Here is a 57671-nt window from a genome sequence, read left to right on the forward strand (position 1 = left end):
CGTTTGGTAGTCACCGTTTGAACCATGATCCTGAGGTGAAACCTCAACCACTTGATACAATGCCGCCTGTGCGTTCATTGCGGTACCAACCATCATCGCAATGGCGGTCAATTTGAATTTATTACTACAATTCATTGAATTCTTAACTATCCTGTTGCATTGCTTCGAGTTCTTCCCATCTCTCGAATGCGATTTCCAACTCCTGCTCTAGTGCAGCAAGCTGTTCCAATACCGGCTGAGTTTGCTCTACAGGTTTAGCAAAGAACTCTGGATCGTTCACTTGCTCCTGAAGGCTCTCGATATCCGACTCTAATTGTTCTAGTTTAGCTGGTAGAGCTTCTAATTCTCTTTGCAGCTTATACGATAACTTCTTCGAGTTGTTCTTAGGTTGAGTTGTTTTGGGAGTTTCCTCAACCACTTTTTCTTTTTTCGCTGGCTTTTCAACCGCTTGACGAACCGCCAATACCTGCTCACGCTGCTGTCTTGCATCGTGATAACCACCAACAAACTCTTCAATCACTCCGTTTCCTTCGAAGATCCAGCTTGTGGTAACGGTATTATCAACAAACTCTCGGTCGTGGCTAACTAAAAGCAACGTGCCCTGATAGTTGGCAAGCATTTCTTCTAAAAGTTCCAACGTTTCGATATCCAAATCGTTGGTTGGTTCATCAAGAATAAGTAAGTTGTTTGGTTTCAACAAGATACGAGCTAGCAGTAATCGGTTTTTCTCACCACCAGAGAGTGCCTTAACCGGAGTCCTTGCGCGCTTAGGTGCAAATAAGAAGTCTTGAAGATAACTCAGCGCATGACGCTGACGTCCCCCAACCATTACTTCTTGTTTCCCATCCGCTAAGTTATCGATCACTGTCTTTTCTGGATCCAAAATCTCTCGGTACTGATCAAAGTACGCGACTTCTAATTTTGTTCCGCAGTGTAAACGACCAGACTGCGCTTCCAATTGCCCTAATAGCAATTTAAGTACCGTACTCTTACCGCAGCCATTTGGTCCGATAAGTGCAATACGGTCACCGCGCATAATGTTAAAGCTAAAGTTGTCGACGATTGTCTTGCCTTCGTAAGCAAAAGATATGTTTTCTGCTTCAAATACAATTTTCCCTGAACGTGAAGCATCATCGATATTAAGGTTAACTTTGCCTTGGACATCCCGGCGATCGCGACGCTCTTCACGAAGTTTCTTCAATGCGCGTACACGACCTTCATTTCGAGTTCGGCGTGCTTTAATGCCCTGCCGAATCCAAACTTCCTCTTGAGCAAGCTTTTTGTCGAATTCAGCATTCTGCATTTCTTCAACGCGGAGCATCTCTTCTTTTTCTTCTAGGTAGTTGTCGTAATCACCTGGGAAAGAAGCTAATTGCCCGCGATCTAAATCAACAATGCGTGTTGCCATTGATTTGATGAACGCACGGTCGTGAGAAATAAAGATGATCGAGCCTTTGAAGTCTTTTAAGAAGTTCTCTAACCATTCGATAGTTGTTACATCAAGATGGTTTGTTGGCTCATCAAGAAGTAATACATCAGGGTCACAAACCAGCGCGCGAGCTAAAGCGGCTTTACGTTGCCAACCACCGGATAAATCGGTCAGTTTAGTTTCTGGACTTAGTTTTAAAGCACCAAGTACGTTCTTAACACGGTCATCAAAACGCCAAGCATTAGAATGGTCAAGCTGCTCTTGAACCTTGGCTAAACGGTTGATGTTTTTCTCACTCGGGTCTTGAGCAACAAGATCGAGAAGATCGTGATAGATCTTCAGTTGTTCGCCGATTTCAGCCAAACCGCCAGATACGTATTCGTAAACCGTACCCTCTTGATTACGCGGTGGATCTTGTTCAAGTCGAGAAACAACGACGTCTTGAGTGATTTGAATCTTGCCGTCGTCCAACAAAATGTCGCCGGCAAGCACTTTCATTAACGTGGACTTACCTGCTCCGTTGCGACCCACTAAACAAACGCGTTCGTTTTCTTGAAGAGCGAACTCCGCTTTGTCCAGTAATGGGTGGTCACCAAATGCAAGTTGTGCGTTATGAATGGTAAGTAATGCCATTATTATCCAACCAATGTGTGAGTTGTTCTAAGTCAAACGGCCAGTTCAACTCAGAATCTTGATACTTTAATACGGGTATTGTGACGCCGTAACGAGAAAACAGTGCATCATCGAACGCAATATCAATGATATCTGTTTGCTCGGCCAAACCAATTTGGTCTACTAGAGCAAATGCCATCTCACAAAGATGGCATCCCTCCGTGCTATACAATATCAGCACGTATTAATCCTTTTGTTTATACTACGCGTGCGTTACTAGCCAACAGTTATGAATCTGTTTATTACGCGCAAAATCTAATGGTAACGTTTGAGAAGAAATATTCTGAGCCTTCAAACCAAGTTCGGCCAGCGACTCTTCATCCATCTTGAAGTGGCGCTTGTTATTCGAGAATACGATAGTGCCTTCACTTCTTAGTAAACGTTTAAGATTCTTCATCAGTTTAATGTGGTCACGTTGTACGTCGAATGATGTTTCCATACGCTTAGAGTTAGAGAACGTAGGTGGATCAATAAAGATCAAGTCGTACTCACCTTTCGCGTTTTCTAGCCATTGCAAACAGTCTGCTTGTTCATAGCGATGCTGACGTCCTACACAGCCGTTAAGCTGCATATTGTCTTTCGCCCAGTTCAAGTAGGTATTTGACATATCAATAGTCGTTGTGGAACGAGCGCCACCAACCGCTGCGTGAACCGTCGCACTCCCAGTATATGCAAACAAGTTTAAGAAATCTTTACCTTGCGCCATTTCACCTAAGCGACGACGAGTGATCTTATGATCCAAGAACAAGCCAGTGTCTAGATAGTCATGAAGGTTTACGATCAGCTTCACACCGTACTCGTTTACTTCAAGCGTCTCTGACACCTGACCTAATTTTTGGTATTGGCTGCGACCCTTCTGCTTTTCACGAACTTTAAGTACTACTTTGTTCGCCTCTACACCTGTCACCTGAATCGTTGCACGAATGATATCCGTTAGGCGACGTTTTGCTTTTTCTTCTGGAATGTTTTTTGGCGCAGCATACTCTTGAATTACGATTTGATCGCCGTATACGTCTATCGCCACATTGTATTCAGGAAGATCAGCGTCATAGATTCGGTAGCAATCAAGCTTCTCTTTACGAGCCCACTTGCCAATCTTGCCAATGTTTTTCTTTAAACGATTTGAAAAATCTGGTGCGATTTGAACATTAGTATCAGCACCCTTCACTTCATCAGCACTGCGCTCTGCAATACTGTAGTTCTTTTGGTGACAAGGTAACGCACCATTATTCAATTTAAATTGTTTATCAGCACGCATACGAAGACAGCTCAGCAGCTCGTCTGAACTCGAGAAGATAGAGGCTTTGCATCCACCAAACTCAGATTTTAGCTGTCCACCAAATGCGGTGTAGAGCGCAATTAGCCCCGGCTCAGTTCCTAGACGTTCACCGTAAGGTGGGTTTGAAACGATAACACCGTGTTCGAATCCTGCAGGACGAGTAATGGTTGCAGCATCACCTTGTGCGAACTCAATCAATTCTTCAACGCCTGCTCTGCGCGCGTTTTCTTGAGCAACTTTTAATACTTTAGGGTCGTTATCGAAGCCAAAAAACTTAGCGTCAACTTTCTTGACACCTCGTCTAGCTTGAACATTAGCCTCTGATTTAATCTCTGCCCAAGTCTCTGGTTCAAAGTCTTCCAACACTTCGAAACCCCATTGCTTTCGCTTAACGCCAGGAGCCATGTTGGCAGCCATCATCGCAGCTTCAATAAGCAAAGTACCAGAACCGCACATTGGATCGAGTAATGGTTGATGCCCATCCCAGCCACAACGCATGATAATCGCAGAAGCAAGCGTTTCACGTAACGGGGCACGACCCGATTCTGGTCGGTAGCCACGTTGATGCAAACCACTGCCTACCATATCTATCCCAAGCAACGCTTTATCTTTATGCAAACGAACGTGAATACGAACATCTGGGCGTTCTTTACTGATGTTGGGACGCGGCAAACCTTTATTTTCAAAGCAATCTACGATGCCATCTTTGACTTTCATCGCACCGTACTGGCTATTTCTGATCTCACGGTTTGTGCCGTTAAAGTCCACGACAAAACGTTTAGAGCTATGAAATTGGTTAACCCAGTTAATAGCAGATGTAGATAAATACAAGTCCATGTCGTTGTTACACGTGAACTCAGATAAAACACGTACAAATCGAGACGCTAAACGGCTCCACAAACAACAGCGATAAACCTGTTCGTTTGTCGCTTTAAATTTTACGCCTGCCTGTACTGGTTTCGCATTTTCAATGCCTAGTTTAGTCAGTTCTTCAACAAGCAAATTTTCCATGCCATTTGAAGTTACCGCGAGATATTGATTCATAGTGTTCTTTCGCTGATAAAAAATGGCTTCAATTATACCTGACTTTACGATCAATGCCTCGTTTTTAAAGGAATTTCCCCACCTGTTAGTTCAAATCATCACCAACAAAATGATCTGAAACTTTCAACATCTTCAATTTGAGTGTTTTTTATTCACGAACGAAATTATGTCCCCTTGAAAAGAAGTGAATACTTATTTACATTAATTTTGGTATATACCAAGGCAAAGTTATTGATGTAAGTTACTTACATTTTTTCCTTATAGGGGAATAAATGGGGTCATTTTAAGCGCTAGGTTGCCTAGTTAAGGGAGTCATCAGATTGAAATAAGTAAAATAAAAGTGACCAGCTTCATGTTTGCATGCATAGAAAACATACAGTTTCATGGCTGATGGGGCTCTAGTATCAAAGGAAAGGACAAAAAAAATCGACCTAACGAGGTCGACTAATGCAAACAAAGGAACGAAATAAAGAAAAAATTAAACAGGTTTATCCCACCATTGCCATAGGGGTTATTGCAAAGAGGTGATTTGCACAAGCCATGCGGTCATGCATTACTTTAATCGGCTGCCCAAACTGAAGCGCCTTATTGCCATCAAGCACAAACGCTTCTTGGTTAACATAAGCACATAAGCTCGACGTCTCGCCTGGTTCTAACACGATGAACATGCCATCAGAATATTGGTTTGTTAGAAAGACCATGTCCCCTTCTTCAGGCTCGTAACCTGAGGACTGTGCGTCAAAGAACCAGCTTTTAGGCTGTACAGGTTTATGAAAGCGCTTTGCAGCAACACAATACAGTGTTAACTCAGCTTGGCGGTATTCGCTGATGTCGAGGCATCGAATACGTTCATTAAACGTTTGGAATGCACTGGCGTCATCAACGGTAAATTCATTGTTTGAGAAGGCACAGTTAACCAACAATTTTCGGGATAAATTGGTTTGGAAAATCATTTCCTCCCCCAGATCCAGCATTAAGCAAGCTTTTTGCTCGTCAAAATACCAATTCCATTTGTCGCTGGGTTTAAGCATTATTCCGTTCTCTCTTGACTAGTTAAATCAGTGGTAAAGAGGTAAGACGCTTAATTACCTACTCGTGATTTTTAAATTTTACAAACGAACGGATAAAAAAAAAGAGGAAACAAAGTCCTCTTTTTTTATGTAATAGCTACTGATTTTTCAGTGGTTTTTGATGTGTATGTTAAAGGTTCTTAACAATATCACGTACTAGGCCTGGGCCGTGGTAAATAAAGCCGGTGTAGACTTGAACAAGTTTAGCGCCTGCCATCAGCTTTTCTTTGGCTGCAACATAGGAATCCACACCACCAACACCGATAATTGGAAGTTTGTCTCCTAGCTCTTCATGAAGCTTACGTACGACTTCCGTAGAGCGTGATTGCACAGGGCGACCACTTAAACCACCTGCCTCATTGGCGTGTTTCATTCCTTCTACGATCGTGCGATCCAGAGTTGTGTTAGTCGCGATCACACCATCTAAATTGTTTTTCAATAAAGAATCGCAGATTTGGCAGATTTCTTCGTCACTCAAATCAGGCGCAATTTTTAATGCTAGCGGAACGTATTTGTTGTATTTCTCTGAAAGTTCCGCTTGTTTCGCTTTTAATTCAGAAAGTAGTTCATCAAGCGCTTCACCATATTGAAGTGAACGAAGACCCGGAGTGTTTGGTGATGAGATATTAACCGCAATGTAGCCTGCGTACTCATACACTTTCTCCATACAAATCAGGTAGTCCTCTGCCCCTTTCTCAATTGGTGTGTCTTTGTTTTTACCAATATTAATTCCGAGAACACAGTTGAATTTTGCTTGCTTTACATTCTCGACCAAATTATCAACGCCTAGGTTGTTAAAGCCCATGCGATTGATGATACCTTCAGCTTCGACTAAGCGAAATAAGCGTGGTTTATCATTCCCTGGTTGCGGACGAGGTGTTACTGTGCCAACTTCGACAAAGCCAAAGCCCATGGCATCAAATGCTTCAATGCATTCACCGTTTTTATCTAAGCCAGCCGCAAGACCTACTGGGTTACGGAATGTTAGTCCCATACACTCAACTGGACGAGTTGGTAATTGTTGGCGGTAGAAGAGATCAAGTGGTGTGCCGTTAAAGCGTTGGAAGTTCTTGATTGCAAGATCGTGTGCCTTCTCGGCATCGAGTTGGAAAAAGCCAGTTCTGGCTAGACGGTAAAGCATTGTGCCTCCGAAAGAAAAAAGCCCCGTATAAACGGGACAATATTATTTACTGTTTTTCATCGTAATTCAATGAAAATGAATGTATTAAGTAAAAACCTATATCTTTCTAATATTTTCAAATATAAAACAAACAATTAGAGTAAGATTTCAACAATAAAATTTATAACTAACCACCCTAAAGCAATCGATTTCAGCCTATTTTAACTTCCCCGCGCCGTTACGCTGTAACTCACTCGGCGCTATAATAGAAAAGATGAGCAACAAAAAAGCCTCGCTAAATAACGAGGCTTTTACTTACAATTTGACTAACTCATCTACTCTTTCGACGAACAGTTGAGATTCAAGAGTACTAATTCTCGAAGTGCTACAGAAAACTTAGCAAATTCGTGGACAGAGCCAACTTTGAACTCATTCAAGATGCTTTCCCAACGGTGCAGTGATTGCTCGTTAGTTTCCATCCAATCTTCTAACGCTTTCATCACGTCTAGCTCTTCCGTTGCACAGCCGCAATTTAATACCTGAGCCGTAAGTTGACGTTGTTGCCAGTCCAGATCTTCTCGGAATGCAGCTCTTGCCAGTGCCTGCCAGTTATTATCAACGGCTTGGCTGTTAATTTGCTTCAAGAACCAGTGTAACGACAAACGGTCACCTAAGTTAAAGTAGAGCTTCGATGCTTGCTCAACCGTTTTACCTGTTTCACTCGCCACTGATGAGATATCCAGTGCAGATTGTAAGCTGGATAAACGAGCGACTTGATGTGCAAGTTTCTCTTCTACCCCTTTCTCAATCCACCCTTGAGCAAGTTCATTGTGTTCTTCTACTTCAGACTCAACCAGCATAGTGTCTAAGGTTTCAGTGATAACATTGACATCTTGCTTGTAGATAGCAATCAGCTCACCAACTGTGCATTTACCACTGCGGTTGCGAAGCAACCAACGTGCAATTCGACGTAGTGCTCGACGAACATAAAACATGATTTCGTACTGAGCTTGAGCTGTGGCGATATTATCGAGTTCACGAGTCTGCTTAAGAATTGCTTCTAGATCGAAAATTTCACGAGCCGCACTGTATGCGTTTGCAACATCGACAACACTTGCACCGGTTTCTTCTTGCAAACGAGTGACGAAATTACAGCCCATTTCATTAACCATCTGGTTAGCCAATGCTGTAGCGATAATTTCAGCTCGCAGTGGGTGATTAACCATTTGATCTTTATAGTTACGTCGTAACGCACTTGGGAAATATTCAACAAGCTGTTTCGCATGGAATTCATCATTCGCGATTTCATCCGTAACAAGTTGCTGTTTAAGTACCATTTTACCGTAGGCAACTAACACTGATAGCTCAGGGCGAGTCAGACCTAGTCCCTGTTTTTCACGCTCGATTAGCGTTTCATCATCAGGGATGTATTCGAGAGCACGATCCAAGTACCCTGCTTTTTCCATGGTATGGATGAATCGAATTTGTTCCTTAACAATGCCAACACCTTGCTGTTCAGTCACAGAGATCGACTCCGACTGACGGTAAGCATCATCTAATACAATTTCACCCACTTCGTCTTCCATAGACTCTAGAATTTGGTTACGTTGCTTAACCGTAAGATCGCCATTTGAAACCAGTCCATTAAGGAAGATCTTGATGTTGACTTCATTATCCGAACAGTCAACGCCACCCACGTTATCAACGAAGTCTGTGTTCACTCGGCCGCCAGTCAGTGCGTATTCAATACGACCAAGCTGAGTCATACCCAAGTTACCGCCTTCGCCAACTACTTTTGCTCTTAAGTCACGGCCGTCAATGCGCAGCATGTCGTTAGCGCGGTCACCAACATCCGTATGAGTTTCTGTCGAGGCTTTAACGTAAGTGCCGATACCACCATTCCAAAGCAGATCGACTTTCATTTTCAAGATCATCTTAATCAGATCATTAGGCGCTAAAGATGCTTTCTTAGTACCTAACATTTTCTGAATTTCTGGTGTCAACTGGATCGATTTTGATCGACGAGAGAAGATGCCACCACCTTGAGAGATCAAATCTTTATTGTAATCTTCCCAGCTTGATCTTGGCAGATTAAACAAGCGGTTACGCTCTTCCCAGCTGGTGGCTGAATCTGGATTTGGATCAATAAAGATGTGCATGTGGTTAAAGGCAGCTTGCAATCGAATGTGCTTCGATAACAGCATACCGTTACCGAACACGTCACCTGCCATATCACCTACACCGATTGCGGTAAAGTCAGTGGTCTGGCAGTTGATGCCCATTTCACGGAAGTGACGCTTAACAGATTCCCAACCACCTTTTGCAGTGATACCCATCGCTTTGTGGTCGTAACCATTAGAACCACCTGAAGCGAATGCGTCACCTAACCAGAAGTTGTACTCTGCAGAAACAGAGTTCGCTAGGTCTGAGAATGTTGCTGTGCCTTTATCTGCCGCCACTACTAGGTATGGGTCATCTTCGTCATGGCGCACAACGTTCTGTGGTGGCACAACTTCACCTTCAATGATGTTATCCGATACATCAAGTAGCGCACGAATAAATCGTTTGTAACAACGTTGGCCTTCAGCAAAGATCTCATCACGGGTTGTGAGAGATGGCTGGCGTTTACAAACAAAGCCGCCTTTTGCACCCACAGGTACGATAACGGTGTTCTTAACTTGCTGAGCTTTTACGAGACCAAGAATCTCTGTACGGAAATCTTCTTGACGGTCTGACCAACGTAAACCACCACGAGCCACTTTTCCGCCACGAAGGTGAACACCCTCAATATCTGGTGCGTACACAAAGATCTCGAACGCGGGTACAGGCTGCGGAATCTCTGGAATATCGCTCGGTTTCATTTTCAAAGATAACCAAGGCTTAGGTTGCTTGCTTTCGTCTAATTGATAGTAGTTAGTACGAAGTGTCGCCATGATCATGTCGATGTAACGACGAATAATACGATCATCATCCAAGCTCTCTACACGATCCAACTGCTCTGTTAGCTTTTTAATCAGATCGTTTTGGCCTTTTTCACTGCCTTTGTGTTTCGGATCGAATCGCTTGGTGAACAGCTTGACTAGACCTGTTGCTAAGTCTGGGTAGTGGCTTAGCGTGTCTTCGATGTATTGTTGACTGAATGGGAAACCGACTTGGCGCATGTATCGAGCATAAGCACGAAGAATGGAAATCTCACGCCCAGATAGCGACGCACCTAGTACCAATCGGTTAAAACCATCACTTTCAAGGTTGCCCGCCCAAATTGCGGCAAATGCTTGTTGGAAACGATCACGAGCCTCACGAAGATCAACCGTTTTCTCGCTCTTATGCAGCATAGAGAAATCAAGGATCCAGAATGTCTGTCCGTTATTTTTCTCGATCTCATACGGTGATTCACCGATCACTCGTAAGCCAAGGTTTTCAAGCATTGGCATTACGTCAGAAAGATGGATTGGCTCATCGCGGTGGTATAACTTCAAGCGAACAGCTTTTGAATCCGCCCCCTCTTCTTGAGGTCGGTAGAACAACATGCCAAGTTTATTATCATCACTTAACGCTTCTAAGCGTTCAATATCTGCAACCGCAGAACCTGGCATCATGTCCTCTTTATATGAGCGAGGGAACGCACTCATGTATTCTTTTGAAAGAGGAAGGCCTTTGCTTTCACCAAAGTTAGCAATGATGGATTCTTTTAGTCTGTCATCCCAAGAGGTAGAAACTTCCATTAGGTTTTGCTCGATCTTTTTCACGTCTACGTCAATGTTGTTATTGTCTACACGAACAATGTAATGTGTTCTCGCTAGTGGGCTTTCTGAGAAGAACGTTGTAAATTCAACCTCTTGCTCGCAACCAAAGTACTGCTTAAGAATGCGTTGAGTTTGACGACGTAACTCTGTGTTGTAACGATCTTTAGTGACATAAACCATGCAGCTAAAGAAACGACCAAATGGGTCCTTACGAACAAATAAACGCAGTAGGTCACGATCTTGCATTTGTACAACACCCATACCCACCTCAAGCAGCTCTTCTTCATTTGCTTGAAGTAGTTCATCGCGTGGGTAGTTTTCTAAGATATTGTGCAATGCTTTGTATGAATACGATCCGTGACGATATCCGCTCGCTTCAAGGATACGGTCCACTTTTTCACGGATCAGAGGGATGCTTTGTACCGCTTGGTTATACACGGCAGAGGTATATAGACCAGTAAAGCGATGCTCACCTATTACTTTACCGTTTTCATCAAACTTCTTAATACCGATGTAATCAGTATAAGCTGGACGGTGAATACGAGATGCTTTGTTACCTTTTGTGATGATCAGAGCGTATGGCTTTTTCGCTTCTAACCGCGCTGAATCTGAAAGCTCAGATAGCTTGACGCTACGCACACGCTTGTCATCAGCAAATAGACCAAGTCCTTTTTCTTTAGCAGGAACAAGCTCGGTATCACCATTGACTTCTTCTAAGTCATAATCTTTGTAACCCATAAAGGTAAAGTTATGATCTTCTAGCCAACGAAGAAATGCGATCGTTTCGTCCATACGATCCGTTTGGATAGAAACACGATCTTTATTTTTCTCAAGTTCATCAGTCACAAGCTTAAGCTTATCAACCATTTGCTTCCAGTCATCAACGACTAAACGAGTGTCAGATAGAATTTTTAACAGCTCTTCTTTAAGCGCTTGCATCTCTTCTTTACTAGTAAGGCGGTCTACCTCGATATGGAACAGTGATTGAAGAACACCACCCTCACCGTTTACGTCGGTAACTTGGCCTTTTTTATCACGCTGTATCTGTGTTGGGTTGTTTAACATTAAGTGGCAAACAAGATCCAAACGCGCTAAAGCCATTTTGACTGAGTCCACTAAGAATGGACTATCTGGAACAACAATTTCTACGATTGTGTGTGTGGATTGCCAGCCTTGACGACTTACGGTCGGGTTAAATACTCGTACCGAAATCTCTTCTGGTTTTTTTTCATTGATATGGTGCCAAAGGCTGACGACAGCACCATAAAGATCGGATTCGTTTCGCTGAATCAGGTCATCATCAGCAATGTTACTGAATAAGTGTTGAGCAAGTTTAGTTACAAGCGTTTGGTGAGAAAGCTCGAGTTTGTCTTGAATCAGTTGGTAAACTTTTTCAAGCAGAACCGGCACTACATTTTCACGCGCGGTCATATTCACACTCCACATTAGAATTGTTGTTTTGTAGGGGGACTTAGTAGCTAGGTTGTTACCTTAGAAACTAAGCATAGGTAATGCATGTGCCCATTGTAAAAGCATAATTACAAATGTTTAACAACTAATCGTGGTGGTAAGAGGTGAAATGTCCGATTCTGTGACTAAGATTCCTATTTAACTCTCTGCAAATACAATACATCACAGAGTTTCTAACTTAAGAAACTTATTATTTTGGTCAGTTGTTAGTCTAAACTGGCCTTTAATGCCTAATTGACTAAGAAATGGTCTAAATCGTGCTGCGGGTAACTGCAAACGTAAACCGTTATGTGTGACGACTTGAACAACACTTGCCGCGCCAGAATAATGGGATAAAAACGTTTGATATGAAATGTTGAGGTTGAAGTAGTAATAGTTCATGAAGTAAAAACTAAGTGACATAAACAATAAGGTGGCCTTAATGACCACCCTATTGTGTTGTTTACTATTCGTCTAGTGCTTTAGTCACTTTTTCGAATAAGTCTTTAGCAAGATTATCCATTGCTTTGAGCTTTTCAAGTTCTGCTTTGATCAAAGCTTGGCGGCCTTCATCGTATTTACGGAACTTAAGCAAAGGATCAATCATTCTAGATGCGACTTGTGGGTTCGAATCATTAAGTTGGCGAAGGATTTCTCCTGCAAATTGGTAACCTGCACCGGATTTATCATGAAAACGTACAGGGTTGGCACTTAAGAACGAACCAATCAAACTGCGCGTACGGTTCGGGTTCTTCAAACTAAATGCTTCGTGGTTCATGGTTGCTTTTACTTTTTCAAGTGCATCCTCTGCAGGATTGCTACCTTGAAGTGCAAACCACTTGTCCATAACCAAACCATCGTGCTTCCATTTATCGCTATAGTCTGCCATAAGAGCTTCACGACACTCAAGCTGAGCACTATTTGCCGCACTCATCGCTGCAATCGTATCTGTCATGTTATTTGCAGATGCGTATTGTGCTTTCACTAAATCATTACCTTTTTCCGTATGTGCTAGGTATTGCAGACAACGGTTACGTAATGCACGCTTGCCAATCGCAGCATGATCGATCGTGTACTCTGTTTGCTTCAGTGTATGATAAGTTGCACTTAGCTCATCTTCTAACTCTTGGGAAAGTGACACTGTAATGCTGTTTAGAACTTTGTCTACGGCATCGATGTCAATTTGCTGGTACCAGCCAGTAATCTCATTAATTGAAGGCAAAGAGAAAACTTGAGCAATGAAAGCTGGCTCAAGCGTCTCATCCAATAGCACACCACGGAACGCATCTATCACGCCTTCAGAAAGCGATACATCTTGTCCGGCTTGAACGTTTTTCACGTTCTGACGAATGTACTTAGCCAATAGCATTTGGCTTGCATCCCAACGAGCAAAGTCATTCGTCGCGTGTTTCATCAAGAAGACTAATTCATCATCACTGTAGTCGTATTCTAGTTTTACTGGTGCCGAAAATTCACGCAACAAAGATGGCACTGGTTGTTCTTCGACATTCTCGAATACGAACGTTTGCTTATCTTGTTTAATATCTAGCACGTTGTGAACAGATTCACCGTTAATCAGCAACGGGATAACTCGACCTTTCGAATCGTACAGCTCGATATCAAACGGAATGTGCAGCGCTTGCTTCTCAGCCTGGTCTTGCGTTGGCTCCGTAAATTGCTCTACCGTTAGTGCGTAAGTTTTTGCATTGGCATTGTATTCGCTATTTACGCGCAGCGTCGGTGTACCAGACTGGCTGTACCATAGACGGAATTGTTTTAAATCGACACCGGTGGCATCTTCCATTGCATAAACAAAGTCTTCACATGTGGCAGCAGTACCATCGTGACGTTCAAAGTAAAGTTTCATCCCTTTTTGGAAGCCCTCTTCGCCAAGGAGTGTATGGTACATGCGAATAACTTCGCTGCCCTTTTCATACACTGTTAGCGTGTAGAAGTTGTTCATCTCAATGACTTTGTCAGGACGAATTGGATGTGACATTGGACTTGCATCTTCTGCAAACTGAGGGCCACGGATGATACGTACGTTATCGATACGGTTATCTGCGCGAGAGCCTAAGTCAGAAGAGAATTCTTGGTCACGGAACACGGTTAAGCCTTCTTTTAGACTTAATTGGAACCAGTCACGACAAGTGACACGGTTGCCAGTCCAGTTGTGGAAGTACTCATGACCGATTACAGCTTCGATACCTAGGTAGTCACGATCGGTCGCCGTTTGGTCATTCGCCAGAACATACTTTGAGTTAAAGATGTTTAGGCCTTTGTTTTCCATTGCGCCCATATTGAAGAAATCAACGGCAACGATCATGTAAATATCCAGATCGTATTCAAGGCCAAAGCGTTCTTCATCCCACTTCATCGAGTTGATCAGCGATGTCATCGCATGGCCTGCACGATCTAAGTTACCTTTATCAACAAAGATTTCTAAATCAACACTGCGACCTGACATCGTTATGTATTTGTCACGCAGTACGTCAAAGTCCCCTGCGACAAGAGCAAACAAGTAAGCTGGCTTTGGATGCGGGTCCTGCCATTGAACCCAATGACGACCGTTCTCTGCATCGCCTTCTGCAATTCGGTTACCATTGCTCAGCAAATATGGATAAGCGGATTTATCTGCGATCACTTTTGTCGTGTATTTTGCCAGAACATCAGGACGATCTAAGTAATAAGTAATACGACGGAAGCCCTCGGCCTCACACTGAGTACAAAATGCGCCGCCTGATTTGTATAAACCTTCGAGTGCTGTATTCGCTTCAGGATCAATTTTGGTGACGATTTCAAGTTCAAACTCGGATGGAAGATCGGTCAGTACAAGCGATGATTCTTTCACTTCGAGATGAGCCCAATCCTCACCGTTTACTTTTACAGCGCGCAGCTCAAGCCCCTCGCCATCGAGTTCTAGCGTTGTTGTATCGCCTTTTTGAGCAACCTTTGATATCGCCGTAACGATGGTGTCATTGTCATAAAGATCAAACGTAAGATCGATATCGGTAATCGCATGAGATGGCTCTTGATAATCTTTACGATATTTGGCCTGGGGAGCTTGGGACATGAGCATAAATCCTTGTATGTCGAACAACAAAAATACCAGACTGCATGATCAAAAATGCAGTTCTGGTATCACTATATAAGCTATTTGTAGGGGTTGTGGTATCAGAATACAAGTCTTTCCATAAAAAAACGGAGCTTTTAGTGCTCTAGCTCCGTTTTTTGATTAACATTTAAACAATATTGACAATTTACCGTATGCTCGCGTAATTTGTCGTAGCAAGATAAGCTATCAAGGCGTTACCCGATTAAGTACCGCGTACATATCGCCATTTGAATCTTCAATCGTTAATTCATTTTTGTTGAGCTTATAGGTGGTCCCGTGCTCGCCATTTTCATAGAGCAAGACTAAATATTCATCTTCTGTGTAGAAAACACCTTGCTTGATTGACTCATCCCCTTCTTCGTTGGATACCCGAAACATAAACACGAAGTCAGGTTGAAGTATCAGATCCATATGGTTGATGTTGTTTGCCACAAGGCCATCTCCGGATACATAAGAGCTAGACCATATGCCCGCTAGCGAGTTAGACAACCCTTTAGTAAAAGTCACACCATTAAGATCAAGCGTATTGTGATTATTGCGATAGGCATAAATTTGAGGCTCATCTGTGTTTAAGCCAAGAACGATGGTGTCTTCATTGGCGTTATACAATCCTTCCCAATGATCGACAGAATAATCTTTCTTTTGAATATCAATAGAAAAGCTGTAGTCGGAACCCAATGACAGTTTTATCGCACGAAAATTTTCAGCCGACTCTTCGGGGTTTGGGTTCATTAAATACCAGTCTCCGATGAGAAACGGCGTGTCAAAGTGACTTAATTCATCTTCTCTGGTGTTTTCTCCGCTAAACACACTAAAGCAGCAAAAGCTAAGTAAAATAAAGAACCATTTCATATCGGCATCCTTATCGTTTTCTTTTAGCTTAGGCAGTAGTCCTCACTTTCGCGAAATTTTAGATGTAGATCACGTAAATTATTGGGAAAAAATAAGCGAATATCTTACTTGATACTCAATACAAACAAAGATGAAAAGACATAAAAAAAGAGTGAGCCTGAAAGACTCACTCTTTTTACTTTGAATTGCCAGTTATTATGACTGATTTTTCTGCTTGAGTAGATCAACCATAATCGCGACAGACTCATCTAAATAAACATCAGGCGCTTCATAATCTTTAGGTATATCATCCAATGTTTTGAACGCTTCCTTACCTAAAGCAGCTTGACGCTCATTGATGCGTTGCAATCGAAGGGCTTCCGCTTTATCCGATTCAGCCTTACGAACTTTCTCGTTCAAAGACAACATATTATCGTCTTTTTCTTTACGATACTTCTCTATGTCTTCATTGATGAAACGGAATTCCATCTCATCAGAAATACGCTTGTTATGAAGAGCGGTGAGTTTTTCAACTAATGCTTCGTTGCTTGGGAAGGCTTGATATTTTGCTTTATCAATCTGATCCCAAGGTAGTGCATTGTCTTCTACACTTTCACCCGTTTCAGAAGCTTCAATTGGTGTTGGGTACGAAATATCGGGAGCAACACCACGATTTTGCGTACTTCCACCGTCAATACGGTAGAACTTCTGAATCGTGTACTGAACGTAGCCTAGCTCTTTATCGAAAAGATCGTAGATATGATTCAGTGAGCGATGCTGTTGAACCGTACCTTTACCGAAAGAGTTTTCACCTAAAATAATTGCACGATTATAATCTTGCATCGCTGCTGCAAAAATTTCAGACGCCGAAGCACTGTAGCGGTTAATCAACACCGTCAGCGGACCATCGTAGCTCACTTTTCCGTCAGTATCGGCGTTCACCTTAATACGACCATAGCTGTCACGAACTTGAACAACAGGACCTTCTTTAATGAATAACCCTGTTAATGCTGTCGCTTCCGTTAATGCACCACCACCGTTGTTACGTAGATCAACGATTACGCCGTCAACGTTTTTGGTTTTTAACTCAGCAAGCAGTTTATCGGTATCTTTCGACAAACCGACGTAGAAACTTGGCACTTCTAAAATACCAATCTTCTTACCATCTTTTTCGATGATCTCCGACTTCACTGCGCGATCTTCTAGACGAACTTTGTCACGAACAATTGTGACAATGTAACTCTTAGCATCGTTACCTTCTGGCAAGATCTGTAGATTAACCTTTGTGCCTTTTGGGCCTTTGATTAATTGAACTACATCATCCAGACGCCAACCGATCACGTCGACAATCTCTTCACCGTCTTGTCCAACACCGATGATTCGATCCCCTTCGCCAAGCTGCTTGCTCTTCGACGCAGGGCCACCAACAACAAGTGAACGAATTACTGTGTAATCGTCAGTCATTTGCAGAACGGCACCAATGCCTTCCAGAGAAAGGTTCATTTCCGATTGGAATTGCTCAGCATTACGTGGAGAAAGATAGCTAGTATGAGGGTCGACTTGTCGGGCGAAGGCATTCATATATAACTGGAATGCATCTTCGTTATTAGTCTGTGTGATCCGCTTCATCGCGTTGTTATAACGCTTCTCTAAAACCTCTTTAATCTCTGGCCACTCTTTGCCAGTCAGTTTCAGATTTAACGCGTCATATTTCACACGCTTGCGCCACAACTCGTTGAGCTCTGCTTCGTCTTTTGGCCATGCAGCTTCAGAACGGTCTAACTCTATCTCGTCATCAGTATCAAACTTGATCTCTTCGTCGAGTAGCGTTAACGCATAAGCAAAGCGCTCGAAACGCTTTTGCATTGAGAGGTTATAAACATCAAAAGCAATTTGGTTGTTACCAGCTTTTAGCTGATCATCAAGCTCAATTGACCAGTCTTTAAAAGAGTCGATGTCCGCTTGAGTAAAAATATTTCTATTATAATCAAGCAATTCTACATAGCGCTCAAAGATCGCTTTGGAGAAATCATCATTGAGGCTGAAATGCTTATAATGAGAGCGGGTAAATCGAGAGGTGACTCGTTTGCTAGCTGTTTCGTGCTGAACTTCAGGAGCGAGAACCGGCAAGTCATCTTTATGTAGTTTGGCTTCGAGAGCCTGAGCTGATGCCGCTAGCCATAAGCTAGCAGCAATCAGTGTCACTTTTGAACGGCAATTCATGCGTAGGAGTATCTCCTTTATGCGCGCAAGTGCTCCGCTTTCACAACCATTTGTAGGCCGTTAGCAAGTTGAACACGTACATCATCCTTATTGATTTCAACAATGGTCGCTGCCATGTTTCCTTTGCCCATGTTCACGTTAACTGCGTTACCTACTGTGATTTCGTCAGCATTTAGAGCGCGCGTTTCTACAGGCTTAGTTGGTTTTTGTACTTTTGGTTTGTTAGTACGACGAGGCTGTTGAGGCTTTTTAGCCGCTGGTTTCGCTTTCGCCTTACCCTCTTCACGAGCTTTTTGTGCTTGTTCTTTACGACGAGCTTGAACTTTTGCCTTGCTTTCTGCAAGTGTCGCTTTCGCGTGTTCAACGTGCTCTTCTTCTAGCTCACCACAAGGGTTGCCGTCTAGGTCTACACGTACTGCACCTGGTTTTACACCATGTAGGTAACGCCATGATGAAGTGTACTGTCTTAACGCTGCACGAAGCTGTGTTTTGCTTACTTTTTCGTCTTCACTTAGACGTTCCGCAAGATCTTGAAAAATACCAATTTTCAGAGGTTTTGCTTCACCTTCTAAAGTAAAGCACTTAGGGAAACATTCAGCAATATATGCAATAACTTCTTTGCTGTTTTTTAACTTTTCAGTCATGAGGGGTCCTGATTTGAGCGGATTTCCGCGAGCATTAAGAAAAAATATTCTCGTATTATAGTGACATGCCAAGGAAAAACCACACTCGAAGGCTAATTTATGCGTCGTTCGCGTGTGAATTAAGCAGCTTTTCTACTTCAGCCATGAAATGAGTGAGACCTTCTTCGTCTGTTTCATTGAATCGACCAATACTTGGGCTGTCAATATCAAGGACACCAACCACCTTTCCATTAATAGAAAATGGAATCACAATTTCTGAATTGCTCGCTGCATCGCACGCTATATGTCCCTCAAATTCATGAACGTCGTATACTCTTTGTATGGTGTTAGTTTTTGCAGCAGTACCACAGACACCGCGCCCCATAGGAATGCGGACACAAGCTGGTTTTCCTTGGAACGGACCAAGAACGAGCTCTTCACCTTTTGCTAGGTAAAAGCCAGCCCAGTTAAGATCGTCCAATTCCATGAAAAGCAGTGAGCTCAAGTTTGCTAGGTTAGCAATAAAGTCTGGCTCAGACTCAATTAGAGCAACGGCTTGTTTGGTTAGTCTATGGTATTGTTCTATGTTCATATTAACTTCCTACTTACTATAAAAGCTTCCATTCTCACTGTATGGCGCTAAAATGCAGCCCTACTTTATAATAGGACTTATTCTCAATTACGATGCTTCTGAAAAATGACACTATTAGCCGTTCTTGGTTGATAACACAAGTAAAAAAGCACAAGTCCAAGCTGATCATAGCGAACTTGATAGCGGTGCTTGCAACCTTGATTAGTGTTCCAATCCCCCTTCTCATGCCGTTGATGGTTGATGAGGTTTTATTGGACCAACCAGCAAAAGGCTTAGCTGCTATGAATGCCATTCTCCCTGAAGCGTGGCACACTCCGACGGGTTATATATTTTTCACCCTTTTCTTGGTCGTCCTGATGCGAGCTGCAAGTCAGGGGTTAAATATCCTTCAAAGCCGACAATTTACACTTGTTTCTAAAACGATCACGTTTGAGATGCGCAGTAAAATGATCGACAAGCTTGGTCGTATCAGCATCCGCCAATACGAAACCAAAGGCAGCGGAGGCATCAACGCCCACCTTATCACTGACATTGAGACCATTGATAAATTTATTGGTTCTACGTTAGCAAAATTCGTTATCAGTTTTTTAACGGTCATTGGTACTGCCATCGTTCTGCTTTGGCTCGACTGGCGACTTGGTCTATTTATTTTGCTAGTTAACCCTATTGTCATTTACTTCTCACGTAAACTAGGAAGTATGGTTAAACATCTGAAACGGAAGGAAAATCATTCTTTTGAAATTTTCCAAAATCGTTTAGTTGAAACATTAGATGGCATTTACCAGCTGCGCGCAGCCAATAAAGAGCGAGAATTTCTCCAGCAACTCAAAGACAGTGCGAACCAAGTTCGTGTGGATGCAGACAAGTATGCGTGGCAATCAGAGGCGGCAGGTCGCGTCTCTTTCCTACTCTTCTTAATCGGTTTTGAGTTATTCAGAGCCGTCGCCATGCTGATGGTTATGTTTAGTGACCTCACTATTGGTCAAATCTTTGCTGTTTTTGGTTACCTATGGTTTATGTTGTCTCCTGTTCAAGAGCTGCTCGGCATTCAGTTTTCTTGGTACAGCGCGAAAGCTGCGTTAAAACGCATCAACGACTTATTAGTATTAGAAGAAGAACAAAGACCGGCACCTAAGGTAAATCCTTTCAAAGAAGACAGAGAAGTCGATGTTAAAGTAGAAAACGTAGACTTCTCTTATAATAATGAAAACAAAGTCCTAGATAACCTTTCTTTACATATACCGGCAGGAAAGAAAGTGGCGCTAGTTGGTGCGAGCGGAGGCGGTAAGTCGACCTTAATACAACTACTTATTGGGGTTTATCGTCAAAACTCCGGTAGCATTCGCTTTAATGATGAATTAACAGAAGATATTGGTTTTGAAGTAATTCGCGACAAAATTGCCGTGGTATTACAGCAACCTATACTATTTAACGACACCTTGAGGCATAATCTAACACTCGGTGGGAATTTTGACGAAATGTCACTTTGGCGAGCTCTTGAAGTAGCCCAGCTGCAAGATGTTATTTCTCAACTGAACCACGGTTTGGATACTCAAGTCGGCCGTAACGGCATTCGTTTGTCAGGTGGTCAACGACAACGCCTTGCCATCGCAAGAATGGTGCTGAGTAATCCTCAATTTGTTATTTTAGACGAAGCCACGTCTGCGCTTGATACCGCTACTGAAGCGGCATTGCACAAAGCATTGACTGAATTCTTACGTGGTAGAACAACATTAATCGTTGCGCACCGTCTATCAGCCGTAAAACAAGCCGATTTGATCTACGTGCTTGAAGATGGAAAAGTGACGCAAACAGGTACTCATGGTGAGTTAGTTGAGCAAGAAGGCTTATATCAAACCTTATATGGGGGCATACAGTCCCACGCTTAAATCGTTCAAGTTAGAGAGGTCGTTGTGACCTCTCTGTCTAAGCACGCCATGCAGCCAAATAATGTGCGCTTGTGCCAAGGTTGCGAATTGCCTGTCGATATCGTCGACTTACCCAATGGAAAAAATGCACACTGTCCTCGTTGTGGCACACAGTTGTATCGAGGCGGTAGCCCTAGCCTCTCAGGTAATTTAGCCGTCGCGATAACCTGTATCCTGCTATTTATTCCATCACACTTTTTTAACTTTATTAGTATACGACTCTTTGGTGTGATGATTCCGGCAACCCTACCTTCAGGGATGATCACATTGATGGAAGAAGGCTTTGTTCTTCTTTCACTGCTTATTCTATTTTGTAGCTCTCTAGCGCCGCTGACGGTTTGTGTTTCAGTGGTTACAGCACATATCTCGCTGCATCAACGGTGGTTTCGAGGGCTTCGTGTTTCACTGTGGCTAATTCAACATTTGAAACATTGGGTAATGCTGGATGTGTTCTTAGTTAGCATCGCCATTTCCTGCTTCAAACTCCAAGATTATTCCGACATTTTTGTAGGCCCAGGGTTAATTGGTCTGGTTCTTTTGCAGATATTTACCGTTTTGTTAGTTTCTCGAATCAGTGTGCGTCGTTACTGGGAAGCCTGGAAGCCAGAACGTCTTTATTCCTTTGAACACAAAGACGTGCATTGCCATGAGTGCCACCTGTCTCAACCTGAAGGTGACCATTGTCGGCGTTGTCACCACGAGTTATATCATCGCAAGCCCAACTCCATTCAGAAGACATGGGCTTACCTCATTGCGGCAACGATAGCGATTTTCCCAGCCAACTTGATTCCTATTTCCATCTTGCTGACCAATGGCAAACGTTTGGAAGATACTATTTTCTCAGGCGTAGCTGGGTTGGTAAAAAGCGGTATGTATGGCATCGCAGTGATCATTTTTGTGGCCAGTATTGTTGTGCCAGTTGTAAAAATACTTGGCCTTGCCTACATCATGCTTTGCATTCAATTCAAACGTTCGGTGTTTAAGAGACAACGAATGATGGTTTACTTTGTTGTTAAATGGATCGGTAAATGGTCTGTGATGGACTTGTTTGTTATTTCTATCATGATGACCTTAGTCGATCGTGGTCAGATACTTGATTTCACACCAGGATATGGCGCCGTGGCCTTTGGTGTTGTCGTGGTATTGACCATGCTTGCAGCGGAAAGTATTGATCCAAGGCTAATCTGGGACCAAACAGGCCCAACACAATCAGAAAAAGAGTCAATGAATGAGTGATCAGAACAGTTCTCAAACGTCATACGTACCAGATGTAAAGCGGAGCAAAGGCATATCTCCTCTTTGGCTTTTGCCAATTTTGACCATGGTCTTAGCTGGCTGGCTTGTGGTGAAGTCGATACACGATGCCGGACAACGGGTGCAAATCTATTTTTCTGACGCTGCTGGCTTGGTCGCCGGGCGAACCACTATCCGTTACCAAGGGCTAGAAGTCGGTATGGTGAGAGACATTAACCTCACTGAAGATCTCGGCAGTATTTATGTTGATGCCGATATCTACCCTGAAGCGGCAAAATTGCTGAACGATAAAACTCGCTTTTGGCTGGTAAAACCAACAGCAAGCCTAACGGGAGTTTCTGGGCTCGATGCGCTCGTGTCGGGTAATTACATCTCGATTCAACCTGGAGATGGTCAAGAGTTTGAAACAACGTTCCATGCGTTAGACTCTGCACCAACAGATTTGCGCGTTTCACAAGGTTTGAACATTAAACTCAAAAGCCGCGATTTAGGTGGTGTGTCGATTGGATCTCAAATTGTATATAAGAAAATTCCAATCGGTGAAGTCTACAGCTACCAGCTGGATGAAGACGCAAAATCTATCACGATTCAAGCCAACATCCAGGATCAATACCGACATATCATTAACAACCGCAGTCGGTTCTGGAACGTAAGTGGAATCGGTGCCAGCATCGGTTTTGAAGGCGTCGATGTAAGGCTAGAAAGCATGAGTGCTCTACTCGGAGGCGCGATCGCCGTCGATTCTCCGGATGACGGTGAGCCTGTAGAAGAGAATACTGAATTCCGTCTGTATAAAGATTTGAAAACTGCAGGTCGAGGTATCGCTGTTAAAATCGTCCTCCCTGATGACAGTAAAATCAGTGGCGAAGGCGCACCCATTATGTATCGCGGAATCGAGATTGGCCAAGTTACAGACTTAAACCTATCCGAAGGGCGAGAAGTGATATTAGCGTCAGCGGCAATTCAACCAGCTTTCAGTGACATGCTGACGACAGGTACCCGATTCGTCTTAGAAGAAGCAAAAGTGTCTCTCTCTGGTGTTGAAAACATTGCCAATCTCGTGAGAGGAAACTTCTTAACCATCGTGCCAGGTGCTGGTGATCGCTCTCGCCGCTTTACTGCCATTCGTAAAAACGTTTTTAACCAACAGCAAGAAAAGTCCATCGCTATTCGTTTAGTGTCTGACAACTCGTTTGGCCTAGATAGCGGTGCCAACGTACTTTACAAAGGCATCGTTGTCGGTTCAATTATCAACGTAGGCTTAGTTGAAGAAGGTAAAAAATCACAACATGAAGTATTTATGGACGTATTGATTGATCATGAATACAAACACCTGATCAAATCAAACAACCGTTTTTATGTAACCGGAAGTGCCTCTGCAGAGTTAACGGAATCGGGCCTCAGCGTTACCGTTCCTCCGGCAAAACAGTTGTTAACTGGGTCCATTAGCTTTGTAAGCGAAGGCAAGCAAGATATTCAAAAAGAGTATCAACTGTTCCAAAACGAATCATTGGCAGAACTAGCACAGTACAACCAAAGTGGCTCTAGAGCACTCACACTGTTTGCTTCTGAATTGCCGCCGATTTCCAAAGGCAGCCCTCTACTCTATCGTAATCTTCCTGTTGGTAACGTCTCCGATTTCCAATTGGTTGATGGCGGTGTGTTAATTAAAGCAACCATTGAAAACCGTTTTGCTTACCTCGTAACGCCGAAAACCGTCTTTTGGAACCGTTCAGGGCTCGAGATAGATGCATCGTTAGCTGGCGTGAGTGTGAAAGCTCACCCTTTAAAATCATTAATCGAAGGTGGCATCGCTTTTGACTCTGTTCCTGGCGTTGAAAACAAAATTGGAGACAACTGGAAGTTATATACGGATCAAAAAACCGCACGCAAATTTGGACGCGTTATTGCGTTAGAAACAGACGGCTCACAAGAAATTGCCAAAGGAATGCCGATAGAGTATCAAGGCGTCAAAGTTGGTGAAGTCACACTGGTTGTACCGAATTTTCGTCGCAATATGGTTGAAATCACCGCAAGAATCCTACCTGAATACGTAGAAAACATTGCGGTTGAAGGCTCACATTTTTGGCTAACTGAGCCAGAGATTGGCTTAGGGGGCGTGAAAAACCTTGGCGCATTGGTGTCGAAATCCATCAGTGTTGAGCCAGGTAAAGGTAAAGCTAAATTTGATTTTCAATTGGAAAACGGTTCAGAACGTGTTCAGGGCATGATGTTTACTTTACAAAGTGAACAACGAGGCTCAGTACAAGTCGGAACGCCTATTCTTTACCGCCAGATGGAAGTCGGCCAAGTCACCGACGTGAGCCTAGGAGAATTTGCCGATCGCGTCGTCACGACCATCAAGATACAGCCTGAATATGCTTACCTCGTTCGTCAAAACAGTGTGTTTTGGAATGTTTCAGGAGTAGATGTCTCCATCGGAATTACTGGTGCGAACATCAAAGCGGGCACATTTGATAGTTTAGTTCGCGGAGGAATTGCGTTTTCAACGCCAGAGCAATCGACTATTCCACCAGCGGCAAAAAGTGGGCAATCTTTCTTTTTATATCCACAAGCTGAAGAAGGTTGGACTCAATGGAGTACAGCGATTCCTAAGCCGTAGAATAAAGCTCAATTCACATACAATTGAAGTTTGATCACTTTAAAAGAGCAGCAATCGCTGCTCTTTTTTATTGCTCGGCCCTTGTCACTATTCGTTTCTGCTTCGCTTTCGTATATTATTTGCCACAAATTCTGCAAAAGAGATCCCACATTGCATCCTAATGTTTACATCCCAGACGCGTTTCTGGAAAAAATCCAAACTATCCTCCCAGCCCATCTCAACATGGAAGACTTTATCGCATCGTGCCAAAAGCCACTGCGCAAAAGTATTCGTATTAATACGTTGAAGAGCAGCGTTGAAGCGTTTCTAGAACGTGCAGACGCAAAAGGCTGGAAGCTTTCCCCTGTGCCTTGGTGTGACACAGGGTTTTGGATTGAATCGGACGAGTCAGTTGTACCATTAGGCAACACTGCAGAGCACATGTCAGGCTTATTCTACATTCAAGAAGCCAGTTCAATGATGCCAGTATCTGCGCTGTTTATGAATGACGAATCGTACGATGCCGTGTTAGATACAGCAGCTGCACCAGGATCAAAGACCACTCAAATCGCGGCTTTAATGAACAATGAAGGCGTTCTCGTGGCTAATGAATACGCCGCAAGTCGTGTAAAAGTGCTGCATGCCAACGTGGAACGTTGTGGTGTACGTAACGCCGCACTAAGTAACTTCGATGGGCGCGTTTTTGGCGGTTGGCTACCAGAACAATTTGATGCGGTTCTGCTCGACGCGCCCTGCTCCGGCGAAGGCACCGTTCGCAAAGACGAAGATGCAATGAAAAACTGGACGCAAGCTTCCGTGCTCGACATCGCTGACACACAGAAAGATCTTATTGAAAGCGCCTTTCATGCACTAAAGCCCGGTGGTGTGATGGTTTACTCAACGTGCACACTCAGTACCGAAGAAAACCAACAAGTTTGTCATCACTTGAAAGAAACCTTTGGTGATGCCGTTGAGTTTGAAAGCCTTGAGACCTTGTTTGAAAACGCAAATGCTGCTCTAACTGAAGAAGGTTTTTTGCATATCTTTCCACAGGTCTACGACTGCGAAGGGTTCTTTGTTGCAAGAATTCGTAAACTGGCTGCTGTTGAACCACCAAAGGTCAAAAAGCGCATGGGCAAGTTCCCGTTTACCAAAGCATCGAAAAAAGAATCGGTTGAAATTGCCCAACAGCTGCAAAGTGCGTTAGGTATTGAACTTCCGAATGACAGTTCTGTATGGCTTCGCGATAAAGATGTCTGGTTGTTCCCTAATTCTTTAGAGCCAATGATCGGCGAATTACGCTTCTCCCGTATGGGTATAAAGATCGCGGAAGCCCATAAAAATGGCTACCGTTGGCAGCATCAGGTGGCAACGGCATTAGCGACGGGCTCTGAGGCAAACGCCATCGAGCTAACCATTGAAGAAGCGCGCGAATGGTACATGGGACGTGATGTTCGCCCACAAACGATTCCTGAGGGAATGAAAACAGGTAAAGGCGAAGTGCTTGTCACCTATCAAGGCGCAGTCATTGGCCTTGGAAAGTGGGTAAGCAACAGAATAAAGAATGGTCTTCCTCGCGAATTAGTACGAGATAAGAACTTATTTTAAAGAAGTAACGAATCATAAATAAATGAAAAGCCATCGTATTTGCGATGGCTTTTTAATTCGTAAGTATGAAAGCAACTGGGCTCGCTAGCGATCCGGATACGCTGTACTAAACTAGTTGTATCAAAGTAATGCTTTGATATGGCATTTCTCTCTATGTTCACCAACAAAATTATTGTTGGAAAAAGTTTAGCGCAGGCTCTGCGGAGCCGTTTCCCCTAGGCCCAAAAAAAGGAAAAGTTTGGGCCGTTTTTTTGGCTGCAGATCCGCTATACGTGAGTTTGGGCTACGCCAGGCGAATACCGTCTTTCTCGATAACAATCTTGCCCTGCTTGTACAATCCACCAATGGTCTTTTTGTAAGTACCTTTACTTGTACGGAAAGCATCAAAAATCGCTTCAGGAGAAGACTTATCGTTCAAAGGTAAAAAGCCGCCTTTCTTCTCTAACAGATCAAGAATCTTGCTAGAAAGATCGTCCATTTTTGCCACGCCGACTTTTTGTAACGCGAGATCGATTTTGCCATCTTCACGAATTTGCTTAATAAAGCCTTTCAGTTTCTTACCGATGTAAAGCTTACCAAACACATCTGATGGGAAAATCATGCCCCAATGCTTTCCGTTAACAATCGCTTTGTAGCCAAGTTGACTGCGCTCTGCGATGATCAAATCAACTTGTTCGTTAACTTCATAATTCGCCGGAGTTTTGTCTAACCATTTGTTGAACTTAGTCGTACCAACAATGCGGCCTGACGCTTTGTCAGTATAAACATAGACAAGAATAGTTTGTCCCGCAGAGAAGCGAGTGCGTTGCTCACTAAAAGGAATAAGTAAATCCTTCTCTTTGATGCCCCAATTTACAAAAGCACCTGTCGCGTTGACGCCCTCAATCTTCATTAAGCCCCATTCACCCACTTGGGCAATAGGTCTTTCAATGGTCGCAGCAAGCTGGCTTTCTGAATCGAAGTACAAAAATACGTCTACATGATCACCAATTTCAGTACCCTCTGGTACATACTTATTAGGCAGTAGAACAGAACCGTAATCATCACCATCCAGAAATACGCCAAAATCAGCCTTTTTAATGACTTCTAAGCTGTTAATTTGACCAATTTTAATCATTGATTTTGTCTCTTTTTAAATTTACGCGGAATTATACCTAAACTAACAAGAAAATCAGAGAGAAAAGCATAGTGCTCTGTTATGCTGTTGTCGTTCAGCTATATGCCCCAGTCACTCTTTTAGCACTTTTATGCTTACCTGCTCAACAGTACGCATAAGTTAAGAATGCTTTAACAAAGTCAGGAGCTTTCTTTGGTCACCGTCGATAAACAAGACTCAATAACATTAAAAATCAGTCATGCACTCGCAAAGAGCAAAAGTGTCGACCTAGATATTTACTTTTTTATACCTGGTGAGCTTGGTTTAAACGCCGATATCATCAGTGAATCCGAATTTTATTACACTTCAATCACACAGCAACGTTCTTATTACAGTACTGAAATCCTTCTACCGCTAGTACACAGTCGACTTGCCAAACGTGGACGCCTGTCGAATCAACAATACCGAGTAAGTTTGAGTTTGTTCGCGTACCAATACGTTATCGCGCTAGACAAAGCGGTAGCAAGTTTAAACAAGCATCAGAACAACTCCGTAACGGAAGATGAAGTAGACGAAGTTATCGAGCTCACGCTTGAGATCTTAAAGCGCTTGCGACGTTCTATTCCTTATGAAGAGAACTTAAAACGGTACTACGTTAACATCGATAACTACCTGTCTTGGTATACCGAGCAGAAGTTTTTATCTCTAGTGGCTCATCTCCTGCGTGAAGGCGATTATGGCACGATTAAGAAACGCTTGATCACGCTCTGTGAAAAAGAGCAAGCCCATCGAAAACTCAACAAGTACAACTCTCCAAGAGTCGTTGAAGACGTTACTCGCCTATCTAACAAAATGCGCTTGCTAAGACGCTTGATTGAACACCCTATCGTGCTTCGTGAAGAAACCATATCAATGGGTAATAACATCAAGCGTGCTATCAAAGGTATTGCTACTGGCTTGGTGATGGTTGTCGTGACCTCAACCGTGATTCTCGCTCGCGATTATCTTGGGGAAATTTCCGCGTCCTTCATTATCGCGATGTCATTTATTTATGCTCTACGAGAAATCTTTAAAGATGATTTGCGCGATGCAATGTGGCGATGGATCCGTAAAGGTAAGCCAAAGTGGCGTAAGAAGTATGTTGATCCAACAACGAAAAAAGTGGTCGGCAGAAAATTAGAGTGGCTCGATTATCGTACGTTAAGTAGCTTGCCAGATAAGATTCAAAGAATACGTAAGAAGCGCGTCGTGCAGCGCGAAGAGCAGATACTTCATTATCACGAGAAAACCGAAATGGCGACCTCTCTATTCTTGAGTGGTTATGAGCAAACAAGAGAAACACTGAACATCAGTTTGCGCCCTATCATCCGCTTGATGGATAAAAGCTCAAACCGAGTTTACCGTTTAAATGAAGGGCAAGTGACCAAAGAGTCGGTAGAGAAACGTCATTTGCTCAATGTGATTGTCAAAGAAGACAACCACACCGATGAGCCTGTTTATTACCGTTGGAAAGTGGTCTTAAACCGCTCCAAAATCGTCTCGATTGAGCAGATTGAACTCAATTAAAGCGATATTTTTTAAAAACAGCAAACCACTAAGCAGCCTCTTTTCTTTGTTGAGCTGCTTTTTTTATCGAAAGAGTCAACGAGAATTCAGCCATAGGTTCGTCACCATGTAAGCTAGGACACAACGCGACGATTTTTACATCGCGATTCACTCGTTCACCCGTTGCCAACGTATGATCGAGCATCTCATCAATGACATGACCATCGTTACACACAAAGTGTACATCCGCTTCCGGACGTTTTAAAAACTCGGCTTTGACGCCTTTAAATGCTAAAGAGATCGCTTCTCCTTTTTCTTGCGCCTTGCTCATAGCAAGAAAACCACCAGCTACATCCGCCCCAACAGCTAAAGCGCCGAAATACATGCTATTCAAATGGTTCTTTGTTCTTCTTCGCAAAGGAATTCGAACCTCAACGTGCTCGCTATCTATCGCAATGATCTTAGGATGACAAAGCCAAATCAGAGGCACTTTAGAAAAGCCGAATAGATTTAGATACAAATTTGCACGACGTACAGCTGATAACATTTTGGTCTCCTTACCAATCTAGTCAGACCAGTTAATCAACGAAAGAAATAGATGTCAAAGAAATGTTAACAAAAGCTCGATCTCACGAGTTATTTACCCACCAATTTAGTGACATTGTCACACAGATAAACATGAGGTTTGCCGCTGTTATCTTGATTACCTAACGGTGAGATAGATGAAATGGTTATAAATTCAAATGTATATATATTGATTTAATGATCAAGTTTTGTCATTTATACATAAGTCATTTAAATGAATACCTACACCTTTGTATACAATTCGGTATTTCCTGGCGAAGATTCCCGTGAAACGGTTTATTCCTGCCTGTAATTCCGTTATCTTTACCCCTTCGCAATAGAGAATAAAGCTATAACATGCCTATAAAAACAGATGAATTGAGAACCCAACCTTTGGGTCCAATGCCTACCCCAGCAGAGCTAGGTAGTGTACATCCTATTACGGATGACGTTGCAGACCGTATCGCTCAATCTCGTCGTCAGATTGAAAACATTTTATCGGGTGAAGACGATCGCCTTCTTGCGATTGTAGGTCCGTGTTCTGTTCACGACACTGAAGCTGCCATTGATTACGCCACTCGCCTGAGTGAAATCCAAGACAAGTACAAAGACGAACTGTTTATCGTGATGCGTACTTACTTTGAAAAGCCTCGTACAGTAGTTGGTTGGAAAGGTTTAATTACCGACCCTAACCTAGATGGCTCTTACGCGCTTGAAGCTGGTCTCCATAAAGCACGTAAACTACTACTGGATATCAACAAGCTTGGTCTTGCGACTGCTACTGAGTTTCTTGATATGATTACGGGTCAATACATAGCGGATTTGATCACGTGGGGCGCGATCGGTGCTCGTACAACAGAATCGCAAATTCACCGTGAAATGGCATCGGCGCTGTCTTGCCCAGTTGGTTTCAAAAATGGCACAAATGGCAACGTAAAAATTGCAATTGATGCAATTCGCGCATCGAAAGCCTCGCATTACTTCTACTCTCCAGATAAGAATGGCCGCATGACGGTTTATCGTACAAGTGGTAACCCATATGGTCATATTATTTTACGCGGCGGAGAGAAAGGCCCGAACTTTGATGAAGCGTCAGTAAAACAAGCGTGTGATGCTCTAGCCGAGTTTGGCTTGCCACAACGTTTGGTTGTGGATTTCAGCCACGCAAACTGTCAGAAGCAGCACAGAAAACAAATCGACGTTGCTCAAGACATTTGTAACCAAATTAAGTCAGGCAGTACTCGTATTGCGGGTATCATGGCTGAAAGCTTTATTCTTGAAGGCAATCAGCCAATGACTGACATCAACAACCTAACGTATGGTCAATCTATTACAGACCCATGCCTAGGCTGGGAAGATACTGCTACAATGCTAGATATGCTGGCAAACGCCGTTAAATCCCGAAAGTCCCTATAACAAAATAATCAAGGAATCTTCATGCCATCGTTTGATATTGTTTCTGAAATCGATACGGTTGAACTACGTAACGCCGTTGATAATGCTAACCGTGAATTGTCTACTCGTTTCGATTTCCGCAACGTTAATGCGAGCTTTGAGCTAGTAGAAGAAAACGTAAAAATGTCTGCGGAAGGTGACTTCCAACTTAAGCAAATGCGCGATATTTTACGTGGCCACTTGGCAAAGCGTAATATTGATGCAAACGCAATGGATGCACAGGACCCAGATGTAACTGGTAAGAACTGGCACCAAACTCTGCTTTTCCGCCAAGGTATCGATACACCAACAGCCAAAAAAGTAGTGAAACTTATCAAAGACGCAAAGTTAAAAGTACAAGCCTCTATTCAAGGCGACAAGGTACGTGTTACCGGTAAGAAACGTGATGACCTGCAAGCGACAATGGCAGCGATTCGTGAAGCAGAGATGGGCATACCATTCCAGTTTAACAACTTCCGTGATTAATCTGTCTGAGAAGTAACTTAGTTTAAAAACGCCAGCGCATAGTTCGCTGGCGTTTTTGTTGGCCTTTTAATCGAGAAGCCAAGTGCCCACTTTTTAACGTGGTTATATCACCAAGTCCTGCCCTTGCAGCAATAAGAACTCGCTCGTCCCTTTAGGGATAAACACGCAAACTCGAAGCTTTTCAGATTTAGCCTTGGTCAACATATCAGAGAGTTCAGCTGCGCTGGAGAAAGCTTCTCGCTCTGCATCTCTTCGTATTAGCTCTAACACGTTCGCTTCGCATCGAGTTGAGTAAAGTGCTAGCTCGGCTTGTTGCATGTAGCGCACAGCCTTAATTGGCAACATCTCAACGTCTTTCCCTACCTGTATCCAAGTACAACTTCCTTTTTCATCCAAAGGTGTTGCCATGGTCGCTTGGTAAATCGTTTCTAACTCTCTATTATCCCGCGCGTTTTCAACCTCAGGATTCGAGAAGAATTGCTCCCAAAACTTACGACGTAAATCGACGCTAGGTAGTGCTTCTTTAATCGAATTACGCTTTGAGTTAGCAAAGTCCGCCATCAACCCCATGTTTTGTGGAAGTATCGATTCAAGCTTTTCACGGATGTTTCGAATTAAAACTGGTGAGGCACCGCCACTAGAAATAGCAATTTGTATGCGGCCACGATTGATCATAGAGGGCGTAATGAAGTCACAATAAGGCTTATCATCAACAACGTTCACTAGGATGCCTAATTCTTTCGCATCTTTATACACTTGGTGATTTAGCTCAGGATTATCTGTCGTGGCCCACACTTGAACAAAGCTTTTAGTGACAATGTCACTTGAATAGAAACGTTGCACCCAGCGCACTTGATGCTCTGCAGCAAGCTTAGACAGAAAGTCGACCAACGTTGGAGAAACGATAGTGACATCCGCCCCTGCCTTTAGCAACGCTTCCACCTTTCTGCTTGCCACTTCACCGCCGCCCACGACAAGAACGGGTTTATTGATTAAATCTAAGAACAGAGGAAAATATCGCATTTCAATCCATGATTACTCTAATTAGCTGTTGCAGACCATGCTACCAAAAATGGGGCAAGCTCATCACCCTGTTTCGGTATCACAAATAATTTTTGTTCGAATTTTTACTGAACTTCACCAAGCTCAGCTAATGACAGTTTTAATAACAACTTTTTATTCTCTTGTATTGTTCACTCTTCTATTGATTGTTCTGATGCACCAAATTGTCCATGATTTGCACTATTTACAAACAATTAACATTTCGTCATTCTAAATCTCAAGGCGCTTTGTAAGTTCTCTCAAAACTTCATTTAAATTATATATTTGAGAATTAACAGATCCTTTCCTACGCTTATAACTGGTTGATCTATCGAATACCGTTTCTTCGAAAATCAATCACGTAGGACGATAACTCTAACGAATTGGACACGTTATTTCAGGTCACTCCTGATTAAACATGGATCATACAGGAAGGATACAAATGGCAAATAAACTCACAGTTCTTGCTTCCGTCGTAGCGGCTTCTACTGCGATGATGGCAACATCAGCTCAAGCAGCAGACACTACTCTGGACAAAGTCACAAAACAAGGTTTTCTTACTTGTGGCGTAAGTACCGGTCTACCTGGTTTCTCTAACCCTAACTCAAAAGGTGAATGGGAAGGTATCGACGTAGAATATTGCCAAGCACTGGCTGCAGCCGTTCTTGGGGATAAAACGAAAGTTAAATATGTACCCCTAACCGCGAAAGAACGTTTCACTGCGCTTCAATCAGGTGAGATTGATGTGCTTTCTCGTAACACCACCTGGACACTGCATCGTGATACTGCACTTGGCCTCAACTTCGTAGGGGTAAACTACTACGATGGTCAAGGCTTCATGGTGAAGAAAGATCTTGGCATCTCAAGCGCAAAAGAGCTTGATGGTGCATCAGTTTGCGTACAGTCCGGTACAACAACTGAGCTGAACCTTGCTGACTACTTCCGTAATAGCGGTATGTCATATAAGCCAGTCGTATTTGATACAGCAGCCCAAACGTCAAAAGGTTTCGATGCAGGACGTTGTGATGTGTTAACGACTGACCAATCTGGTCTTTATGCATTGCGCCTGAACCTGAAAGATCCCTCTTCTGCAGCCGTTCTTCCGGAAATCATTTCTAAAGAACCACTAGGTCCCGTCGTTCGTCAAGGTGATGACCAATGGTTCAACATTGCGAAGTGGACATTATCAGCAATGATTAACGCCGAAGAGTATGGTATTAGTTCGAAAAATGCGGATGAAATGCTGAAATCGAAAGATCCAAACATCAAACGTATTCTTGGTGTTGACGGTCCGAAAGGCAAAGGTTTGGGTATTCGTGATGATTGGGGCTACCAAGTTATCAAGCAAGTCGGTAACTATGGTGAAAGCTTCGAACGCACAGTCGGTACTGGTTCGCCGTTAGAAATTTCTCGTGGCGTTAATGCGCTATGGAATGCAGGCGGCTTTATGTACGCGCCACCAATCCGATAGAACAAGTTAATCAGGGCGGTTCATGCCGCCCTTTTTCTTGATTTTATCCATCTGTATGAGTAAGGACCGCTCATTGAATGGTAAGAAGTATTCGCTTAGGTAGGCTATTTCAACTCGAATATCGCCGTTTAACTCTGGTGAAAACATGCTTCGACCAGCAAGGACGTGACTATTTATACAGGCAGATATCTATAACTAAGGTTTGAGGTTATCGCTGTATGAAACCGACAAAAGATGCATCGCCAAGTACGATGTCCAAACCGAGCGGAAGCAAGAGCTTGATTTATAATCCCGCCTTTCGTTCTGCTATTTTCCAGATCATTGCCATAGCTGCACTGGTATTTTTCTTTTACACGATTATAAATAACGCACTGAACAACTTAGATGCTCGTGGGATCGCTACGGGTTTCGGTTTTTTAAATCAAGAAGCCGGGTTTGGTATTGGGTTAACATTAATTGAATACGATGAAACGTACTCTTACGGTAGAACATTTATCATCGGCCTTCTTAATACGGCGTTAGTCTCCGTATTAGGTATTATTCTGGCTACCGTGATTGGTTTTACAATGGGGGTCGCTCGCCTTTCTTCTAACTGGTTAGTAAGTCGCTTGGCTGCTGTTTATATCGAAACGTTCCGAAATATCCCACTTCTTCTACAAATATTTTTCTGGTATTTCGCTGTTCTTCAAGCATTACCCTCACCTCGTCAAAGCTTGAGCCTTGGCGAAGCCATCTTCTTGAATGTTCGTGGTTTATATTTTCCAGCACCAGAAATGGAGCCAGGCAGTGGCTTTGTTATTGCTGCATTAATCTTCGGGGTGATCGCCAGCTTGCTGATCAATGTATGGGCGAATAACAAGCAACGCCTAACTGGACAACAAACGCCAATGGGAAGAATAGCTTTAGGCTTAGTCGTTGGCCTTCCGCTGATTGTCTACTTCCTTGCTGGTATGCCAATTTCACTAAATTATCCTGAACTGAAAGGGTTTAACTTCCAAGGTGGTATTAGCATTATTCCTGAACTTGCTGCACTACTTTTGGCACTGAGCGTTTATACCGCCTCCTTCATTGCCGAAATTGTACGTTCTGGTATTAATGCGGTTAGCCATGGTCAAACGGAAGCGGCGATGTCGCTGGGCTTACCACGCGCGAAAACTTTAAAGCTTGTTGTCATTCCGCAAGCGTTACGAATTATTATTCCACCTTTAACCAGTCAATATCTCAACCTCACCAAAAACTCATCGTTAGCGATGGCGATTGGTTACCCAGACCTTGTCTCTGTCTTTGCTGGTACTACCCTGAACCAAACTGGGCAAGCGATTGAGATCATTGCGATGACGATGGGCGTGTACTTAACCTTAAGTTTGATTACGTCTGCATTAATGAACTTGTATAACCGTAAAGTCGCGCTGGTGGAGAGATAATATGAGTACTCATCAATTTCAACCGGATCTCCCGCCACCAGCCAATACCGTCGGCTTCGTTGGTTGGATGCGGAAAAACCTATTTAATGGACCTGTCAACTCCATTGTTACCGTAATTCTTGCTTATCTTGTCTTTAGTGCAGTTTGGCATATCGTTGATTGGGCGTTTATCAACGCAGACTGGATTGGTTCGACGCGTGACGACTGCAGCCGAGAAGGTGCTTGCTGGGTATTTATCAGCGTGCGCTGGGAGCAGTTCATGTACGGTTTCTATCCTGAGTCTGAACTGTGGCGCCCTCGCCTTTTCTATATCACATTGGCTATATTTACTGTGTTGCTAGCGTATGAAAAGACACCGAAACGGATTTGGATTTGGCTTTTCTTCGTAAACATCTATCCATTCATTATCGCTGGGCTGTTATATGGTGGGATATTTGGGCTAGAAGTGGTCGATACACACAAATGGGGCGGATTACTCGTTACGCTCATCATTGCGCTAGTTGGTATTGTCGTTTCATTACCTATTGGTGTGGTACTCGCGCTCGGTAGACGTTCGGAAATGCCCATCATTCGCAGTATTTGTACCGTCTATATTGAAGTTTGGCGTGGTGTGCCACTGATTACCGTTCTGTTCATGGCTTCCGTTATGCTGCCTTTGTTTATGTCCGAAGGGTCCGAGACAGACAAACTTATTCGCGCTCTTATTGGTGTAGTGATGTTTGCCTCGGCTTACATGGCCGAAGTAGTACGGGGGGGCTTACAAGCGATTCCAAAAGGCCAATATGAGGCTGCCGACGCACTTGGGTTAAGTTACTGGAAAAAAACAGGGCTTATTATCTTGCCACAGGCGCTGAAGATTACGATCCCTTCTATCGTGAACACGTTTATCGGATTGTTTAAAGACACCAGTTTGGTTCTTATCATTGGTATGTTTGACGTACTAGGTATAGGACAAGCAGCAAACACCGACCCTGACTGGCTAGGCTTTGCTACTGAAAGTTATGTATTTGTCGCGTTAGTGTTTTGGGTATTTTGTTTTGGCATGTCGCGTTATTCGATATGGCTTGAAAACAAACTTCATACCGGTCACAAACGATAACTCATCAAGCTCAAGGACGTATTATGACGCAACAACAAGACTATATGATCCAATTGAAGGACATGAATAAATGGTATGGTGAGTTTCACGTACTAAAGAATATTAACCTCGATGTTAAGCGCGGGGAAAAGATCGTAATCTGTGGCCCATCAGGGTCAGGAAAATCAACGATGATTCGCTGTATTAACCGCCTCGAAGAGCACCAAGCTGGCAGTATTTATGTTTCCGGTACGGAATTAACTGAAGATTTGAAAAATATTGAAGCTGTGCGCCGTGAAGTGGGCATGTGCTTTCAGCACTTTAATCTCTTCCCTCATTTAACCGTACTGGAAAACTGTACGCTCGCGCCTATTTGGGTGAAGAAGATGCCTAAAGATGAGGCAGAAGCGGTCGCGATGAAATATCTGGAACGCGTTAAAATTCCGGACCAAGCAGAGAAATATCCTGGCCAGTTGTCTGGTGGTCAGCAACAACGCGTGGCGATTGCTCGCTCTTTGTGTATGAACCCTAAAGTCATGCTTTTTGATGAACCAACATCAGCACTTGATCCGGAGATGGTTCGCGAAGTGTTGGATGTAATGGTCGAGCTCGCCGAGGAAGGCATGACCATGCTCTGTGTGACACATGAAATGGGGTTTGCGAAAGAGGTTGCCGATCGCGTGATATTTATGGACGCAGGAGAGATCATCGAAGAGAACAACCCTGTTGATTTCTTTGAAAACCCTCAATCAGATCGAACTCAAAATTTCCTAGCGCAAATCTTACATCACTAAGATCTTTTGCAATTCGCATAATAAAAGCACTGATTTCAATGAAGTCAGTGCTTTTTGTTAGTAAATTCAAAATTCTGTGTGACAATCACTGTGACTTTGCTCTGCAGTAATATTGTGTTACAAGTTGTCAAATACATAACATCTTATTTCTATTATTATTTTATCTAAGTTACGCATGGTTAGGGCTTGATTTTTTGAACTTTCAGCCCCATAAATGTACCAATAGTAAACTCCCTTACTGAGGATAATTATGAACAGTCCAATGTTTACTCGTTCAACAAGTGTTCCCAACACACTTGAAACTAACAAAGTACTGAAAAACACTTACTTCCTACTGTCGATGACACTGATGACCAGTGCGATCGCAGCAGTAGCAACAATGGCAATGCAAATTTCACCAATCATGGCGATCGTGATGCAAATTGCAGCGATTGGTATTTTGTTCTTTGTCATGCCAAAAGCAATCAACTCATCATCTGGTATCGTTTGGACATTTGTTTTCACAACTCTAATGGGTGGTGCTTTAGGTCCAATGCTTAACTACTACGCATCGATTCCAAACGGTCCAACGATCATTGCTCAAGCTCTAGGGTTGACTGGCATGGTGTTTCTAGGCCTATCGGCTTACACCATTTCGAGCAAGAAAGATTTCTCTTTCATGCGTAACTTCCTGATGGCAGGTTTGATCATTGTTATCGTGGCGATGCTGATTAACATTTTCGTTGGTTCAACAATGGCCCAACTAGTAATAAGCAGCGTCTCTGCACTAGTGTTCTCTGGTTTCATCTTGTTTGATACAAGCCGTATCGTTCGCGGCGAAGAAACTAACTACATTAGTGCGACAATTTCGATGTACCTAAACATCCTTAACTTGTTCACTAGCCTACTAAGCATTCTAGGTATTATGAACGACGATTAATCGTTCAACACAAGATGAATTTAAAAAGCCCGAAGGTATTTTCCTTCGGGCTTTTTCTTTGTCAGTGATTAAGTACATTACGCCTGTTCGACTGCTAACTCGATAACTTCATCAGCCTCAGGGTTTTCTCTAAAACGTCTCACTTTAATCGTATCTTCACCCAACATGATTTGCTTGGCGATTCGATGCATACCATCAAAAACGCGGTAATCATTGGTTAAAATTACGGGATACGACAAATCGGCATTGTTGATGCGTTGGCAATGCTTCGCGATCTCACGACAGGTTGGCTGTGGTCCATCATCACTAAACCAGGTCACTTCATTAGGGCCTTTGATATCATCAATAGCAATTTCTTCTACAGGTAGGGACTCCGCGAGCTCCCAAATACGCTCAATAGACCAAATGGATTTTACGTTGTCATTTATTTCAATGTAACGTTGTTTCGACATGACTAACTCCTTGTCATCGTTATTGTTTACAACCAGAATGTAGGTTGCTTATCACCCAAGAGAATATCGGTCTATAAGAACAAACACAACGTCGTAAGCTATTCATTCACCGATAAAATTCCATATTCAGACAAGTAGCCAAGAAAAAACCAACACAAAAATGAATAAGCCTAGATATCCATGCAATTTTATTGGTACTCACCCCGAAAAATTTCTAACAAACTGAATAGCTTCCTATTTATTTGAATAAAAGAGCATTTATATCAAAGCACCTGACTCAGTCAAAAAGCACTCACCATTTTGTATGCTTTTGCTTCGCTCGGCACTACTTCGAGATTCTTTTGTTGAGAACATCCTCACCTGTCGCTAATCTATAAACATCCATGTTCACTTAACGGATAAAACGTTATGTTCGTTTACAACGGCAAAGAAATTGAAACTGATGCTCAAGGCTACTTACTGGATCATACTCAATGGGAAGAAGGTATGATTGAGCTTTTAGCAAAAGAAGAAGACATCGAGCTTACGGATGCTCATTTGGAAGTTGTGCACTTTGTGCGAGATTTTTATGAAGAGTTTAATACTTCCCCTGCTGTGCGTATGCTTGTCAAAGCAATGGAAAAAGCGCACGGTCCAGAAAAAGGTAACAGTAAGTATCTATTCAAGCTGTTTAAAAAGGGGCCAGCCAAACAAGCGACTAAATTAGCCGGCCTACCAAAGCCAGCTAAATGCTTGTAGAGTTTACAAAATCTTAAAACCGCGCAACGGCTTATATGACGCAGACTCCTGTATCACACTCTCTACTGTTGCCGTTCGCGGGCCTTCTTTCAACCACTCGGAAAACGCAGCTATTTGTGCGTCTGTTCCACACGCCATCACTTCAACATCACCATCGTTTAGGTTCTTCGCGTAACCCGTCAAACCCAGTTTCAATCCTTGATGGGAAGTATGGTAACGAAAGCCGACGCCTTGAACGTGACCTTTTACTATAAATCTCTCACACTTTACGTTCATCTTTGTACCGCTTCTTTTTACTGAGTGATATATTCTTTTCGTCTATTCACCCCACTAAGGATAGTGGGTTTTTGCACGGTTATTATAATTATGAAAGAAATTCCATTCCGCTGGATTGATAAGTATCTCATTCACTTAAAGATTCAAGAAAAGTTCTATTTGCTCTTCGTTCTCCCTCTTCTTGCTTTAGTCATTCTCACTCTCGTCCTTAATAGCGCGGCTAATACGTTGATCTCAAGTATGTACCAAGAAGAGCTCATGCTTATGAAAGGTCTGATAGAGGCAGGCAACCTTTCTCAATCGCAAGTAGCAAACCTCATAGCTGGTTCAGAAACCGTTTCTCTTGGCTCTGGTCCGCAATCCGTGTCTGTTCTAAATGGTGCGTACAGCTTGGTTGCAAACCATGAACTTTCTCTATGGACTGCCCTATCAACGACTCAAGTGAGCATCATCTGTGTGAGCTTGTTTATTCTCGCGCTTGGCGTTTACTACATCATGACGTTTATCGGCGGCGCAATGTTCACGATGAATAAAGCATTAAACACCCTAGCGGATGGTGACCTAACCGCGAGAATGAACTTCTTCCCAGTTCGCGACGAGTTTAGTGAAATTGCTATTACGATAGACAAAGTTGCAGAACGAGAGCAACAAATGGTGCTGTCGATTCAAGAGTCTGTGGCGTTAATGCAACAAATTAGCTCAGACCTGAATCAATCAATTCATCACAGTTCAGATATTTCTGCGACGCAACAAGAGCACCTCAACTCTCTTGCGAGTGCAACGGAACAGATGGCATCAACGATTCGAGAAGTCGCGACATTAGCTCACGATTCAAGCGCACAAACCGATGATGCGCGCAGCGTGGCTCAGTCTGGACAAGTAAAAGTAGAGAATACGCTTCACTCGATTTCGAACCTCTCTAATGAGATTCAATCTGCGTCTCAGGCAGTAGCGGAGTTAGATGCCAATGCCGCACAAATTGATGAAGTCGTGACAACCATTAATGGGATTTCCGAGCAAACTAACCTACTTGCATTGAACGCAGCCATTGAAGCAGCACGCGCTGGTGAGCAAGGTCGTGGATTTGCGGTCGTTGCGGATGAGGTTCGCGCTCTTGCGGGACGCACTCAGCAAGCGACGGTTGAAATCCAAGCGATGATCGAATCATTACAGCGTAACAGTCAATCACTTACTAAACTGATGGAAGTGACTGTGAACAATGCAAATGAGGGACAAAACCTCATGACGGAAGTGAATCACGAAATCGGCTCTTTGGCAGATAAAAATCAAACTATATCCGACAGTAGCATTCAAATTGCAACAGCGGCTGAAGAACAAGGTGTAGTCGCGGACAATATCGCCTCAAGCGTTGAAGAGATTCGAGTTCAAGCAGATAACGTGTGCAATATGATCAGCACGACTTCACAAAACGTGGATCAACTGCGTAAGCAAAGCGACACCATGGAGTCGCTCCTTACTGGACTTAAAGCATAGCAACGTAATCTGTTACGACCAGTTCAAATAAAAGGGTTACTTTAGTGACCCTTTTTTGTATTTAAAAGTCACTACAATGTACTGGATTGCCGAGGGATATTGCTTTTACCATTCACATCCCGGACAATACGCCCCTTTCAAAATTCAACAAGAGCTAATGAAATGACAGCTGCTATCTATTTGGTAAAAGGTCGTGAGAAATCGGTCAAGCGCAAGCACCCTTGGATCTTCTCTCGAGGCATCAACAAAGTTGAGGGCGAACCCGCTCTTGGCGAAACGGTTGATGTATTCACTCACGACGGTAAATGGCTAGCTAAAGCGGCATATTCGCCAGCTTCACAAATTCGTGCTCGTATTTGGAGTTTTGATAAAGAAGAAATCGACACCGCGTTTTTCGTAAAACGATTAAAAGACGCACAACTTCTTCGTGAAGACATTATCGAACGTGATGGCCTTACGGGTTACCGCCTTATCGCGGCAGAGTCTGATGGTATGCCAGGCGTTACGATTGACCGTTACCAAAACTTCTTTGTGTGTCAACTTCTCAGTGCTGGCGCAGAACACAATAAACAGGCCATTGTTGATGCTCTAGTTGAGTGCTTCCCTGATTGTAATGTGTACGAGCGTTCTGACGTCGCGGTACGTAAGAAAGAGGGTTTGAAAGAAGCCACTGGTGTACTGCACGGCGAAGAGCCACCTAAATCGGTCGTCATCGAAGAAAATGGCGTAAAGATTAGTGTAGATATCGTTGGCGGTCATAAAACAGGTTTCTACCTAGATCAACGTGATAGTCGCCAGCAAGCGATGAAATATGTGAAAGGCAAGGAAGTTCTTAACTGCTTCTCTTACACAGGTGGCTTCGGACTTTACGCTCTGAAAGGTGATGCAAAGCGTGTGATAAACGCTGACGTATCACAGCCTGCTCTAGACACTGCGAAGTTCAACGCAGAACTGAATGAATTTGATATCTCGAAGAAGCGCGCCGTGTTCCTAAACGCAGACGTGTTTAAACTACTTCGTGAGTATCGTGACCAAGGAACTCAGTTCGATGTGGTTATCATGGATCCACCTAAGTTTGCAGACAGTAAAGCCCAACTAAACGGCGCATGTCGTGGTTACAAAGACATCAACATGCTAGCAATGCAAATCCTAAAACCTGGCGGTACGCTACTGACCTATTCGTGCTCTGGCTTAATGGATCAAGTTTTGTTCCAGAAAATCATTGCTGACGCAGCCTTAGATGCTAACCGCCAAGTAAAGTTTGTGGAGCGCTTTGAACAAGCTGCTGACCACCCAACCGATACAGCATACCCGGAAGGTTTCTACCTGAAAGGTTTTGCATGTAAAGTTCTGTAATCACAGTGTTAGTTTACCGTATTTTTAAATAAAAAACGGAGCGAAAAAACGCTCCGTTTTTTTATTTTTGGCCATCTATTCTCGTAATTGCTCGAGATTAGAAATCAGACTATTGGCAATATCGGCTGCAGAGGCACCATCAAAGTTAACCTCTAGCTGTTGTCCATCTTTGTTGATGGTCAACGTCGAGTTACCTCCACTTTCAGTCACTTCAACGGAAATGTCATCCACGCTTCCGTGATAATCGCCCGAGCCGAGATCATCAAGTAATGTGGAAATATCAGTACCACTCATATCATCAAATACATCGGTAAAATCGAGCTGATCCCCGTCACTGAAATCTGTCACGGTATCCGTTGCGGATTGCATTTCTGTCCATTTGAATACGTCATCACCTTCACCGCCAGTCAAGATATCATTACCTAAACCACCGATGATCAGGTCATTGCCTTCAGTACCAACCAGAATATCATCGCCATCTGTCCCCATAACCAGATTCAGATCCGAATTTAAGGCCATGGTTTGATAACCAAGCGCCGTGACAGCCTCTACCGTGACGTTCTCGAAATCAACCGCTACCGTAGCTTCGTTACTTACCGCACCATCAGTGTCGATTGCCTGATAAGTAAAGTCATCGTTCACATCAGTAAAGCTGGTAATTTCAGTCCCCACCAAGGTAAAGCCCGCTTTATCACTCGCGCTATCGGTTTCTGGAGTAAGTCGAATTTCATCAAAGCTGCCATTTGCTAACGCAACGGTAATAGAACCTTCGTGGTTGCTGGTATAAGTAATATCCGTTGAGTAAAACTGCTGAACATCAACAAGTGCACCATTTAGGAAGATGTATGCCGTTAACCATGCACCACCACTGTTGAAGCGGTCATTCAGACTGGCTAAATTCAGTTTCGCTTCGTTTGCTGATAAATCCTCATCCAGTTCTAACGTAATATATTCACCAGTACTGATTTCATCACCCTGACCCGTTTCATTTGGCGAAACGACAACCAACCCGACCTGTTGATTCGCAAAATCGACTGAAATCTGAGCGTCGGAATCAAAGATGATGCTGTTGCCAATGGTGGTGATCTGACCTCCAGTGAACGTTAAGTTCGAGTTAGGAGGAGTGTAAGAACCAACCAAGATATCTTTCCCTTGATCTTCAAGAAGATCGGCTGAGTCAAAGCTCTGCTCCTCAAAGAAATCTTCAGTCAGACGATACTTAACCTCTGTGTTTTCAGGGAACTGTGTGGTTTCGTCTATAATGACTTCCTGTCCATTTCCATCCACATAATACAGTTCACCGTGTTCAGGAAGGCTAACGACCTGAATTAAAATATCATCATCATTTGCAGTAACTGCGTCATCTTCGAGATCTTCAACACGCTGTTCCCCAGACGTCGTTAATCCATCAAACTCAACATCCTGAACCGGGAAAATACCATTTTGAACATCGAGCGAAATGATGAAATCACGGGCTGTAGGTGGTGAGTTATCCACGATGATCGCCAGACCAGTATCGCTGCCTTGCACTGCTCCCAAGCCAGTTACTGTAACGCTGAAATCTTCAGGGCCTTCGTACACACCGTCATCAATTGATTCGATGCGTAGATCAAATTCCGTCATACCTGCCGGCACCGTCACAATGCCACTTACAGGTACACTTACCCAACCTGAACCGGTGTTGTACTCTAGAGTGCCAAGGTCACCTACTTCTGTTTCATCCAGATTCAGCGTTAATTGAACCTCGACCGCTGCTTCTGAGGCATTACTCAATGACACGGTAAATGTAGCGAAACTACCTTCATCAATGGTACCCGCATCCGAGATAGACACAGTTGGTCGATCGTCGTCCGTTTTAGTGCCATCATCCACAATGGTCGCCAAACCAGTATCGGTGCCCTGAACTGCGCCCAAACCAGTCACGGTCACGCTGAAGTCTTCCGGACCTTCATAAACTTCATCATCAATGGTCGCAATGCGCACATCAAATTCGGTAAGCATTGCTGGCACTGTTACGATGCCATCGACAGGCACAGCAACCCAACCTGCTCCGGTGTTATATTCTAGCGAGCCAAGATCATCCACTTCTGTTTCATCCAGATTCAGCGTTAATTGAACCTCGACCGCTGCTTCTGAGGCATTACTCAATGACACGGTAAATGTAGCGAAACTACCTTCATCAATGGTACCCGCATCCGAGATAGACACAGTTGGTCGATCGTCGTCCGTTTTAGTGCCATCATCCACAATGGTCGCCAAACCAGTATCGGTGCCCTGAACTGCGCCCAAACCAGTCACGGTCACGCTGAAGTCTTCCGGACCTTCATAAACTTCATCATCAATGGTCGCAATGCGCACATCAAATTCGGTAAGCATTGCTGGCACTGTTACGATGCCATCGACAGGCACAGCAACCCAACCTGCTCCGGTGTTATATTCTAGCGAGCCAAGATCATCCACTTCTGTTTCGTCTGGGTTTAAGGTCAACTGCACCTGAACTGTACCTTCCGAAGCATTACTCAATGACACGGTAAACGTCGCGATATCACCCTCATCTACGATACCCGCATCTGAGATAGATACGGTCGGGCGATCATCATCCGGGTCAGGACCAGGGCCGTTACCGCCGTCGTAAATAATGCCCAACGCAGTGTCAGTACCAAGTACTCCAGTTGCACCTTGCACTGCAACCGTGAAGGTTTCACCTCCTTCATACACATCGTCGTCCGTGGTTGGGACAAACAGTTTGAGATCGGTTTCACCTGCTGGGATAGTATACGTGCCATCACTGTTGGCGGTCACCACAGTTACTCCATCAGATAATGTCAGCTTAATAGCACCAATGTCGCCAGGCTCTGCCGTATTAGTTCCTCCTGTTGATGTGCTCAACCTTACCGTCACGTCAATATCGGCAGTCTCCGACAACCGGACGGTATACACAGCCTCAGTACCTTCATTCACGCCCACGCTATCTTCGACAATATAGACACTTGGACGGTCATCGTCTGGATCGGGACCAGGGCCGTTACCACCGTCGTAAATAATGCCCAGCGCACTGTCACTGCCTAGGACGCCAGTGTCACCTTGTACCGCCACAGTGAAGGTTTCATCCCCTTCGTAGACGCCATCATCTGTGGTTGGCACAGTGACTTTCAGCTCTTTCTCACCGGCGGGAATGGTATACGTACCGTCACTGTTGGCATTCACCACTGTCACACCATCAGCAAGGGTCACCACAAAGCTACCTATATCGTCCGCTTCTGCCGTGTTGCTGCCGTCGGTTGAGGTGTTCAACCTGACGGTCACATCGATATCGGCCGCCGCCGACAATCTAACGGTATACACAGCATCGGTACCTTCGTTAACACCCACGCTATCTTCAACGATGTAGACATTCGGACGGTCATCATCTGGATCGGGACCTGGACCACTGCCGTCATCCACAATCGTCGCCGTGCCCGTATCACTGCCTTGTACTGCGCCAATGCCCGTTACCGTAACACTGAAATCTTCCGGACCTTCGTACACCGCATCATCAATGGAAGCGATACGCACATCAAACTCAGTCTGCCCGGCAGGCACCGTCACCACGCCATCGTTTGGTACTGTGACCCAGCCACTTCCCGTGTTGTATTCCAAGGAGCCTAAGTCTCCGGCTTCGGTATCGCCTAAGTTGAGGCCGAGTTCAACTTGAACAGTTGACTCTGAGGCGTTCGATAAGGTGACTTTAAAGTTAGCCGTATCACCTTCATTAATGATGCCAGCGTCGGTAATAGTCACACTTGGACGGTCATCATCCGGATCAGGCCCCGGGCCACTGCCGTCATCCACTATCGTCGCCGTACCCGTATCGCTGCCTTGCACCGCCCCAATGCCAGTTACTGTCACACTGAAGTCTTCAGGGCCTTCGTAAACGGCGTCATCAATGGAAGCAATGCGCACATCAAACTCGGTTTGCTCGGCTGGCACCGTCACCACGCCATCGTTTGGCACTGCAACCCAACCACTTCCCGTGTTGTATTCTAAGATACCTAAGTCACCAGCTTCGGTGTCGCCGAGATTAAAACCCAACTCTACTTGCGTTTCCGCTTCAGACGCATTCGATAACGTAACTTTGAAGTTAGCTGTTTCACCTTCATTAATAGTGCCAGCATCCGTAATAGCCACACTAGGACGGTCATCGTCTGGATCGGGATCTGGGCCGCTGCCGTCATCCACAATCGTTGCCGTACCTGTATCGCTGCCTTGCACCGCCCCAATGCCCGTTACCGTAACACTGAAATCTTCAGGGCCTTCGTAAACGGCGTCATCAATGGAAGCAATGCGCACATCAAACTCAGTTTGCCCGGCTGGCACCGTTACCACGCCATCGTTTGGCACCGTGACCCAACCGGAGCCCGTGTTGTATTCCAAGGTACCTAAGTCGCCGGCTTCTGTATCACCGAGGTTGAGACTTAGTTCGACCTCAATATCTGTAGCTGATGGATTCGATAAAGACACTTTAAAGCTGGCTAACTCACCTTCATTAATCGTCCCTGCATCGCTCATCGTTACCGTTGGACGATCATCATCAGGACTTAAACCAGACCCACTACCATCATCAACAATGGTTGCAATCCCAGTTGCAGGTGTACTTTGTTCTTCTGTGTTGCCAGAAAGCGTAAATGTTTCTGGACCTTCGAATATAGAGTCATTTATAGAGTCGAGAGAAACCGTAAAACCATTTTCACCTAACGGGACCGACACAGTAAAAATACCGTTGTCATCGACTGAGATCTCTTCTGTTGTACCATCGGAAAATGTTATGAGAACACTCTCGTTGACGTAGTCACTTCCGCTCTCGTCAGTAGATCCACCAGTCGCAGTCTGATCGAACAGAGAAAAAGTGATATTGATATTGTCTTCCGTTGGTTGGTTAAGTGTGATGTCGAAGGAAACTAGATCACCCTCATTGACAGTTGGGCTGGAAATCTCTTGAACAATTACTGTTGTAGGAACTGATATTGCTGTTGGTTCTGGTGGTTGTATTTGGAAAATATCGAGTAGCGTCTCTACCTGAGTACTTGAAAATCCTGTTCCGTCAGTTCCCACTGTCTCAAAATTGGTACTGGCGAGTAATTCAGCACCTGTGCGATCTATAGCCCCCGTATTTTGTGGGCTAGACCCGTTTCCTTCACCTGCAGCAGGATCAAACTCTTCACCCAGCTCAGTCGGGTCTTCCCCACTAGCAATTGCTTCAATTAACGCTGTGATATCATCAGTTACGTTTATCGAACTTCCTTGTGGTGTCACCTGCTCGATCACAAGCTCAGAAGTATCTGATACCTCATCAATTATTAACTCTCCTGGTTGAGGTAGTTGTCCCTCTTCTAGGGTCCTAATTTCCCCATCCAGCCCGATAACCACGATGTTGCCCATCAATGAGCTCAAAGTTACTCGATCCATATCTACCTCGCCCCACTTCAAACCAAGTCAAAAGTTTGTCACCCCTACATTTACGTCTATAGTTTAGTCAAAATCATCATTTTTTCGTTGTATGCGCAGCTCGTGGGATGCTTGGTAACTCAAGGGGCGGAGTTATTCAAAAAGTACAGAGTTACGCTAGCTGCGAAACGCTATGATATTAAGAATTCACGCTTTTTTCTGGCCTAAACATGCTGTGTTGCTGAGCAACATTTGCCATATGTGCTAAGGTTTAAAAAGGCGAAATTCTGGAATTTTTAAACAAAAGCCTAGTTTTAACAGTAGGTTGATAAATCCCTTACTCAAGCACTGTTATTTATGATGTTTCGTCTCAGTTATGAGATGAAATAGCAAAAAGCAACACGAATTTTTAGGAGAAATACCGTGAAATGGAACCGACTAAATATTGCTTGCTGCTGTAGTTTAATAGTGTCTTTACCCGTTTTCGGTCAAACTTTAGAGCAAGCCGTGGCATTGACGTTAAAAAACAATCCTGACATTAAGAGCGCATTTAACGAGTTCACCAGTCGAAAATACGTAAATGAAGCCTCTTCGGGCGCCTACTTACCTTCTATTGATTTAGATGCGGGCATTGGTTACGAGGGATTAGACCCTTCTGACGAGGTGGGACGTGGGGATACAGATTACACTCGAAAGGAAGCTTCGGTAACACTAACTCAGCTCATATGGGATGGCAGTGCAACCTTAAATGATATCGATCGTACCGCAGCCGATGCAGAGTCAGTTAGATTTCAACTTTTGGCCGATGCATCAGATAAAGCGCTTGAAGTCACCAAAGTGTATTTAGACGCAGTAAAAGCTTACGAAATACTCAAGCTTTCTGAAAATAACTTGGCGGTTCACAAAGATATTTACGAAGACATTAAAAAACGAGTCAACTCAGGTATCGGCTCTACCGCTGACTTAACACAGGTAGAAGCACGTTTGGCAAAAGCGCACGGTAATTTGGCAGCTGCTCAAAATAATTTGTACGACTCTCACACTATGTTCACTCGTTTAGTGGGTCAAACCCCGCAAGGGTTGATCTTTCCAAGAGCGGATCAGAATTTCATTCCATACACCATTGATGAAGCGGTAGGTTTGGCATTTGAGCTGCACCCTGTCATTCAAGTCGCGCTCGCAGACGTGGACTCTGCTAAGTTTCAATACAAACAATCTAAAGGTGTTAATTACCCAACCATTTCCATTGAAGCTTCACAAACATGGCGTGACGACGCTGATGGCTTAAAAGGCCGCAGTGATGAGACACTTGCCATGCTACGTCTACGCTACAACCTATTTAATGGCGGCAGTGACGCTGCAAACTCAGAAAACTTCGCCTATCAGTTAAATAAAGCGAAAGACTTACGTGAAGGTGCTTATCGCAATGTTGAAGAAGGGTTAAGGCTTTCATGGAGCGCACTGGATTTGACCCTACAGCAAAAAGAGTTCCTGTCAGATCATGTAGACTCGGCATCTGAAACCGTTATTGCGTATGAAAAACAATATCGCATTGGTAAGCGAACGCTGCTTGATCTATTGAATACTGAAAACGAACTCTTTGAGGCACGTAAAGACTACTTAGATTCTAAATACGCAGAGCAGTACGCCAAATATCGAGTGATGAACGCAACAGGTCAACTGTTGAGTGCATTAAGGGTTGAAATGCCTAAAGAATGGCTAGAAGAAGTGGAGTATTAATTATGAAATACATAACTCTTATTGCACTCTCATTGATGATTTCGGCATGCAGTTCATCCGATAAAGGCGATGAATATGATTATATTGATACGCCAATTGCCGATCAGTGGGCAGATCATCTTGATGATGATTCTGATGGAGTCATTAATGAGCGCGATTTATGTCCGGGTACTCCTTTAGGTGCCGAGATTGATAACGATGGCTGCGGTTCGTATGTCGACTCCTCGCAAGAAATGCAAATTCGAGTTCTGTTCGCGAATGATTCCGATGTGATCAATCCTATCTTTACGGAGCAAATTCGAGAACTATCCGACTTCTTGAAGGAGTATCCAAATACATCGATAGAGATTCAGGGCTATGCCAGTCGTACTGGTACTGCAGAACACAATCTTGACTTATCTAAACGCCGCGCTGAGAACGTTAGAAAAGAACTCATGATGAATGGTATTAGTGGAGATAGAGTCACCATTGTCGGCTATGGAGACACGGTGCTTGCAACACAAGGCACCGACCAAGTGAGTCATGCGTTGAACCGTCGAGTCACCGCAACGGTGATTGGCCACAAAGGTGAAGTGAAGAAAGAGTGGACCGTTTTCACGACACTTCCTAAGAGCTAACATCGCAATGAACGGAGTTTAAAAGTAAAAGGTCTAGCAAAATGCTAGACCTTTTTTGATTTTCAATTTCACCTGTGGCTAGACATGCTACATGTCTTTGTATTGCGCTTCTAAACTTGCAATCAGACTTTGAGTCACATCATCGACACTTGCACCATCAAAATGGATGTCCAATGTCGAGCCACCTTTCGTAATACTCAAGTTCGCTTCCGAGCCGCCATCTGGTGCCACTTCTACGTGATACTCTCCGACATCACCAGTATGATCACCGGACTGAAGATCAGTAAGAAGCTCTCCAATTTCATCTTTAGATAAGTCATCAAACAGATCGGAGAAGTCTAACGTATCCTCATCTTTATTGAAATCAGTAACGGTATCAACCTCGTTGGTCACTTCACTCCACTTAAAGATGTCAGAGCCCTCATCTCCCGTTAAGATATCATTACCTAAACCACCAATCAGAATATCATCACCTTCACCACCAACGAGTATGTCGTTACCACCCTGACCAAACAGTAAATCGTTGCCAGCACCACCAGATAAGTTATCCGACTTATCACCTTGGTGAGATTGGTTGAATTCTTCTAGGTTATTTTTAACGTATTCATGGATGTCTTCACCATCAATGGTAGAAACATCTTGACCCGTTTGCTGTGCCACATGTGATTGAATCGCACTCAAACCTTGCTCATTACCGCCAAATTCAATTAAATCACCCAGCAAGATATCGTCACCTTCTCCACCCTGAATAGTGTCTGAGCCTTGTTTTAGGGGCACATCTTGACCCAATATCGTTTCAGCAAGTTTAGTAACATCGATATCTGACTCTACCACACCATCAGTGTCATACTGCTTAAGTGTTTGTTCATCAACACCACTACCAAGACCTATCGACTCTACTGAAGACAATGCTGCTAACACTTGATACATATGTTGAGCTTGTGTTGAGCTACCACCTTCATCGTAGTAACGGATAGAATCATTATATCTGTCGATATCACCAAGGGTTCTGCCTGTTAGCGGTGAATATACCTGACCGTAACTATCTATAACGACGTCACCTTTGTAGGTAACCGTCTGTCCGTATGAATAACTACTGTTACTAACTATATCTTGCAGGGTAACAAGCTTGCCAGAATCATCGACATCCAAAATCACTTTCGAGAATTCATTCGGCGCTAAATGATAGAGATGCGTTGCTCTATTTGGTTGACCATCAGTAACAAAGTACGTGATATTTTGGCCATTAGGGTTAGGTTGACTGCTAAACCATTCAACAGCTGACTGTAAACCCGCCTCATAGTTTGTGCCGCCGTCACCCTCATCACCTATAGCACTATTCAGTTCTTTTACAAACTCATCTCTTGCTGTTGGAGAACTCAAGTCAACGGAAATAACTGCTGACGCACTTGAAGCAAACTCACTGAGGTGAATATTCACTGTTCCAGGCTTCTCACCCTGATTTGCAGCGCTTAACAGTTCATCAAACACATCTAGCACTTCTTGCTTCGCAGTTCCTACCCAGTTACCCATGCTCCCTGAAGTATCCAAAACAAAGGCGATGTTGTAGTCCTGACCCGCAATAATCTCCAATCCTTGGACATCGCCAACAATAATATCGTGATCGTCACTGCCCGTTATCTGATCGTTCCCATGTGAACCCGACTCTAGAACATAGTCACGAGCTGTAAGCTCAACAGACTCTGTTGTTGAAGCAGCATCATTATTTGCTTCTTCAACCGACGTCGCGGTAACGCTTAGTGGGAACTCTAGACTACCTTCATAATCAAACGGCACTCTGATATCTAAAGAGACCTTACCGTTAGCATCCAGAGTGACAAGGTAATTACCGTTTGCGTCCTGATTAACGGCATGTCCATCGATATACAGCTCTACACCATCCGGCAAACCTTCCACAAAAACAGTTTGCGCCAAGCTTTCACTTCCATCGACATCAACCAAATCAACGTTAATATCAACGGGAATCCAACGCTCTTGAAGCACTTCATAGGTGCCGTCGGGCTTCAATTCAACGACTTTGTCTGCAAAAACAATTCGTTCAATTTCATATAAGTGATCACCACGATCATCACTACCTGTGTGGTCGTTTACCGAATCGATAGAACGATTATCTAGCAAAATCCAATATGGGACTTGACCTCCATGATCGTCTTTGAAGGTCATTTTGTAGTCACTGAAGTTTCCAGTTAAGTAAACCGTATCTTGGCCATCATAATCTGTAATAGTGGACGCATCATCACCATAGAAAGAGTCGTTATTACCACCGCCAATAAATACGTCATCACCGCCGCCACCATAGAAGGTGTCATTGTAATCAGTCCCAACGAATAAACTATCGGTATCACTTCTGTCGTTGTTGTCTCCTAGCATCACTCCGGCGTATGAGTGATTTTTTTGCTCGACATCATCCAAACCAAGATCAGCAGCGACGAGTTCATTCTCTGTAGGCGTTTTATCTATCGCAGAAGTAGCTAAGTTGTGATTAGGATCAACAGCATCTCTTTTTACTAACTCTCCAACATTAATCGTGATCGCAGGGGCATCTGCAACTGCGACAACGTTGATATCAAGCGTATTTGTTGCGCCAGTATTTGTGGTGTAATTAATTAATGGAACATCACCTGACCAGTGCTCGGTAGGTTCAAATACGTAACTACCATCTTGGTTTACTAATAAAGTGCCACTGGTCAAAGATACGTTTTCACCTACCGCATAGTCAGTGCCATTAATAGTAATGTGATCAACCATCAGGGTGTTGTCGTCATCAAAGTCATTACGCAATACGTTACCCTGTAGCGAACTATCTTCGTTGGTCTTCCCAATATCACTTTCCGTTTCCGTCGGTAAGTTCTCATGTACTACAACATTGATCGCTAAGTTAGACTCCGCTGAATCACCATTCGCGCGTTCTGTACTCGTTGCCGTCAAATTGATTGTGAAGTCATCATGGGAGCCAGCTGGTGGAGTCACAGTAAGTGTATCTAATGCCCAACTTGTCACGTCCAGTTCTTCATCAATGGTTGCTACAGTAATAGAACTGTTTCCATCTGAAAGGATCGCACCTACAGGTAAGCCAGTTAGCGTGACTTTAAGTGATTCAGAGCCATCTTTATCATTTAAGCTTGTTTTTATTTCAGAGAGCGGTATCGCTGTATCTTGTAACCCTTCGTTCAGCTGATATGTTTCGTAAAACGCAACACCATTAACTTCTTGTAGTTCAGACGTTCTGATATCAGTTGCTTCTAGTGCACTTTCATCACTAACTACGTAAAGACTGCTGTTGCTCAGATTGACAGGTGCTTGTCCATTAATGGATACATCCACATTAAAGTTACCCGGACCACTTTGGTTATGGTGATAAATTTCAATTGGATAAAAGCCAGATACCGAAGGTGTAAAGCTAGCACCCTTAATATCACCACTGTCGCTACCCCAACGAGCTTGATCAAGTAACGTACCACCCAACTTGATTGCAAGGCTATCATCGGCTTGGCCAACAAAGTCGTAACTCGAACCAGCTTCCAGATAAACAAGAGATGTAACGAGAACGGCCTCATTTGCTAAGGTCGCATTAGTCCCTAAATCTTCCACATTTGACCAACTCAATTGAGTACCATCTGCTGCATCAAGAGCGTTGATCGCTGATATTAGAGTCTCTCCATTGACCCCCATACCATCACTAGAACCAACTTGAACATTACTCCATGTCGTAACGTTAAACTCTTGTTGGGGTAATGAGTTCTCGTGCGTCACTGCGATTAAGTTCGGTTTATCAGCGATAGGGTTTACGTCTATTGTTAGTGTTGACTCTTGACCGGTACTCTGTCCATCTGTTGGTTTAAAGCCAATTTGAGCGTAACTAGACTCCTGGTCTCCGACTTGATTTCCGCCGAAACTGTCACTGCCAGACTCATTTAATTCAGGTACAAAACGAACACTGTTTTCATCAAAGAGCGATTTATCAAGCACTTGATGGATTTGGACAGACTGCCAATCGCCTTGCGAATCTTTATACTCTAATGACCCATCGCTAGGAAGCGTTGTGATTTGGACGGAGAGCTCTGATACGTTAGAGTCCACATCGCTAATACCGAATGATGACCAATCAAGCATCACTTGGGTATCTTCACTCATCTCAACCGCGGAAGGCGAAGATTCAGGAGCATCATTCACATTTACCAGAGAAACATTGACCTCGGCAGTATCAATCCCGCCAGTTCCATCGATAACCTCAACCTGAAGCGTATAATCGCCCAAGTCAACATCATCGATTGTCTTGTTCAATGAAATCTCTCCGCTTGTCGGGTCGATATCAAAAATACCATTAGTGGTCGAGCCATCTGCAAAGCGGTATACAAGCACGTCATTATCGTGATCTTCAGCGACGACCGTACCAATAACGGACCCACTCACCGTGTTTTCGTTAACTGACCCGAAGTCGTAAACATCATCATTTGGTTTGTCACCAGCACTATCGCCGCCAGAAATAAACTCTGGAGCGTGCTGAGCATCTATAATAGATACTGTTGCTTCATTCGAGTCACTTGCAAGCGTCGAATCTGCACCAACCGTATCAATTAGAGTCACGGTTAGGTTTTCAAGATCTTCGTAAATACCATCATCGAGAGTTTTTATATCAATCGGCGCCGACGTTTTACCCGCTGGAATCGTGACTGTGTACGTACTTGGAGCAATATAATCTTTGTCATCAACATTCCCTCCGATTGTGAATGTTACCAGTACATCTTCATCTGCTTTTTGGTCAATGTTGACGATAAATTTTGCATCACTACCTTCATCAACTGAGGATTGATCTGAGCCAATAGTCACTTTCGGTGCACTTTGGGCATCAACGATCACAACACTTGCGCTGTTATTTGAAGCAATGCTCGCATCAGCGCCATCCACCTCTTTAATGGTTACTGTGAAAGATTCTGCGCCCTCATAAATACCATCGGTGACCGTCAGTAAGTCAAGAGCCGCTGAAGATTGACCCGCAGGAACTTCAACACTCAGAACGCCAACAAAATCTTTTCCATCTTGGGCCACACCACTATATTCGACATGAACCGTAACACTCTCATCTGCAACTTTATCAAGTGTCAGCGTAAAGCCTGCCGTTTCACCTTCATTTACGCTGTTTTGATCGGCACTAATACTAACTAAAGGTGCAGGATCAGAATCCACAATATTTGCGTTACCAGTTGCAATACCATTACTGGTGACACTACCGATTTCCGTAACCGTCAGACCAAAGCTCTCATCACCTTCATGGACATTATCTAGTTTGGTCGGGACTGCGACTTTAATTTCAGCGACACCTGGAGGTATAGTAACGTCTCCATTAGGCGCTATATCTAATGTTTGAGTTTGACCATGAGTATCCACATAGGTCACTACCATAGTGCCTAGATCAACATCTTCCGCAGTATAGCTATCATTTGTTGTTGACTTCAGATTGACGACAACGGCCTCTTGAACAGGGTTAGAGAGTAAAACGGTAAATATTGCGTCAGTTCCTTCAATGACATCGCCAGCATCTATTACGCTAAGTTCTGTACTATCATTATCAAGAACTGTTGCCGTCCCCGTTTCACCTCCGAGCTCAAGAACGATCGTTTCGCTGCTTTCCACAACCAAGTCATCAATAGTCGGAATCGATATTTCGAAGCTACTTATACCTGCTGGAACAATCAAGTAACCACCTAAGAAAACAACACCATTTGTGTAGGTTGCATTCGATAGATTTACGTCATTCTTATCAACTGAAGAACCTTGAGCAAGCATATCAACTTGGTACTTAACAGCAGTGCTGGTGACTTCATCTAAAACAACCGAGAACGTGATATTGTCACCCTCGGTCACACTATCACCGACCACAGAGAGACTTGGCCCGTTCTCCGCAACATTACCATCTAACATTTCGTTAACGATATTGACTGTAGATGGATCGCTAACGCCATTTTCAGAGTCGACTGCCACATATCCAAAGCTGTCTTCGGCAGGAACACCTTCTACATAACGTAACTCCCAGTTACCTTCATTTTTCGTAGAAAAATCTAACTGAGTAATGACCGAACCTTCAGGAAGAGCTAGATCTTTCCCATAACCAACGCTTGTTTCTTGGAATAGCATGAAGTTGCCTTCAGGCTTCAAAAACTCGAACGTTTGAGTCTGTTGGACATTATTTGAATCTAAGTATGTAACCGTAATAAGTGCTGCGTTGTCATCACCGTAATCAAACAATCCACCTAATCCATCTAAGCCAAGGTTTACGCTGCCCACAGGATTATTAGACAAATCGATCGTAATCGTTTCACCTTTCTCAATACCCTGCCCATCATTGTCAGCGATACCATTGCCGATGTGTGACACCTGGCGGTTGTACTGCGCAAGCTCACCGCTATCAGAAGAAATGGTGATAGAAGCTCCATTTGCTAAATGCTCAGTACGGGAATGTGATGAACCACCATCCTCACTTAATCCCCAGTTATTGAAATCTGTTGTAGATTCCGAGCTATTAGGCGTATTAGGACGATCTTTGATACCTAATAAGAAGCCAACATTATCAGCTTCATAGTAAAGGCTGTCTTTGTCATAAAGCGTATCGCTTACTTCTTTAATTTCGTGCAACTCACCATCACTATCTTTAAAGAACAACGTACCTGAGGTTGGCAGTTCAGTAATTCGGACATGTAGATCGTTGCCTTTTAAGTCGTCTTCAACATCCGCGATATGATCCTTAGGGTCACCGCTACCCAGAGGTTTCGTATCGGTATCAAACACAACGTGCGTAAGCTGATCATCGGCGACATGCGTAAAGTCTTCACTGTCAGGTTTGTCGTTTACTGGCGTGACATCAACTTTAACAATGGTGGATTCACTGACACCACCAGAGGTGACGATATAGGTGAAGCTGTCTGTACCGTGGTAGTTGTCGTTTGGCGTGTAGGTTACGCTACCATCAGGGTTGACCGAGACCGTGCCGTTAGCTGGGCCTTTACTGGTATCAAGCGACACCACTTTATCGTCGCCGTCAAACGTGTCGTTACCTAAGACGTTAATGATGGTTGGCGTGTCTTCCACAACCGTCGCTTTGTCTGCCACGATGTCCGC

The 57671-nt window shown here is 43.7% G+C and carries 37 protein-coding genes (2 of these 37 only partly in view); 17 read left to right on the plus strand and 20 right to left on the minus strand.

Going from position 1 to position 57671, the window contains the following annotated elements:
• The 13 genes from L3V32_RS05140 to L3V32_RS05200 form a co-directional block, all read right to left on the minus strand.
• Positions 1-135, minus strand: the 5' portion of a protein-coding gene (locus L3V32_RS05140; protein ID WP_237283924.1) for a DUF3466 family protein. 1599 nt of this gene lie to the left of the window's left edge; the window shows 135 of its 1734 coding nt (coding positions 1-135); the start codon lies at positions 133-135; the stop codon falls past the left edge of the window.
• 7 nt (positions 136-142) lie between these two features.
• A complete protein-coding gene (locus L3V32_RS05145) occupies positions 143-2062 on the minus strand; it encodes an ABC transporter ATP-binding protein (protein WP_145474017.1) in 1920 nt (639 codons plus the stop codon).
• Complete coding sequence (locus L3V32_RS05150; protein WP_074190119.1) at positions 2040-2282, minus strand: glutaredoxin family protein; 243 nt, start codon at positions 2280-2282, stop codon at positions 2040-2042. The genes L3V32_RS05145 and L3V32_RS05150 overlap by 23 nt, the downstream gene beginning before the upstream one ends.
• A gap of 21 nt (positions 2283-2303) precedes the next feature.
• The gene (rlmKL, locus tag L3V32_RS05155; RefSeq protein ID WP_005396504.1) at positions 2304-4424 is read right to left on the minus strand and encodes a bifunctional 23S rRNA (guanine(2069)-N(7))-methyltransferase RlmK/23S rRNA (guanine(2445)-N(2))-methyltransferase RlmL; all 2121 of its coding nucleotides are present in this window, start codon (positions 4422-4424) and stop codon (positions 2304-2306) included.
• A 488-nt stretch (positions 4425-4912) separates the two neighbouring features.
• Positions 4913-5455, minus strand: coding sequence for a cell division protein ZapC (locus L3V32_RS05160; RefSeq protein WP_005396505.1), 543 nt, complete (start codon positions 5453-5455; stop codon positions 4913-4915).
• A gap of 169 nt (positions 5456-5624) precedes the next feature.
• Positions 5625-6635, minus strand: a complete 1011-nt coding sequence (pyrD, locus tag L3V32_RS05165; protein ID WP_237283925.1) for a quinone-dependent dihydroorotate dehydrogenase — start codon at positions 6633-6635, stop codon at positions 5625-5627.
• A gap of 314 nt (positions 6636-6949) precedes the next feature.
• Positions 6950-11791, minus strand: coding sequence for an NAD-glutamate dehydrogenase (locus L3V32_RS05170; RefSeq protein ID WP_104974092.1), 4842 nt, complete (start codon positions 11789-11791; stop codon positions 6950-6952).
• Positions 11792-11992: 201 nt separating this feature from the next.
• Positions 11993-12211: a DUF2835 domain-containing protein gene (locus L3V32_RS05175; RefSeq protein WP_046876238.1), complete on the minus strand. Its 219-nt coding sequence runs from the start codon at positions 12209-12211 to the stop codon at positions 11993-11995.
• Between the two features lie 64 nt (positions 12212-12275).
• A complete protein-coding gene (gene pepN, locus L3V32_RS05180) occupies positions 12276-14882 on the minus strand; it encodes an aminopeptidase N (protein ID WP_237283926.1) in 2607 nt (868 codons plus the stop codon).
• Positions 14883-15110: 228 nt separating this feature from the next.
• Complete coding sequence (locus tag L3V32_RS05185) at positions 15111-15776, minus strand: hypothetical protein (RefSeq protein ID WP_005396553.1); 666 nt, start codon at positions 15774-15776, stop codon at positions 15111-15113.
• Positions 15777-15971: 195 nt separating this feature from the next.
• A complete protein-coding gene (gene prc / locus L3V32_RS05190) occupies positions 15972-17978 on the minus strand; it encodes a carboxy terminal-processing peptidase (RefSeq protein ID WP_237283927.1) in 2007 nt (668 codons plus the stop codon).
• A gap of 17 nt (positions 17979-17995) precedes the next feature.
• Positions 17996-18622, minus strand: a complete 627-nt coding sequence (gene proQ / locus L3V32_RS05195; RefSeq protein WP_005396555.1) for an RNA chaperone ProQ — start codon at positions 18620-18622, stop codon at positions 17996-17998.
• 97 nt (positions 18623-18719) lie between these two features.
• Positions 18720-19193, minus strand: a complete 474-nt coding sequence (locus tag L3V32_RS05200; protein WP_046876215.1) for a GAF domain-containing protein — start codon at positions 19191-19193, stop codon at positions 18720-18722.
• A 92-nt stretch (positions 19194-19285) separates the two neighbouring features.
• Between L3V32_RS05200 and L3V32_RS05205 the strand changes: the two genes are divergently transcribed.
• The 4 genes from L3V32_RS05205 to rsmF all read left to right on the plus strand — a co-directional run bounded on the left by L3V32_RS05205 (position 19286) and on the right by rsmF (position 26585).
• Positions 19286-21082 carry an ABC transporter ATP-binding protein gene (locus tag L3V32_RS05205; RefSeq protein ID WP_237283928.1) on the plus strand — a complete coding sequence of 599 codons (1797 nt, stop codon included), beginning with the start codon at positions 19286-19288 and terminating at the stop codon, positions 21080-21082.
• Positions 21083-21106: 24 nt separating this feature from the next.
• Positions 21107-22357 (plus strand): paraquat-inducible protein A, encoded by a 1251-nt coding sequence (locus L3V32_RS05210; protein WP_006743266.1) that lies wholly within the window; start codon positions 21107-21109, stop codon positions 22355-22357.
• Positions 22350-24998 (plus strand): PqiB family protein, encoded by a 2649-nt coding sequence (locus tag L3V32_RS05215; RefSeq protein WP_237283929.1) that lies wholly within the window; start codon positions 22350-22352, stop codon positions 24996-24998. Before L3V32_RS05210 ends, L3V32_RS05215 begins: the two co-directional genes overlap by 8 nt.
• A 150-nt stretch (positions 24999-25148) precedes the next feature.
• Complete coding sequence (gene rsmF, locus L3V32_RS05220; RefSeq protein ID WP_237283930.1) at positions 25149-26585, plus strand: 16S rRNA (cytosine(1407)-C(5))-methyltransferase RsmF; 1437 nt, start codon at positions 25149-25151, stop codon at positions 26583-26585.
• A 283-nt stretch (positions 26586-26868) separates the two neighbouring features.
• Here the strand turns inward: rsmF and L3V32_RS05225 are convergent, their stop codons facing one another.
• Entirely contained in the window at positions 26869-27702 is an 834-nt protein-coding gene (locus tag L3V32_RS05225; protein WP_005396561.1) for a S1 RNA-binding domain-containing protein, read from the minus strand.
• Positions 27703-27894: 192 nt separating this feature from the next.
• Between L3V32_RS05225 and L3V32_RS05230 the strand changes: the two genes are divergently transcribed.
• Complete coding sequence (locus L3V32_RS05230) at positions 27895-29247, plus strand: hypothetical protein (RefSeq protein WP_237283931.1); 1353 nt, start codon at positions 27895-27897, stop codon at positions 29245-29247.
• 28 nt (positions 29248-29275) lie between these two features.
• On the opposite strand, the gene L3V32_RS05235 is transcribed toward L3V32_RS05230, so the two are convergent.
• On the minus strand, positions 29276-29773 hold the full coding sequence (locus L3V32_RS05235) for a DUF4442 domain-containing protein (protein WP_005396564.1): 498 nt from the start codon (positions 29771-29773) through the stop codon (positions 29276-29278).
• Positions 29774-30147: 374 nt separating this feature from the next.
• Between L3V32_RS05235 and L3V32_RS05240 the strand changes: the two genes are divergently transcribed.
• A complete protein-coding gene (locus tag L3V32_RS05240) occupies positions 30148-31206 on the plus strand; it encodes a 3-deoxy-7-phosphoheptulonate synthase (RefSeq protein WP_006743262.1) in 1059 nt (352 codons plus the stop codon).
• Between the two features lie 21 nt (positions 31207-31227).
• A complete protein-coding gene (locus L3V32_RS05245) occupies positions 31228-31710 on the plus strand; it encodes a YajQ family cyclic di-GMP-binding protein (protein WP_005377415.1) in 483 nt (160 codons plus the stop codon).
• Between the two features lie 102 nt (positions 31711-31812).
• On the opposite strand, the gene L3V32_RS05250 is transcribed toward L3V32_RS05245, so the two are convergent.
• Complete coding sequence (locus L3V32_RS05250; protein ID WP_006743261.1) at positions 31813-32733, minus strand: bifunctional precorrin-2 dehydrogenase/sirohydrochlorin ferrochelatase; 921 nt, start codon at positions 32731-32733, stop codon at positions 31813-31815.
• A gap of 460 nt (positions 32734-33193) precedes the next feature.
• Here L3V32_RS05250 and L3V32_RS05255 point away from each other — a divergent pair, with 460 nt between their 5' ends.
• The 5 genes from L3V32_RS05255 to L3V32_RS05275 all read left to right on the plus strand — a co-directional run bounded on the left by L3V32_RS05255 (position 33194) and on the right by L3V32_RS05275 (position 38437).
• Complete coding sequence (locus L3V32_RS05255) at positions 33194-34222, plus strand: amino acid ABC transporter substrate-binding protein (RefSeq protein ID WP_005396567.1); 1029 nt, start codon at positions 33194-33196, stop codon at positions 34220-34222.
• A gap of 218 nt (positions 34223-34440) precedes the next feature.
• Positions 34441-35646 carry an amino acid ABC transporter permease gene (locus L3V32_RS05260; protein WP_006743259.1) on the plus strand — a complete coding sequence of 402 codons (1206 nt, stop codon included), beginning with the start codon at positions 34441-34443 and terminating at the stop codon, positions 35644-35646.
• A 1-nt stretch (position 35647) separates the two neighbouring features.
• Positions 35648-36745, plus strand: coding sequence for an amino acid ABC transporter permease (locus tag L3V32_RS05265; protein WP_046876208.1), 1098 nt, complete (start codon positions 35648-35650; stop codon positions 36743-36745).
• A 23-nt stretch (positions 36746-36768) separates the two neighbouring features.
• Positions 36769-37518, plus strand: coding sequence for an amino acid ABC transporter ATP-binding protein (locus L3V32_RS05270; RefSeq protein ID WP_005377400.1), 750 nt, complete (start codon positions 36769-36771; stop codon positions 37516-37518).
• A gap of 250 nt (positions 37519-37768) precedes the next feature.
• A complete protein-coding gene (locus tag L3V32_RS05275; protein WP_046876207.1) occupies positions 37769-38437 on the plus strand; it encodes a Bax inhibitor-1/YccA family protein in 669 nt (222 codons plus the stop codon).
• A gap of 77 nt (positions 38438-38514) precedes the next feature.
• On the opposite strand, the gene L3V32_RS05280 is transcribed toward L3V32_RS05275, so the two are convergent.
• The gene (locus tag L3V32_RS05280; protein ID WP_005396572.1) at positions 38515-38889 is read right to left on the minus strand and encodes a hypothetical protein; all 375 of its coding nucleotides are present in this window, start codon (positions 38887-38889) and stop codon (positions 38515-38517) included.
• 408 nt (positions 38890-39297) lie between these two features.
• Between L3V32_RS05280 and L3V32_RS05285 the strand changes: the two genes are divergently transcribed.
• Entirely contained in the window at positions 39298-39627 is a 330-nt protein-coding gene (locus tag L3V32_RS05285; RefSeq protein ID WP_005377396.1) for a TusE/DsrC/DsvC family sulfur relay protein, read from the plus strand.
• Between the two features lie 3 nt (positions 39628-39630).
• On the opposite strand, the gene yccX is transcribed toward L3V32_RS05285, so the two are convergent.
• The gene (yccX, locus tag L3V32_RS05290) at positions 39631-39903 is read right to left on the minus strand and encodes an acylphosphatase (protein ID WP_005396574.1); all 273 of its coding nucleotides are present in this window, start codon (positions 39901-39903) and stop codon (positions 39631-39633) included.
• A gap of 90 nt (positions 39904-39993) precedes the next feature.
• Between yccX and L3V32_RS05295 the strand changes: the two genes are divergently transcribed.
• Together L3V32_RS05295 and L3V32_RS05300 are read left to right on the plus strand one after the other, a co-directional pair.
• Positions 39994-41397 carry a methyl-accepting chemotaxis protein gene (locus L3V32_RS05295; protein ID WP_150918756.1) on the plus strand — a complete coding sequence of 468 codons (1404 nt, stop codon included), beginning with the start codon at positions 39994-39996 and terminating at the stop codon, positions 41395-41397.
• Positions 41398-41559: 162 nt separating this feature from the next.
• Positions 41560-42753, plus strand: coding sequence for a class I SAM-dependent methyltransferase (locus tag L3V32_RS05300; protein ID WP_167713295.1), 1194 nt, complete (start codon positions 41560-41562; stop codon positions 42751-42753).
• 75 nt (positions 42754-42828) lie between these two features.
• On the opposite strand, the gene L3V32_RS05305 is transcribed toward L3V32_RS05300, so the two are convergent.
• Positions 42829-48198 carry a Calx-beta domain-containing protein gene (locus tag L3V32_RS05305; RefSeq protein WP_237283932.1) on the minus strand — a complete coding sequence of 1790 codons (5370 nt, stop codon included), beginning with the start codon at positions 48196-48198 and terminating at the stop codon, positions 42829-42831.
• A gap of 402 nt (positions 48199-48600) precedes the next feature.
• On the opposite strand from L3V32_RS05305, the gene L3V32_RS05310 reads away from it, so the two are divergent.
• Entirely contained in the window at positions 48601-49917 is a 1317-nt protein-coding gene (locus L3V32_RS05310) for a TolC family outer membrane protein (protein ID WP_048626423.1), read from the plus strand.
• Between the two features lie 2 nt (positions 49918-49919).
• A complete protein-coding gene (locus L3V32_RS05315; protein WP_006741557.1) occupies positions 49920-50534 on the plus strand; it encodes an OmpA family protein in 615 nt (204 codons plus the stop codon).
• Between the two features lie 87 nt (positions 50535-50621).
• Here the strand turns inward: L3V32_RS05315 and L3V32_RS05320 are convergent, their stop codons facing one another.
• Positions 50622-57671, minus strand: partial view of a tandem-95 repeat protein gene (locus tag L3V32_RS05320; protein WP_237283933.1) — the 3' portion only. The gene runs 1731 nt beyond the window's last position; only the last 7050 of its 8781 coding nucleotides appear in the window; its start codon lies off the right edge, out of view; it ends in the stop codon at positions 50622-50624.

The organism is Vibrio sp. J2-4, from assembly GCF_021728155.1.
GTDB classification, from domain to species: Bacteria; Pseudomonadota; Gammaproteobacteria; order Enterobacterales; family Vibrionaceae; genus Vibrio; species Vibrio diabolicus.

Excerpts from the sequence above, each read along its gene's own strand:
- L3V32_RS05185 (WP_005396553.1), bottom strand. The coding sequence starts at position 15,776 with ATGAAATGGTTCTTTATTTTACTTAGCTTTTGCTGCTTTAGTGTGTTT.
- yccX (WP_005396574.1), bottom strand. The coding sequence starts at position 39,903 with ATGAACGTAAAGTGTGAGAGATTTATAGTAAAAGGTCACGTTCAAGGC.
- L3V32_RS05250 (WP_006743261.1), bottom strand. The coding sequence starts at position 32,733 with ATGCGATATTTTCCTCTGTTCTTAGATTTAATCAATAAACCCGTTCTT.
- L3V32_RS05300 (WP_167713295.1), top strand. The coding sequence starts at position 41,560 with ATGACAGCTGCTATCTATTTGGTAAAAGGTCGTGAGAAATCGGTCAAG.
- L3V32_RS05315 (WP_006741557.1), top strand. The coding sequence starts at position 49,920 with ATGAAATACATAACTCTTATTGCACTCTCATTGATGATTTCGGCATGC.
- L3V32_RS05170 (WP_104974092.1), bottom strand. The coding sequence starts at position 11,791 with ATGACCGCGCGTGAAAATGTAGTGCCGGTTCTGCTTGAAAAAGTTTAC.
- L3V32_RS05240 (WP_006743262.1), top strand. The coding sequence starts at position 30,148 with ATGCCTATAAAAACAGATGAATTGAGAACCCAACCTTTGGGTCCAATG.
- L3V32_RS05205 (WP_237283928.1), top strand. The coding sequence starts at position 19,286 with ATGCTTCTGAAAAATGACACTATTAGCCGTTCTTGGTTGATAACACAA.
- L3V32_RS05200 (WP_046876215.1), bottom strand. The coding sequence starts at position 19,193 with ATGAACATAGAACAATACCATAGACTAACCAAACAAGCCGTTGCTCTA.
- proQ (WP_005396555.1), bottom strand. The coding sequence starts at position 18,622 with ATGACTGAAAAGTTAAAAAACAGCAAAGAAGTTATTGCATATATTGCT.
- L3V32_RS05275 (WP_046876207.1), top strand. The coding sequence starts at position 37,769 with ATGAACAGTCCAATGTTTACTCGTTCAACAAGTGTTCCCAACACACTT.
- rlmKL (WP_005396504.1), bottom strand. The coding sequence starts at position 4,424 with ATGAATCAATATCTCGCGGTAACTTCAAATGGCATGGAAAATTTGCTT.
- L3V32_RS05215 (WP_237283929.1), top strand. The coding sequence starts at position 22,350 with ATGAGTGATCAGAACAGTTCTCAAACGTCATACGTACCAGATGTAAAG.
- L3V32_RS05145 (WP_145474017.1), bottom strand. The coding sequence starts at position 2,062 with ATGGCATTACTTACCATTCATAACGCACAACTTGCATTTGGTGACCAC.
- L3V32_RS05265 (WP_046876208.1), top strand. The coding sequence starts at position 35,648 with ATGAGTACTCATCAATTTCAACCGGATCTCCCGCCACCAGCCAATACC.
- L3V32_RS05255 (WP_005396567.1), top strand. The coding sequence starts at position 33,194 with ATGGCAAATAAACTCACAGTTCTTGCTTCCGTCGTAGCGGCTTCTACT.
- L3V32_RS05285 (WP_005377396.1), top strand. The coding sequence starts at position 39,298 with ATGTTCGTTTACAACGGCAAAGAAATTGAAACTGATGCTCAAGGCTAC.
- L3V32_RS05175 (WP_046876238.1), bottom strand. The coding sequence starts at position 12,211 with ATGAACTATTACTACTTCAACCTCAACATTTCATATCAAACGTTTTTA.
- L3V32_RS05280 (WP_005396572.1), bottom strand. The coding sequence starts at position 38,889 with ATGTCGAAACAACGTTACATTGAAATAAATGACAACGTAAAATCCATT.
- L3V32_RS05225 (WP_005396561.1), bottom strand. The coding sequence starts at position 27,702 with ATGATTAAAATTGGTCAAATTAACAGCTTAGAAGTCATTAAAAAGGCT.
- L3V32_RS05235 (WP_005396564.1), bottom strand. The coding sequence starts at position 29,773 with ATGTTATCAGCTGTACGTCGTGCAAATTTGTATCTAAATCTATTCGGC.
- L3V32_RS05295 (WP_150918756.1), top strand. The coding sequence starts at position 39,994 with ATGAAAGAAATTCCATTCCGCTGGATTGATAAGTATCTCATTCACTTA.
- L3V32_RS05260 (WP_006743259.1), top strand. The coding sequence starts at position 34,441 with ATGAAACCGACAAAAGATGCATCGCCAAGTACGATGTCCAAACCGAGC.
- L3V32_RS05245 (WP_005377415.1), top strand. The coding sequence starts at position 31,228 with ATGCCATCGTTTGATATTGTTTCTGAAATCGATACGGTTGAACTACGT.
- pyrD (WP_237283925.1), bottom strand. The coding sequence starts at position 6,635 with ATGCTTTACCGTCTAGCCAGAACTGGCTTTTTCCAACTCGATGCCGAG.
- prc (WP_237283927.1), bottom strand. The coding sequence starts at position 17,978 with ATGAATTGCCGTTCAAAAGTGACACTGATTGCTGCTAGCTTATGGCTA.
- L3V32_RS05160 (WP_005396505.1), bottom strand. The coding sequence starts at position 5,455 with ATGCTTAAACCCAGCGACAAATGGAATTGGTATTTTGACGAGCAAAAA.
- L3V32_RS05270 (WP_005377400.1), top strand. The coding sequence starts at position 36,769 with ATGACGCAACAACAAGACTATATGATCCAATTGAAGGACATGAATAAA.
- pepN (WP_237283926.1), bottom strand. The coding sequence starts at position 14,882 with ATGTCCCAAGCTCCCCAGGCCAAATATCGTAAAGATTATCAAGAGCCA.
- L3V32_RS05305 (WP_237283932.1), bottom strand. The coding sequence starts at position 48,198 with ATGGATCGAGTAACTTTGAGCTCATTGATGGGCAACATCGTGGTTATC.